Here is a 55,158-nt window from a genome sequence, read left to right as displayed (position 1 = left end):
GACGGCGGGAGCTTGGCGGGCCGCCGGTCGACCCGCTTGGTCATCCCGGCCTTTCCCTGCCCGTACTTGAGGTAGTCGTAGGTCTTGGCGTTCCAGCGCGTGGCGGCCTGCTTCTCCGCGTCGGTCACCTTCTTGAGCGCCGTCCCGATCTTGGTGACGTCGTCCGCCGACGGGCTCATGATGGTCGACTTCGGATACCTGGCCTGCATCTGGTCGAGACTCCGCTCGCAGGCCATGAGCCGCGAGAGCGCGCGGTTCTGTTCGCTCCTCAAGGTGGCCGCCTCGGAGTCGTAGGCGGCGGCCGCCGCGCTGTAGGGGCCGGTGTGGGGACGGGCGTTGTGCTCTCGGATGCGCGCCTGGATCGCCTGGAGTTCGGCGACCGGGCCGGCGCACAGTTCCTGGTAGGCGGGGTCGGCCAGCGCCTGCGACGACCCCGCGGCCGTCAGGAGGGCGGCCAGGGGCAGGGTGGCCAGGAGTCCGGCGATCCGCCGTGGAGTCCGCATCATGCTTCCTCGTCCTGTGGGGCAACCATACTCATATAGACGCCAGTGTCTGTATGAAGGTTCGAGCCCTCCGATGAACATCCGGTGACGCAGCCGCCCGAAGCACTCCGGCCCGCCGCCGGACACAGCCGTACGTCTTGCTGCTGCGGGTGAGAGGCGGCGGGGTGGGGTGCGGTGAGTTTTCGGTGGGTCGGCGGTCTGAGTTTGCGAGTGATCGGGCGGTGGACGCTGAGGGGTGACGAGCTCATGCAGCGCCCCGTCCCGGCGTGGAAGAAGTGCTTGGAGGCATCGGATGCGGAAGTTGATTCTGGGCTTTTACGTCTCGCTCGACGGAAAGAGCGCTGACGGGGACAACGGGATCCGGGACGTCATGATGAGCATCGACGACCCCGAGCAGGAGGAGTACTTCGTCCGCCGGCTGTGGGAGGCCGGGGCCTTCCTCATGGGCCGCAACACCTACGAGATCATGGCCAGGTACTGGCCGGGCTCCGACCACCCGTCCGCCCGGGCCATGAACGAGATCCCCAAGGTCGTGTTCTCCCGCACGCTGGAATCGGCCGACGACTGGCCCGAGACCCGGATCGCCGGCGGCGACACGGCCGAGGAGATCGCCAAGCTCAAGGCCGAGCCCGGCAAGGACCTCGTCGCCGCCGGCGGCACCCGGTTCATGCATTCCCTGATCAAGCTCGGCGTCGTCGACGAATACCGACTGTGGGTGCTGCCCGCCGCCACCGGCAGGGGCGCGCCGCTGTTCCCCGAGCTGGATCAGCCCGTGAACCTGCGCTTGGTGAAGAGCACGGCCTTCCCGTCCGGGATCCTCGAACTGGTGTACGTGCCGGCCGACGCGTAGCGGGCGGTTCGGCGCGGTCAGAGGTTGTGGCGGAGGAGGAGGTCGTCGGGGAAGGGGGCGAGGTAGGTCTGCTCGGCGATGTAGGCGAGATGTTCGCCTTTGGCGTGGTGACGCAGCAGGGCGATGGGGACGCTCAGTGGCGCCTGCCCTCTCCGGTAGGAGTCGATGGCGGTGAGGATGTCGTGGCGGCGCGCGGGGTCGAGGTCGTCGGTGATGAAGCCGAGGATGTGATGGAGCGCGTTGGTGTGGCGGCCGCGTCCGGCGCGGATGGCGAGGGTGGCGGTGAACGCGTGGCGGTAGTCGCGTTCCAGCTCGTCCTGGGGGCGCTCGCCCGCGCGGGCGACGATGCGTCCGGTCTCGCGGTAGCCGTCGGGGGCGTGCGCGAGCAGCTGGAACTTGTGCCGGCTGTGGAAGGCGACCAGGTCGCGCGGGCGCCAGTCGCCGGCGAAGAGTTCCCGCAGCCGAGCCTGAGCGAAGACCTGCTCGATGAAATGCTCGCGCAATACGGGATCGTTGAGCCGGCCGTCCTCCTCGGTGGGCAGGTCGGGGTAGGCGTCCAGGAGCAGCGCGGCGAACACGCCGCGGCCCTTCCGGTCGACCGGCTGCCCGTCGGTGCGCTCGTCCGGCCCCCCGGCGGCGTACCGGGGCAGGTTGGACAGGCCGCAGCTGGGAGAACGGGACTTCAGGATGTATCCGTCGATGCCGCCCAGGTCGGGGAGGCGGCGCTCGGCGAGGGCGGTCATGGCCGCGGTGTGGTCGGACGCGCCGTCCTTGGTGACGATGTGCCCGTCGGTGCGCAGCCGCATCGCGGGCCGAGGCGCCGCGAGCCCGATCTCCATCTCCGGGCAGACCGGCACCCAGTCGACGTGCCGCGACAGCATGCCGGTGAGGAACCGGTTCCGGCTGTGGCCGCCGTTGTAGCGGACGGGCGCGCCGAGCAGGCAACTGGACACCGCCAGCCGCGGCCGGGGGTGCCCGGTCGGTGTGGTCACGCAAAGTGAGATGCCCGCGATGCGCTGGGACAACCGCCCGGCGCCGCACCATCGGGCCGGGCGGTAACCGGCGCCGTTCATCCGGGCCGCCCCGGGGAAGCACGCACGTATGAACCGGGAACGGCGGCAAGGGCCTTCGGCGGCCACGCGATGGAAGACCTACGGCGCCACGACCGCGGCGGTGACGGTGGCCGCCGTGCTCGGTGCCACGGCGGTCGACACCGGTGACGGCTGGTACCGGTCTTTGTCCAAGCCGCCGTGGCAGCCGCCGTCGTGGGCGTTCGGCGCGGTGTGGACGCCGCTGTACGCGTCGATCGCCTGGGCCGCCGGACGCGTCCTGCTCAGGGCGCGCGGGGCCGAACGCCGGGCCCTGGCCGCCAGCGTCGGGACGAACCTGGCCCTGAACGCCGCCTGGAACCACCTGTTCTTCGGGCTCCGCAGTCCGAAGGCGGGCGTGGCCGGGACGGTCCTGCTGGACGTCAGCAACGCCGAACTGCTTCGGCGCGCCGCGCGCGTCGACACCGCGGCGGCCATCGCGCTGGTGCCGTACGCGGCCTGGTGCGGTTTCGCCACCGCCCTGAACGCCGACATAGCCGTCCGCAACCGGCGAAGCGCGGCCACGGGCTGACGCGGCGGCCGAATCTTTGCCGCACTTTCACGCCGGGACGCCGACCTGTCGCGGGCGCGGAGCCGAGGATTGCGGTGATGAGCACATCGATCATGCTGTTCACCCGTGATCTCCGGGTGCGCGACAATCCGGCGCTGGCGGCCGCGTGCCGGGCGGAGCGGGTCGTCCCGCTCTTCGTCTTCGACGACGCGCTGCTCGGCGGGCCGTTCGCCGCGCCCAACCGCGTCCGGTTCCTCCTCGACAGCCTTGCCGACCTGCGCGCATCACTCCGGGAGGCGGGGGGCGACCTGGTGGTGCGGCGCGGTGACCCGGTCACGGAGGTCGCCCGGCTGGCGGAGCGGACGCACGCGGCGGCGCTGTTCCTGGCCGACGAGCGGTCCGCCTACGGGGCGCGGCGTCTCGACGGGCTCCGCGGCCTCGGGCTCGAGGTGTCGGCGCATCCGGGCATCACCGTGGTCCCGCCCGGGGACCTCACCCCCGCGAGCGGCGACCACTACCGGGTGTTCACCCCGTACTGGAGGGCCTGGGACGCCGCCCGCCGCAGGCCGGTCGCGAAGACGCCGCGGAAGATCGCGCTGCCGCCTGGGCTCCGGCCCGGGGCGCTCCCGGACATGGCCGACCTGGTGCCCGGCACGCCGTCCCCTGACCTGGCGGACGGCGGGGAGCGGGCCGGCCGCCGCCGGATGGAGACCTGGCTGCGCGAGGCCGCCGCCGACTACGACCGCGTCCACGACGACCTCGCCGCCGACCGCACGTCCCGGCTCAGCCCGTACCTGAAGTTCGGCTGTGTCTCGCCGCTGGAGGCGGCGAAGGCGGGCCCGGAGGGGTTCCGGCGCCAGCTCGCATGGCGCGACTTCCACCACCAGGTCGCCGCCGCCTTCCCCGCGCTCCCCCGGGCCGACTACCGGCCCCGCGGGCGCCGCTGGAACCGGGACGAGGACGCCCTGGCCGCCTGGTGCGAGGGCATGACCGGCATCCCGATCGTCGACGCGGGGATGCGGCAGCTGCACGCCGAGGGGTTCATGCACAACCGCGCCCGGCTGATCACCGCGTCGTTCCTGACCCGGAACCTCGACATCGACTGGCGGCATGGGCTGCGCCATTTCAACGACTGGCTGCTGGACGGCGACGTCGCCGACAACGCCGGGAACTGGCAGTGGGTGGCGGGGACCGGCAACAACACCCGCCCCAGCCAGGTCATGAAGCCGCTGCGCCAGGCGTCCCGTTTCGACCGCGGCGGCGACTACGTCCGCAGGTACGTGCCCGAGCTCGCCGAGATCGAGGGGTCGCGCGTCCACCGCCCCTGGTCCCTGCCCGCCGACCGCCGTCACGCGCTCGGCTATCCGCCGCCGATCGTCGACCCTGAATGACCCGCCCTCAAGCGCACGGTCGTCGTCCCATTGCCGGCGCGTTACCGTGCCCGGCCGGTTTCCGGAGGCGGGCGGCCGCTTGTCGGCAGGACGAACGGAAAGATCCTCGGGCGGGGCAGCCGATGGACGCCCGCGCCGATCGCCGGCCCGGGGCCGAGCGCGCATGTCCGCCCGATGCACGGATGTGGAGTTGACGGTGCGGCCTAAGAATCGGCGGCGAAAGGGCACGCGGCGGGGACCGGACGGGTTCGCCGCCGCCGGAGCCGGTTTCCTGGCGTCGATGGTGGCCGCGCAGGTGACGTCCGGGGTCGGCGCGGAGCCGGTGCGGTGGATCAACCCGGTGGTGGGCGCGCTCGCGGCGGCGGCCGGTTGTTTCGCCGCTTCGCGACGGGGCGCCGTGCGGGCGGCCGGCGCGGTGGCGACCGCGATGGCGTTGGGACACACCGTGGAACGGATCGGCGTGCGGACGGGGCTGCCGTTCGGGCGGTACACCTACACACCGGTGCTGCGGCCCCAGGTGGGCGGTGTCCCCGTGGCGGTCGCGGTGGCGTGGTCCGGGATGGGGCTGGCGGCGCACGCGGTCGCGGCCGTTCTGGTTCCGGACCGGCGGCCGGTGCGCCGATGGCGGTCGGTGCTGGCGTTCGCGGTGGTGTTCGAGCCGAGCGATCCGGTCGTGGCGATGACGGGCGGGACGGCGATGGGCGCGTTCGCGGTGCCCGCCACGGGCTGGCCGTGCGGCGACGGGCCACCGGGACGGGCGCTAGGAGGTCCTGAAGCGGCGGGACGCGATCACGCTCCGCCTGGACCTTCGCTGCTCACTTCGAGCGCTTTCGCTTGCTCAACGCTGAGCCCTTGTGGACGGCCTTCTTACCGCTCTTCTCGCTCCGCACGGCGTACTGCGGTTCTTCGGGCGAGGCCGCGACGGTGCGGCCGGCCTCCTCACGGCGGTCGGTGATCTTCTTCTCCACCCGGCCCTCGGCCGTGGAGCCGTGGCTGCGCCAGGTGACCTCGTCGCCGACTGCCGGGTCCTTCTTCTTGTCCCCCATGTGCGTCGAGGTACCCGCCCCCTGCCGCGCTAGGCATGGGCGGCGGCATCGCCGGGAGCGGCCGCCATCGGAACGGTGCACGGCGGGCAACATCCGCTTCAGGCGCGCTTGTGCAGGTAGCGGTGGCGGCACGGCTCGTCCAACTCCACCAGCTCGCGTACGACGCCCAGCTCGCGGGAGGTCTCCGGGAGGGTCAGCAGCGACGGCCCCAGCGAGAAGACGAACCCGTCTCGTTCGCGCTCGGCGAGCTTCCCACCGAGCCGGTCCAGCCGCTCGTACACCCTGACGCGGTGGCCGCCACGCGCCAGCAGCAGCGCGGCAACCATCCCGCCGACACCACCGAAGACCGCCACCACTCGGCTGGCGACTCGGGCACCACCGGTACGCCTGTTCATATAGTTGATTTACTAAATCAACTATATGAAGGGTGCGGCCATGCCACCACGCGAAGAGGGAGTCACGCGCCTGACCGAGGCCCTGTTCGCGGTCTTGGAGAACATGCGGCGCGCGCGCAGGGCGATCCCCGACGCCGCGGCGCTCGCCGTCCTCCAGGTCATCGGCGCGGCCCAGCGGGACGATGCCTCCGGGGGCGTGCGCCCCTCGCAGATCGCCGACCGGCTCGAGGTGCACCGCTCGGCCGTCACCCACCAGCTGCGGACGCTGACGCGGGCCGGGTACATCACCGCGGGCCCCGATCCCGCCGACCGGCGGGCGTCGATCCTGACCCTCACCGATGCCGGGCGCGAGACGGTCGACCGGCTCACCCGGCAGGGCAAGGCCCGTTTCGCGTCCTTCGTCGCGGACTGGACCGACGAGGAGATCACGGAGCTGGCCCGGCTGCTGGAGAAGTTCCGCGCCTCCGCGCAGGCCGTCAACGAGAAAGAGCCCCCTCCCAGCGCCCGCGCGGCGGGCACGTCGGTAGCACGAATCAGGTCCGCCAAGCCCACCTCCCGAAGAGAGTCGCCATCGTAAAGCCGCCCACCGACACCGGGCGGGTCGGATGCCCACGACGCTGAACGCGACATCGCTCCGGACGGCGCACCCGTCGGCCTGACACTCCCCTGCTCAGTCTCAGGAGCCGTCCGCGCCCGCGAAGCGCACGGTGGCCAGTTCGCGCAGGCCGGAGACGGTCAGCACGGGCTCCAGGAGCGGCGGGGCGATCAGTTCGAGAAGCCCGGCGCGGGCGAACAGGACGCTCAGCCCGGCGCTGTCGAGGTACTCGACGGCCGTGATGTCCAGGACGAGGCGGCCTCCGTCGCGGCGCGCGGCGTCCAGGGCGTCGGCGAGGGCGTCGCTGTTGCTCATGTCGATCTCGCCGGAGGCCGTCACGAGCGGGGTCCCGTCCGGCCGGTGGACGGTCGTGAGCGTGAGAGGTGTGGTCATGAGCCAATCCGGGTGTGCATCTTGACGGTGGTGCCGCTGGGCCCGGGCGTGATCGTGAGCCGCTGCGTCAGCGCGCGCATGAGAGTGGTGCCGCGTCCCCGGTCGCGGCCCGTCCCCGGGCGCGGCGGCTTCCAGCGGCCGGTGTCGGTGACGGTGAGGTGGAGCTGGTCGACGAGCGCCTCGGCCCGCAACCGGATCGTGGGCACGTCGGCGCCGGCGCCGGGGCGGCCGTGCTCGACGGCGTTCGCGCAGGCCTCCCCCGCGGCGACCAGGAAGCCCTGGGCGGTGCGGCGCGGTATCCGGCACTGGGCGAGCCAGCCGCGCAGCGCGTCCCGGATGGGCGCGAGCTGCGAGGACTCGGCGGGGAAGGTCACGTCCAGCGGGGCCGGATGCCGGTACAGCATCAGCGCGACGTCGTCGTCGTAGCCGTCCGGCGGGGCGAGTCTCGCCATGATCCGGGAGGCGAGATCGTCGATCCCGTGCTCGCGGAAGTCCTGGACGGCCCGGCCCGCCCGTTCGATGCCCTCGGTCAGGGACCTGCGGCGCCGTTCCACGAGCCCGTCGGTGTACAGCAGGACGGTCGCCCGCGCGGGGATGGTGGTCTCGGCGTCGGACCGGGCGCCGCCCAGGGAGACGGCGATCGGCACGGACCTTCCGCCCTCCAGCAGCCGGGTCGTGCCGTCGGGCAGCGCGAGGATGGCGGGCGGGTGCCCCGCGCTGGAGTAGGTGAGGGCGCCGGTCGCGGGATCGAGGACGCCGCAGAAGACGGTGGAGCAGTGGGCGCCGGGGACGTCTCCGGCGAACCGGTCGAGGGCCGTGAGGGTCCGCGCGGGGCTGGCATCCTGCAGCAGCAGGGCACGGCAGGCGCTGCGCAGCTGGCCCATGACGGTGGCCGCCTCGAGCCCCCGGCCGACGCAGTCGCCCACGATGATGCCGATGCGGCCGTCGGGAAGGGCGAAGGTGTCGTACCAGTCGCCGCCGACCTCGAGCGGCTGCGCGGCGGGCTCGTAGCGGACGGCGAACCCGGCGGGCAGTTCGGACGGGCCGAGGATGGCGCGCTGCAGCGCGAGGGCGGTCTCGCGCTGCTGGTCGATCTGGTGGGCGCGCGACAACCCCTGCGCGAGATGCGCCGCCAGGAGGGTCAGCAGCAGCCGATCCTGGTCGGTGAAGGGGCGCCCTTCGCCCAGTTCGAGCCAGATGACGAGGGTGCCGCGGGGATGTTCGAGGGTGATGGCGGTGGGGTGCTCGGCGACGGGCGTGAGCGTCGGGTGCTCCCGCAGCGCGAGCAGCTCGGCGCGGCGCTCCTCGGGCAGCGCCTCCCAGGTCAGCTCCGCGTCGGTGGACGTCAGTTCGGGGGCGCCGCCGGTGACGAGGACGGCCAGCGCCCGGTCGGCGCGCCACTGGTCCCGCAGCTCCTCCAGCGCGCCGGCCAGCGCGTCGGGCAGGCTCACGGCCTCGGCGAGGCGCATGCCGAGGGCCACCTGGGCGCTCTCGCGCTGGATGGCGTACTGGTCGGCCGTGACGTCCCGGAAGGTGCCGACGATCACGCGCCGCCCGGTCTCGGGATCGCGGACGTAGGTGAACGCGGCGCTGACCCAGACCCGGTGCCCGTCGCGGTGGGTGACCGGGACGGTGCAGCCGCCCCGCTCCCCTTCGAGCAGGTCGGCGAAGGCGTCCGCGACGAGCCGGTGCGCCTCGGGATCGGTGCTCTCGTCCGGCCACCAGGGTTGCAGCGGCGGATAGGGCAGCCCCGCGGCGCCGTAGCCGAGGAGGTCGGTGAACGCGGCGTTGATCTCGATGACGGCGCCGTCCTCGTCGCAGACGAAGAACGCCTCCTGCAGCGAGTCGACCAGCGCCGTGCGCCAGCGGACGTGGTGGTCGCGCAGCCGCGCCAGCTCCACGCTGGCCCGCACCCGGGCCAGCAGTTCGGCGGCGGTGAACGGTTTGACCAGGTAGTCGTCGGCGCCCGCCCGCAGCCCGTCGATCGACGCCTCCTGCCCGGCGCGGGCCGACAGCAGCAGGACCGGCACCGACGCGGTGCGCCGGTCGCCGCGCAGGGCCGCGACGAGCCCCAGCCCGTCGAGGCGGGGCATCATCACATCGCTGACCACCATGTCGAAGGCGCCCTCGCGGGCCGCCTCCAGGGCGGCGCGGCCGTCGGCGACCGCGCTGACCTGGTAGCCGGCGCCGCGCAGCAGCCGGGTGAGGTAGTCCCGCATGTCGGCGTTGTCGTCGGCGACGAGCACCCTCGCCGGCGTCCCGGGCGCGGCGGCGGAGGAAGGGCCCGGGCCGGTGCCCGCCGTGCCGGCCGGGACGCCGTCCCCGTCGCCGTCCGGCTCGGCGGGAAGCCACCGCAGCGCCTCCTGGACGTACGGGTCGGCGGTCCCCGACACCGCGGTGGGGCGGCCGGGCGGCGCGACGGCGTCGGCGGGCAGGTGGGCGGTTCCGAAGGGCAGCCGGATGGTGAAGGTGGTGCCCTCGCCCTCGCGGCCGGCGGCGGTGATGGTGCCGCCGTGCAGGCCGACGAGCTCCTTGACGAGGGCCAGGCCGATCCCGCTGCCCTCGTTGGAGCGGGAGCGGGCGTTCTCGGCGCGGTGGAACCGCTCGAACAGGCGCGGCATCTCCTCCGCCGGCACGCCGACGCCGGTGTCGGCCACCGTCACCTCGGCCTTCCCGTCCACCGCGCGCACCCCGACCCGGATCGACCCCTCGAAGGTGAACTTCAGCGCGTTGCTGAGCAGGTTCAAGATCACCTTCTCCCACATGTCGCGGTCGACGTGGACCGGCCCGGGAAGCGGCTCGCACTCCACGGCGAAGTCCAGGCCGGCCCGGTCGACGGCGGACCGGAAGACGCTGGCCAGCTCGGTGGTGACCGCGGGCAGGTCGACCGGCTCGTAGCGCGCCTGCATCCGGCCGGCCTCGATGCGGGAGAAGTCCAGCAGGGTGTTGACGAGCCTGCCCAGGCGGAGCCCGTTGCGGTGGACGGCGTCCAGCTCCTGCAGCATCCGCTCGTCGGCGCCTTCCAGCCGGGCTCGCAGCTCCTGCACGGGACCCATGATCAGGGTCAGCGGGGTGCGGAACTCATGGCTGATGTTGGAGAAGAAGGTGGTCTTCGCGCGATCGAGTTCGGCCAGCTCCTCGGCGCGCCGCCGCTGCGCCTGGTAGCTGCGGGCGCCGGCGATCCCCGCCGCGACGTGCCCCGCCGCCAGCTCCACGAAGCCGCGGTACGCCTCGTCCAGCGGCCGGTACGGGTTCAGCCCGGCCACGAGGAATCCGTAGGGCGCGTCCCCCTGCCGCAGCAGCGGAACCGCCAGCGCCCGGATGGGCGGCCGGGTCCAGTCGCCGGACGGCAGCGCCCCGAGACCGTGGTCGTCGAGCCGCACCAGCACCGGTCGTCCCCGGGCCGGCACCGCGGCGGGCCAGACCGCGTCCCGCTCGTCCAGCGGGATCTCGGCGGGGGCCGCCGGATGCCCCTCGTCGATGCCGGCCGTCCCCGCGAGCCGCGCCGTCCCGTCGCCGAGCAGGTAGGTCAGCGTGAAGGGGAGGTCCTTGCGGTTGAGGCCCAGCTGCCGGTGCGCAAAGGCGAGCGTCTCCTCCTCGGTGCGGACCACGCTTGGATCGGATCCCAGGTTCCGCAGGGTCGTCATCCGGCGCTCGCCGATGACGCGCTCGGTCTCCTCGTTCACCACGCACAGCATCCCGACCACGCGCCCCGTGTCGTCGCGCAGGGGGCTGTAGGAAAAGGTGTGGTAGGTCTCCTCGGGGTATCCCGACCGTTCCAGGAAGAGCAGCAGCGCCTCGTCCCAGGTGGCCCCTCCCGTGCGGAGCACGCTGTCGATGCGGGGGCCGATGTCGTCCCAGATCTCCGCCCACACCTCGCGGGCCGGGCGCCCCAGCGCACACGGGTACTTGCGTCCGAGCGTGTCGCGCCGGTAGGCGGAGTTGCAGAAGAACGTGAGCTCCGGCCCCCAGGCCATCCACATCGAGAACCGGGACGACAGCAGGATGTCGATCGCCGTCCGCAGGCTCTGCGGCCAGCCGTCCGGCGGCCCGAGCGGGGTCGCCGCCCAGTCGACCGCGGCGAGGTCCCGGCCGAGCTCGCCGTCCGCCGAGAACACGCCGGAGCCGCGCGCCGACCGCGCCTCGCGCCCGGAGTCCTCGGGTCCCGCGCCCCCGGAAAGCGTCACCGCGTCCTCTCCCGCTCGAATGAACCGCCGCGGTTCCCCCGCTTGCCCGAGGCGCGGCGCCCCGTGCGCCTCGCGCCGTCCATCACGGTCGCAGCCCCAGTGATAAGTACCCCAAAAATAGGGTAAAGCGGTGTCGTTTACCGAACTAACGCGAGGTCGATCCGGATCGCGGTGGGCGAGTCGGCGGAACCCGGCCGCTCTTCCCTGCCCGCTCCGGACTGTACGGGGGGTGGACGGTCTGCCGGCGAATATCCATACACTGCTCACGGAACAGGTCCCGAGTTCTGGCGCCAGTACACCACCGGCCTTCCTCGCGTCCGCACGCCCAGCACCGTCCGCAGAGGAGCCCCCTCGGTGACCAAGCAAGGCCTCACCGTCACCCTTCCCGCCGAGGGGTCGGAGCACCCCGTTCTGCGCGTCGCGGGGGACCTCGACTTCCACACCTCCCCCCGCTTGCGCGAGGCACTGGAGTCGGTGACGTTCGCGGCGGGCGGCGGCGTCGTCCTCGACCTGTCGGGGCTGGCCTATTGCGACTCCACGGGCGTCACCGTGCTCGTCGCCGGCTACCGCCGCGCCCAGGCGGCGGAGAGCCGGATCCTGTTCGCGGGACTGAACCCCGACCTCCTCCAGATGTTCCGGATCCTCGGGCTCGATCAGGCCTTCTCGTTCTATCCCGATCCCGACGAGGCCGTCGAGGCGCTGCGCCGTCCCTGACGCGGCCGGCACCCACCGAAGGCACCGGCGCCACCGGAGGCACCGGCACCGCCGGAGGCGCCGACTCGCGGTGCCTCGTCACGCTGAGTAACGACCCAGGGTCGTCGCGCCTATGCGATACCGGCCACATAGTTGCCGGATGGCAAATATTCGTACTGGCCGGTACTGTGCAGCTCGTCCCCTGTTGGACCAGTTGATGCAGTGATGGGAGCGCGCCTGGTGAAGGGTGGTTCGGTGGAACACGTGGCAGGACTACTGCGGTCGGAGCGGGAGGGCGTGCTCGAGCGGTGGGTCCGGGTGGCCACGGAGGGTGTCCGAGGCCGGATCACCGAGCGCGAGCTGCGCACGGAGCTGACCGAGCTCTACGGGCTCGTCGAGGCGGCCGTCGCCGACGGGGACGGGTCGGGCGGCGGCGAGCTGCAGGCCGCCCTGGCCGAGATGTCGCGCAACCGGGCCCGGCAGGGCTTCAGCCCGGCGGAGACCGCGATCAGCGTCTTCTCCCTCAAGCAGGCCGTGCACGAGCACGTCGAGGCCGCCGGCGACACCGCCGCCTACGGCGAGTTCATCAGGTTCTCCTCGTTCATCGACGACCTCGGGCTCCTGACCTTCGAGACCTACGCCGCCACGCGCGAGCAGGTGATCGCCGACCAGGCCGAGCAGCTGCTGGAGCTGTCCACGCCGGTGGTGAAGCTGTGGGACGGCATCCTCGGCGTCCCCCTGGTCGGGACCCTGGACTCCGCCCGCACCCAGGTGGTGATGGAGACGCTGCTGCAGATGCTGGTCGACACCGGCTCGCAGTACGCCGTCATCGACATCACCGGGGTGCCCGCGGTGGACACCGAGGTCGCGCAGCACCTGCTGAAGACGGTGATGGCGGCGCGGCTGATGGGCACCCACTGCGTGGTGTCGGGCATCCGCCCGCAGATCGCGCAGACGATCGTCGCCCTCGGCATCGAGTTCGGCGACATCGTCACCAAGGCCACGCTCGCCGACGCGCTGGAGTACGCGCTGGACCGCAAGGGCATCCGCGTCGTCGGCGGGGAGAGCGCCTGATGGAGCGGGTGCCGATTCTCAAGATCGGTGCGGTCCTGCTGGTGTCCATCCAGGTGGACCTGCAGGACCAGACGGTGCTCGCGCTGCAGGAGGACCTCGCCGAGCGCATTGTCGCGACCCGGGCGCGCGGAGTGATCATCGACATCACCGCGGTGGACATCGTCGACTCCTTCATCGGCCGGATGTTCGCCACCATCGCCGCGATGTCGCGGCTGATGGACGCCGAGACGGTCGTGGTGGGCATGCGCCCGGCCGTGGCGATCACGCTCGTCGAGCTGGGGCTGTCCCTGGGCGGCATCCGCACCGCCCTGGACCTGGAGCAGGGCATGCGGCTGCTGGGCGCGCCGCTGCCGGCCATCGGCGCCGGCGCCCTGGACGGCCGGTGACGACCTCCGGGGAGGAGGCGCCGCTGCGCTCCAACGACGACGTGGTGCGGGTGCGGCAACTGGTGCGCGTCGCGGCCTCCGCAGCGGGCATGTCCCTGGTCGACCAGACGAAGATCGTCACCGCGGCGAGCGAGCTGGCCCGCAACACCCTCGTCTACGGCGGGGGCGGTGCGGTGAGCATCGAGCAGGTCGCGAGCCCCGGCGGGCGGGCCGGCATCCGGATCACGTTCCGCGACGAGGGGCCGGGCATCCCCGATGTGGACCTGGCCCTCACCGACGGCTGGACGAGCGGGAGCGGCCTCGGGCTGGGGCTGTCCGGCGCGCGCAAGCTCGCCGACGAGTTCGAGCTGGACACCGAGGCGGGCCGGGGTACGACCGTCACGGTGGTCAAGTGGGCGCGTTGACCGGCGGGGGCCCGGAGGGCGGCGCCGCGGCGGGCGACGTGCTGTGGATGCGGGTCGAGGAGCGCAGCGCCGCCGCGGGCGCGCGGCGCCGGGCGACCGTGCTCGCCGAACGGCTCGGCTTCACCGGCGAGCGGCTCGGCCAGGTCCAGCTGGCCGCGACCGAGATGGCCACCAACCTGATCAAGCACGCCCGCGAGGGCGAGATGATGGCGCGGATCGCCCGGAACGGGGCGTCCGCCGAGCTCGAACTGCTCAGCGTGGACAGGGGCCCGGGCATGGCCGACGTGCCCGGTTCGCGGGTGGACGGCTACTCCACCAGCGGCACGCTGGGCCTCGGGCTCGGAGCGATCGAGAGGCTCGCCGATCGCAGCGGGCTGCATTCGGTGCCGGGCCACGGCACGGTCCTGTTCGCCCGCTTCCACCAGCCCGGTGAGGATGCCGCACCGGAACCGGTGTTCTGCGGGCTGACCAGGCCGATCGACGGCGAGCAGGAGTGCGGGGACGCCTACGCCGTCCGAGCCGAGGCGGGGGTGGTCTACGCCATGCTCTGCGACGGCCTGGGGCACGGGCCGCTGGCGGCGCGGGCCTCGCGGGAAGCGGTCGAAGCGGTGCGGAGGATGGCGCTGCCGGCGCGGCCGGCGGAGATCCTGCGGCACGTCCACCGGAGCCTCTCCTCGACCCGCGGCGGCGCGGTCGCCGTCGCGGCCGTGGACCCGGCGGCCCGGCAGGTGCGTTTCGCGGGGCTCGGCAACGTCGCCGCGTGGACGGTCGGCGCCGGCCGCCGGCACGGCATGATCTCCGTGCCGGGCATCGCCGGGGCGCAGGCCAGGACGTTCCGCGAGCACGTCTACGACCTGCCCGCCGGGGCGGCCGTGGTGCTGCACTCCGACGGGCTCACCGACCGGTGGGACGCCGCCCTGCAGCCCGATCCGTCCGGCCACGACCCGCTGCTGGTCGCCGGGGCCCTGATGCGCGACGTCGGGGTCCGCCGCGACGACCGGTGCGTCCTCGCGGTCGTCCCGCGGGACGGCCGGTGACCCCGGTGATCGTCGACCTGCTCCGCGTCGAGATCGCGGACGAGGAGGGCGTGTTCGCCGTCCGCCGGGCGGGCCGGCGGGTGGCCGGCGCCGTCGGGCTGGACCCGCAGGACCAGGTCCGGGTGGCCACCGCGCTCAGCGAGGTCGGCCGGGACCTGTTCGCGCACGCCGGGCGGGTGCTGGTCGTGTTCCTGCTCGACCAGGGGACGCGGCCCGGCCTGCTGGTCGAGCTGAGCCTCCGGCCCCGGCCCGGCGCGGACCGCTTCACCCCGGGGACCGCGGCCGCCGCCCGCCTGGTGGACCGGGTGGAGCAGGAGGACGGCGCCGACCGCCTGCTGGTCAGGATCCGCAAGGACCTGCCCGCGGCCTCGGCGCCGGCCTCCGAGGCCGCCGTGACGGACCTGCGCGAGCAACTGGTGCGCCTGGCGCCGGTCTCGGTCCTGGACGAGCTGCGCACGCAGAACGCCGAGCTCGTCCAGGCACTGGAGAAGGTGCGGTCGCAGCGCGAGGAACTGCGCGCGCTGAACGCCGAGCTGGAAGAGACCAACCGCGGCGTGATGGCGCTGTACAACGAGCTATCGGAGGAGCTGGAGAAGACCAACCGGGGGGTCGTCGCGCTGTACGCCGAGCTGGAGGAGAAGTCCGACCAGCTCCGCGAGGCCGGAGAGGCCAAGAACCGGTTCTGGGCCACCGTCAGCCACGAGCTGCGCACCCCCGTGAACGGCATCATCGGCCTGGCCCGGCTCCTGCTGGACCCGGCCGCCGACCCGCTGACCGAAGAGCAGCGGCACCAGATCTCCCTGATCGCCGACACCAGCGACACCCTCGTCGCCCTGGTCGACGAGCTGCTGGACATGGCCAAGGCGGAGCGCGGGAAGCTCGAACCGCAGCCCGCCCCCGTGCGCGTCCCGGGCGTCCTCGCGCGCCTGCGGGAGCTGCTGGCGCCGATGGCCGAGGAGGCCGCGCTCACGCTGACCGTGGACGACCGGCTCGCCCCGCCCGTCCTGGTCACCGACGAGGTGATGCTGACCCGGATCCTGCGCAACCTGCTGGCCAACGCGCTGACCTTCACCGCCGAGGGCGAGGTCCGCCTCACCGTCGACGCCGCGCCCGCCCACGTGGAGTTCAGCGTGACCGACACCGGCATCGGGATCGCCCCCCAGGACCAGGAGCGGGTCTTCGAGGAGTTCTACCAGGTCCCGGGCAACCGCCGGGGCGGGACGGGGCTGGGGCTGCCGTACGCGCGCAAGCTCGCCCGGCTCCTCGGCGGAGAGCTGCGGCTGGAGAGCACGCCGGGGCGGGGCACCACGGTGACGCTGCGGCTGCCCCCGCACCGGCCCCTGCGGGAACTGGCGCTCGGCCACGTCCTGATCGTCGACGGGGAGGAGGCCGCCCGCCGGGTCCTGCGCGGCCTCGTCGAGGACGCGGCGGCGCGGGTCGGCGAGGCCGCCGACGTCCGGTCCGCCTCCGCCGCGGTCGCCTCCGCTCCCCCCGACCTGGTCCTGCTGGACGCCCGCCTCTGCGGCGCCGGGGACGTCCCGCCGCTGGACGGGCTGCCGGACGGCACCGCCGTGGTCCTGCTCACCTCGATCGACACGGCGAACGTGCCGGAAGCCCGTCCGGAACGGGCCGACGCGGAACTCGGCAAGGACCGCCTCGGCCCCGAGATGCTGGCCGACGCCGTGCTGCGGGCGCGGGCGCGGAGGGCGCGCGTCAGGGAGGACGCCGATGACCGCTGACCACTGCACCACCCTGGTCGTCGACGACATCGACACCAAGCGCTACATCATCGGCAGCTGGCTGCGGCGCGCCGGGCACACCGTGGTGGAGGCGTCGACGGCCGCGCAGACCTGGGAGCGGCTCGCCGCGCACCAGGTGGACCTGGTGATCCTGGACGTCCGCCTGCCGGACATGAGCGGGATCGAGGTCTGCGAGCGGATCAAGGCGGCGCCGCGGACCGCGTCGCTGCCCGTCATCCACATCTCGGCGTCGGCGGTCGACGTCACCGACCGCACCCACGGCCTGCGGCAGGGGGCGGACGCCTACATGGTCGACCCGATCGACCCGGGCGAGTTCATCGCCACCGTCGACGCCGTGCTCCGCTACTACCGGGCGCGCCGGAAGGCCGAGCGGACGGCCGAGCGGCTCGCGGCGTTCACCAGGACGTCCCTGGCCATCAACGCGGCGGAGAGCTTCGACGGGCTCGCGGAGGTGGCGGCGTGCGGCGCCTTCGAGGTCTTCGGAACGCCGACGGCGGCCTTCATCATGCCTCCGCACCGGAGGCCCCGGCGGACCGTGTGCCTCGACGGCGACCCCTGGCACCGGGACTTCCCCGCCGGCCTGTTCGACCGGCTGGCGCGGCGCACCGGCCTCCGGGACGCCACGGGAACGGAGGTCGTGCGGATCCCGGCGGACGACTGGCGGGCGGCGCTTCCCGACACCGCCGCCGAAGGCGACGTCGTGGTGGTGATGTCGCTGGTGAAGAAGGGCCGCCCGCCGATCTGCGTCGCGATCCAGGCGCCGGACGCGATGGACGAGGACGACACCAACCTGCTCCGCCAGCTCGGGCAGACGCTCGCCCTGGCGATGGAGGCGATGCGGTCCTACAGCGAGGAGCACCTCATCTCGCTGACCCTGCAGCGGAGCCTGCTCCCCGAGACCCACCCCGTCATCCCGGGCTGGACGTTCGCGGTCCGCTACGAGCCGGCCAGCGACCAGGCCGAGGTCGGCGGCGACTTCTACGAGGTGCTGCAGCAGGGCGACCATGTACTCGTCGCCATCGGCGACGTCCAAGGGCACTCGCTGCACGCGGCCACCGTGATGGCCGAGATCCGCCACGCGCTGCGCGCCTTCGCCGACGAGGGCCACGACGCCATCACCATCCTCGGGCTCCTCAGCCGGGTCCTGCAGCGGTACCACGACAACGAGACCGCGACGATGTGCCTGATGACGCTCGATCCCCGCACGGGCGCCCTGCATGTGGCCAACGCGGGGCACCTGGCACCGCTCTACATCGACGAGGACGGGGCCCGGTACGGCAAGGGAGGCGGCATCCTGCTCGGTTTCCCCGTCGAGAGCGTCGGGAGCGAGGAGGTCGTGGTGCCGCCGGGGGGCACCGTCGTCCTCATCACCGACGGCCTCATCGAGGACCGCGGCATCTCGCTGTCCGACAACCTCGAACGGCTCGCCTCCGTCGCGGCCGACGTGGACGACGACCTCGAGGAGTTCAGCGACCGGGTGATCTCCGAGTTCGGTCCCCGCGAGGACGACGTCGCCTTCATCGCCCTGCGCCGGGCGCGCTGACCGGGCGGGTCACCCGCTCTCGTGCCCGGGCTCCATGGCGGGCAGGGAGCGGAAGGTGAGCGGCGCGGTCTCCGCCCCGGCCTGCACGTCCACGGGGTCGAGCAGGAAGCCGACGTGATCGCCGAGTTCGGTGCGCTCCAGGACGCGGCCGACCAGGTGGCGGCGGGCGGCGGTGAGCAGGGGGACGCCTTCGGGCCCGGGCCGCCACGAGCAGCGGGCGAACTTGTCGACCTCGTCGCCCGTCCGCTCTCCGAACAGGGCCGCCAGGTCCTGCTGCTCCTCGTCGAGGACGTGCACGGCCAGCACCGTCGCCTCCCGGGCCACCCGGTACGTGCGGTTGCGGCGGGAAATGCACACCAGGAACCGGAAGGGTTCGATGCTGGTCTGCGTGGCGAACCCGACCAGGCAGCCCGCACGCGCGCCCGTGCCGGGATCGACGGTGGTCACCACGAACATCGGGTAGTCGAACCCTGCGACGAACTCATCGGCGTCCACCGCACAAGCCTATGTCCGGGTCCGAACGCGCATGACGCGAAGACCGCCGCCACCGACAACGGTGTGAGGGGCGAGGCGTTCGCCGTGCAGCGTCAGGGGGCCGACGACCGGGTGGTGCAGCCGGTACGAACGGGACCGGACCTGCGCCGCCGAATGTTCCGCCGCCCGGCTCAGCCGGACGGGTGGCGGCCGCGCCATTGGTCGGTGGCGACGCCGGACAGGATCACGGCCACGACGTCTTCGGCGAGGTCGGGCGTGACGGGCAGATGCCCGAAGAGCACCCGGTAGTAGGTCGTCGAGGCGAGCATGTCCAGCAGGAGGTCGATGTCGATGTCCGGCCGCAGGTCGCCCCGGTCGATGCCGCGGCGGAGCGCGGCGGCGGTGGTCGCCCGGCGCGGGTGGAAGAAGAGCTCGAAGAAGTGCCGTTCGAGCGCGGGGTCGCCCGCGAGGTCGGCGACGAGCGCGGGCAGCGCCCTGCGGCCGAGGGCGGTGGTGAAGGCCTCGCTGAGCGTGCTGATCCCGGCGACGAGATCGCAATGGGTGCAGCCGGTGTCCGGCGTGGGCGCGGTGCCGACGGTGGTGGCCAGGGCGTCGACGACGAGGTGCTGGCGGGAACGCCAGCGGCGGCGGATGGCGGGCTTCGTGGTGCCGGCGCGCGCCGCGGCCGCCTCCATCGTCAGGCCGCTGTAGCCGGCCTCGTTGAGGATCTCGACGACCGCGCGCCGGACCGCGTCGTCGATGCGGGCGTCGCGAGGGCGCCCGCCGGCGGCGGGGGCGGGCGGGCCGGCGGACCGGCTTGTCGGGGTGGCCATGAGGGCAGTATAAGGGATACGTTCCGTTCCGGAACGAAACGTAACCTGGAGGCTGCCATGGTCCGCCCCGCCGACGATCCGTCCACCGGATCCCCCGATCACCACGTCCACGAGGACGAGAGCGCGCCCGCGCCGCCGCTCAAGGCGGACCGCGCCCGCGACAGCGTGTTCGGCGGCGCCCATCGCGCGCTGACGCTGGGCGTCCTGCTGTCGGTCGGGCTCGTGGCCTTGGAGTCCCTCGGAGTGGCCACCGTGCTGCCCGGCATCGCCGAGGACCTCGACGGCCTGGGCTCCTACGGCTGGGGCCTGTCGGCCCTCATGCTGGCCAACGTCATCGGCACCGTCGTCGCCGGGCGGGACGCCGACCGGCGCGGACCGCTGCGTCCGATGGCCTGGGGCATGCTGACGCTGGCGGCGGGTTGCGCGGTGGCCGGAGCCGCGCCCACGTGGCCGGCGTTCCTGGCCGGCCGCTTCTGCCAGGGGCTCGGCGTGGGCGCGGTGATGGCGATGGCCTACACCGTGATCGGGCTGGCCTACCCCGAGCACCTGCGAGCCCGGATGTACGCCCTGCTCTCGTCGGCGTGGACCATCCCCTCGCTGGTCGGCCCGGCCACCACCGGCACCCTCGCCGAACGGACCACATGGCGGTCGGTGTTCCTGCTCATCACGCCGATCATCGCGATCGCCGCCGCCCTCACCCTGCCCCCGTTGCGCGCACTGCGGCGGTCCGGCGGCGCCGAGACCACCAGTACCGCGCTGCCCTGGTGGAAGCGCCCGCTGGGCAGTGCGGTGCTGCTCACCGCGGGGACCGGCGTCCTGCTGGAGGCACTGCTGCTGACCGACGCCGTCGCCCTGGTCGTCCTGGCCGCCGTCGGCGTCCTCATCACGGTCCCCGCGCTGCGCTGGGCGACGCCGCCGGGCACGCTGAGCGCCCGTCGCGGCCTCGGGGCCGGCGTCGCCGTCCGCGCCCTGCTGTGCGGGGCCTACTTCGGCACCGAGGCGTTCCTTCCGCTCGGCCTCCAGGAGTCGCGGGGCATGAGCGCCACTATGTCCGGCCTCGGCCTCTCGGCCGGGGCGATCACCTGGGTGGCCGGTTCGGCGCTGCAGGCGAGAAGGGACGCCGGCGGCGCCGGGCGCGCCGCCGCCACCGCGGCCGGCTTCGCCGTCCTGGCCGCCGGGGTCGCCCTGATCGCGGTGACGACCCTGTCCAGCGCGCTGCCGTCATGGACGGCGCTGCTGGGATGGTCGATCGGCGGCCTGGGAATGGGCGTCGGATTCAACGCCTCCACCACCCAGACGCTGCAGCAGGCTCCCGCGGAACGGCAGGGCGAGGCGAGCGGCGCGCTCCAGCTCGCCCAGACCTTCGCCACGGCCGTGATCGCCGGGCTGGGCGGAGCTGCCATCGCCTTCGGGAAGGACCACGGCTCCTCGATGCGGGCCACGCTGCTCGGCGTCTTCGCCCTGACCGGGCTGCTCGCCGTGGGCGGGATGCTTCTCGCCCGCCGCCTGCGTCCCGGGACCGCCGATCGTCCGGCCTGACTCCCCCGTCAGAAGCGCTTGCCTTCCTCGCGGGCCTGGGCGTGGGCCTCGCGGCGTCCCGTCTCGGCGTCGGCGGTCGCGAGGTTGGGACGGAACTGCACGGTGGCGATGTCCGTGATCCCGGCCCAGCGCAGCCAGTCCTCGAAGAACGTGCTCTGGAAGTCGGCGCCGAAGCCCGGTCCGCGGCCGTCGCCGTAGACGGCGCTCGTGTAGACGACGGCCGCCTTCTTGTCCCGCAGGAGGCCGGTGTAGCCGTGCTGGGCGTCGAAGCCGAACACCCAGCCGGGCTGGGAGACCACGTCGATGAACTGCTTGAGGATGTACGGCACGCCGGAGTTCCACATGGGGACGCTGAACAAGTAGCGGTCGTAGGAGTCGAAGCGCTCGAAGACGGCGCGGGCGGCCGCCCAGGCGCGCTCCTGGGCGCCGGACGGGTCGGCGCCTCCGAAGACGGTCATCTTGGCCCCGGCTCCGGCGGGGCCGAACTCCGGGAGCGTGCCGTCCCAGAGGTCGTGGTGGTCGACGGTGTCGCCGGGGTGGGTCTCCCGGTAGGCGTCGAGGAACGTGGTGGCGAGCGCCAGCGACTCGGAGGACGTTCCGCGCGGCGAGGCGGAGACGTGCAGCAAACGGCTCATGACCTGACCCTTCAGTAAGCGGACCGCAGTCCGCATCTCTCCGGAGAGATTAGCGGACCACGGTCCACTTAGCAAGGAAGGGCGGCTCGCCTTGACGGGTCGCGGAAGCGGGGCGCTACCGGCCGCGCCGATCGGCGCAGGTCGTCACGCCGTGAAGAAACCGACGAGGGCGTCGGCGATCCGGCCGGGGGCGCTCTCCGTGGGGATGTGGTCCGCCCCCGGTATCCGCACGAGCGTGGTCCGCGGCACCTCACCGGCGAACTTCTCGGCGTACTCCACCCTTTCGAAGCCGTCGTCCTCACCCCAGATCAGCAGCTTGGGCGTCATGGACCGCCGCAGCGCGGGGACGAGGTCGAGGGTGTAGCGGCTGTCGGCCGCGCCCGCCATGGCCAGCCAGGAGCGGCGGACCCGCGGGTCGGTCCACGGATCCACGTAGTCGGCGATCAGGTCCTCGGTCGCGGCGCCGGCCAGCGCCGCCGCCACGGCCCGCCGCCGGGCGGCGAGGAGTTCTTCACCGGTGGTCGCCGCGGCGACCTCCGGGTCCCGGAACCTCGCCACGTGGGGCGCCGGCCAGGAGTCGTAGAGGACCGAGTTCACCAGGGCCAGCCGGGACACCTCCACCAGATCGTGGACGAGGAGGTGCTGGGCGACGGCGCCGCCGATGTCATGGCCCGCCACGGCGATCGGCCCGGACAGCCCCAGCGCGGACGCGAATCGCGCCGCCCACCCCGCCAGAGCCGGGACCGTCGCGGTCTCCGGGGTCAGCTCGCCTCCCGAGCGCCCCAGCCCGGGGAGGTCCACCGCGAGGGGCCGCAGCCCCGCCTTCGCGAGCCGGCCCACCACCGGAAGCCAGACCCGGCTCCAGTACGTCCCGTGCAGCAGCAACACCGGCGGACCGTCCCGCTCGGCGGTCAGGTAGCTGGCGGATTCCCCGTCGACCTGGACCGCGGTCCTCAGCACGTCCGTTCCAGTCGTCTCGCTCATGCGACCACTGTGCTCCGGCCCCGCCCCCGCGACCGAGAGTCCAAAAAGACATCCATGGGTAGATTCGTGCCATGGACCGTCATCGGGTCGTGGCCCTGCTCCATCCGCCCCAATCGCCCTTCGAACTCGCCTGCGCCACCGAGGTCTTCGGCAACGCCCACCCGGACGTGCCGGCCCGCTACGACTTCCGGATCTGCGCCGAGCGCCCCGGCCCCCTGCGGACGACCGCCGGCTACGCCATGCTCGTCGACGCGGGACTGGCGGCCCTGCGGGAGGCGGACACCGTGATCGTCCCCGGCTGGCAGCCGGCCGCCGAACCGGCGCCGCCGACCGTGACCGAGGCGCTGCGGACCGCCCACCAGCGCGGGGCGAGGATCGTCGCCATCTGCACGGGCGCGTTCGTCCTCGCCCAGGCCGGACTCCTCGACGGCCGCCGCGCCACCACCCACTGGCGCCACACCGCCCGGCTCGCCGCCGCCTTCCCCGGCGTGCGCGTGGACCCGGACGTGCTCTACGTGGACGACGGCGACGTGGCGACCAGCGCGGGAACCGGCGCGGGCATCGACCTGTGCCTGCACCTCGTGCGTTCCGACCACGGCGCGGCGTACGCCGCCCAGATCGCCCGGAACATGGTGCTGCCGCCGCACCGCGAGGGCAGCCAGCTCCAGTACGCCGCACAGCCCGTCCCCGCCAAGGCGGACGCGTCGCTGGCGCCACTGCTGGAGTGGGCCGCCTCCCGGCTCGACACCCGGCTGACCGTCGCCCGGCTCGCCGAACGCGCCGGACTGTCGAGCCGGACCCTCGCCCGGCAGTTCACCGAACAGCTCGGCACCAGCCCAGGGCAGTGGCTGCTCGGCCGCCGCCTCGACGCGGCACGGGTGCTCCTCGAACGGACCGACCTTCCCGTGGAGGCCGTCGCCACCCGGGTCGGCCTCGCCTCGGCGGTCAATCTGCGCCGCCACTTCCGGGCGCACCTCGGCACCACACCCGGCTCCTACCGGAGGACCTTCAGCGAAACCCGTTGACGGCCGCAGAGCCGAGGCCGCACCCGCGAGCGGCGACGGACGCCTTTCGACGATTCGCGGACGGCGCCTGTCGATCATCCGGAATGATGTCCTCGTGCCTGGATCTCTGACGGTCGCCGTAGCCCAGCCCGCGTGTGACGAGCTGGATGTCGTCCATAACGCCAGCCGCCAGGCCGGGGTGGTGCGGCGCGCGGGCGCGCGTCTGGTGGTCTTCCCGGAGCTGTCGCTGACCGGTTACGACCTTGCGGCTCCCGCCGTGGCCGTGGACGACGCGCGGCTGGATCCGATCCGGGCCGCGTGCGACAGCGCCGACGCGGTCGCCCTGGTGGGCGCTCCGGTGCGGGAAGACGATGGGCGGGAGTACATCGCGACGCTGGCCGTCACGGGCGAGAGCACGACGGTGGCATATCGGAAGATGCACCTTCACGGCGAGGAGGTCCGCCGGTTCAGTCCCGGCGAGAAGCCGGAGGTCCTGGAGATCGACGGATGGCGGCTGGGCCTGGCCGTCTGCCGGGACGCGGCGGTGCCGCAGCACGCGGCCGACACCGCGGCGTTGAGCATCGACGCTTACGTGGCCAGCACCCTGTACGGGGCAGGGCGGGAACAGGCGGCCCGCCGCGACGAGCACATGCGGGATCGGGCCGCCGCACACGGCGTCTGGGTCGTCCTGTCCACCGCTGCGGGAGCGAGCGGCGAGTACCGCGAGACGTCCGGTGGCTCCGGCGTCTGGGCACCGGACGGGAACGTGCTCGTCCAGGCCGGCGCGGAGCCCGACGCCGTGGTGACGGCGACGCTCCGCTGACCCGGAACGGCGACCGGGGCGCCGGCCGGTTCAGGCGCTGGTAAGGGATCGGGTGGAGGCCTGGAGGATGTCGCCCAGGGCCGCTCGGGCCTGGGCGAGGTCGGCGATGCGGGAGTCCAGCTCGGCCATCTGGGTCCTGAGGTGGTCGAGAACGCAGGCCTGCACCTCGGTGCCGTCGCCCGCGAAGCAGGGCATGATCTCCCGGATGACCCGGGTGGGGAGCCCGGCGGCGAGCAGGGCGCGGATGCGGGCGACGGCCGCGGGGGCCTCGGGACCGTAATGGCGGTGGCCGCCCGGGCTGCGGTGCGAGGTGAGCAGGGCTTGGGCCTCGTAGTAGCGCAGGAGCCGGACGGACACGCCCGTCCGGCGGGACAGCTCCCCGATCTTCATGTGACCCACTCCATAGGCACGCGGCTTGAACCTCACATCGATGTCACATCCTACGTTGATCGCATGACGACGACTTCGGCCACCTCAGCGCCCGTTTCGCTCTACGGATTCCTGACCCCGAAGCCGGGGCACGCCGACGAACTCAGGAGGCTCCTGCTGGATCTCGTCGAGCCGTCCCGGGGACATGACGGCAGCCTCCAGTACCACCTGCACGAGCAGGAGGACGGCCGGTTCTTCCTCTACGAGGTCTGGCGTTCGCAGGAGGACCTCGACCGGCACAACGCGACGCCGCTGCTGCGGGCCTTCATGAGCGACGCGCCCGAGCACATGGAAGGGGCACCCGAGGCCTACTTCGGCGCGGTGATCAGTCCTTACCCCGGTGGCGCGGCCTGACCAGGGGCGTTGTCGCGCCTGAGCCGAGAACCGGCCCGCCTCGGCGGGCCGGGTCCGGGGCTTGACGGCCGGGTCCGGGTTGACGGTCGGGTTCGGGGCTTGACGGTGGGGTTCGGGGCTTGACGGTCGGGTTCGGGGCTTGACGGTCGGGTAGGGGCCGCCGAACGGACGCCCGAAACGGCGGTCCGTTCATCGAGCGTTGGGGAACGCGCCTTCGGGCCGCCCCGCGACCGTCCCGGCGCCGAGGAGCGCCGGTGACATCTTTCGGTCGCCGGGCCCACCCCCCGTCGCCCGGCAGCGGACGCATTCGCAGGAGGCCCCGTGCCCGAACGAAACGCCCACTCCCGTGCCCCATGGCCGGCCCCGCGCCGGCCGCTGCCGATCGCCCTCGCCGCCGCCCTCGCCGCGCTGGTGTGCGCGATCGCGGTGACCGCCACGAGCGCGCGTCGCGAGGCGCACGCCGCCACCGTGCCGACCCCGGACCACGTCGTCGTGGCGATCTTCGAGAACCACTCGTACTCGCAGGTCATCGGCTCTTCGAGCGCGCCGTACCTCACCTCGCTGGCGAACGGCGGCGCCAACCTCACCAACTTTTTCGCCGAGACGCACCCGAGCCAGCCGAACTACTTCGCGCTGTTCTCCGGCAGCACGCAGGGCACCACGGACGACACCTGCCCGCCGCCCGGATCCCCATACAGCACGGCGAATCTCGGCGCCGAGGTCCGCACCGCCGGCCGCACCTTCGGCAGCTACAACGAGGGCCTGCCGTCCGAGGGGTCCACGGTGTGCAGCAGCAGCTCGGGCAAGTACGCCCGCAAGCACAACCCGTGGTTCTCCTTCAGCAACCTGCCGGCGTCCACGGGCCACACATTCACGCAATGGCCCACCGACTACACCACGCTGCCGACGGTGTCGTTCGTCGTGCCGAACCTGTGCGACGACATGCACGACTGCTCGGTCAGCACCGGTGACACGTGGCTGAAGAGCAAGCTCGACGGCTACGCCCAGTGGGCCAAGACCCACAACAGCGTCCTCATCGTCACCTTCGACGAGGACAACGGGCTCGCCGGCAACCGGATCCCGGCGGTCGTGTACGGCGCCCACGTCAAGACCGGCGCGGACGCCACCCAGTACAACCACTACAACCTGCTGCGCACCATCGAGGACATGTACGGCACCACCCACGCCGGGAACGCGGCGTCGGCCTCCCCCATCACCGCGATCTGGCAGTGACGACCACGGCCCCGGGGGCGTCGCGCGGCGGGACGCGGGACGGCGCGCGCTGCGGCTCGTGGCGCCTCACCGTCCTCGACCTGCGGACCATGCGCGAGACCCCGCTGGCCGAGACCAGGAGCGTCGACGACCAGGCCGTCTGGATCGGCGGCATGCAGGTCGCCTATTCGCTGCCGGGCGACTACGGCCCCGACCTGTGGACCGTCCCCGCCGACGGCTCCGGCACCCCCCCGCCGATTCCTGACCGCCGCCCTCAACCCCGTCTTCTGACCACGATCACTCGTCAGCTCGCGTCGGCCCTCCCGGGGGTCAGGACGGCCGCCACGAGGGCCGCCGCGGCGGCGGCCGCGGCGGCGAGGACGAAGCCGTCGGTGAAACCGGACAGGGTGTCGCCGACGATGCTCGCCGCCGCGACGCTGGAGATCACCGCGGCGCCGATCGAGGCGCCGAACTCGTGGAAGGTGCTGACGATTCCGGAGGCGATGCCGGCTTCGTGCGGAGCCACCTGTCCGAGCGCGGTCGCCGACGCGACGACGAAGACGGCGCCGGTGCCCGCGCCCGCGATCGCGATGCCGGCCACCACGGTCCCGGGATGCATCGACAGGGCGGGCACGGCCATGCCGACGGCGGCGGTGAGCAGGCCGGCCACGCCCATCCGGCGGGCCCCCGCCTTGGCGATCACCCGTCCGGTGAGGTCCGCACCCAGCATCGTCGCCCCCGCGACCGGGAGGAACAGCAGCCCGGTGAGCAGAGCGCCGTAGTCCCGGCCGTGCTGGAAGTAGAACGTGCCGAGGAAGAAGACCGCGACCATCAGGGCCGTCGCCATCGCGATGAGGAACGTGCCGGTGGCCACCGGCCGCCGCACCAGCAGCACGACGTCCATCATCGGCGACGCGGCGGTCCTCTGCCTGACGGCGAACGCCAGGTAGCCGACGACGGCGGCCAGCACGAACCCGCCGGTCGCGGCGGTGAACCAGCCGTGGTCGCCGGCGCGGTTGACCGCGTAAATCAGCACGCTGGAGGAGGCGGTGACCAGCGCCGCTCCGAGCACGTCGAGCCGGGGCCGGGGCGTCACCGCGGCCTGCCGCGGCAGCATCCAGGCGAGCGCGACGAAGATCGCCAGGCCGATGGGCACGTTGACGAAGAAGACCCACGGCCAGCCGGGACCCGCGGTGAGCAGGCCGCCCAGCAGCACGCCGAGGGCGGCGCCGCCACCGCCGAGCGCCGACCAGACGCCCAGCGCCTTGTTCCGCTCGTCCCCGTCGAACATGCTCACGACAAGCGACAGCGCCGACGGGGACAGCATCGCCGCGCCGACGCCCTGGGCGACGCGGCCGCCCAGCAGCACCCCGGCCGATCCGGCGAGCCCGGTGGTGAGCGACGCCGCCGTGAAGACCAGGAGCCCGGCGAGGACCACCCGCTTGGCCCCGATCAGGTCGGCGGTCCGCCCGCCCAGCAGCATGAGGCCGCCGAACGCGAGGGTGTAGGCGCTGACCGTCCAGGTCACGGCCTGGCGGCTCAGGCCGAGATCGGTCTCGATGTGCGGCAGCGCGATGGCCACGACGGTGACGTCGAGGATCAGCATCAGCTGGGCCACGCCCAGGAATCCGAGGATGCGCCATCGCAGCGGATGAACCGCTGCGACCTGCGCGGACGTGCCCTGGATCTCTTCTGTCATCGAACCCCTCCCCTAACTCGTATGCAGAAGTACGACTTATAACGGGGAGCGTAACATGTATGTTCCAGTACGAGTTAGGATGGCGGGCATGCCTTCCGCCGCCGGACCGCGTCGCCGTGCAGACGCCGAGCGCAGCATCGCCCGCATCGTCGCCGCCGCGCGCGAGATGCTCAGCCGCGATCCGGCCGCCGGGATCGACGACATCGCCAAGGCCGCCGGGGTGGGCCGGATGACGCTCTACGGCCACTTCCGCACCCGGGCCGACCTGGTCGAGGCCGCTCTTGCGGATGCGTTGCGCGCCGGTGACGAGGCGCTGTCCGCCGTCGACCTGACAGGCGACGCACGGGACGCCCTCGGCCGGCTCCTCGGCTCCAGCTGGACCCTCGTCGCCGAATCCGCCGCCCTGCTGACGGCCGCTCAAGGCGTTCTTCCCGCCGAACGCATCCGCGCGCGGCACGCCGCCCCCGCTCAGCGGATGGAAGAGCTCATCAAGCGAGGCCAGGACGACGGCGTGTTCCGCACCGACCTGCCGATCTCATGGCTGGTCAACGTCATCCATTACGTCCTGCAGGGCGCCGCCGAGGAGAACCGCGCCGGACGCCTGAAAGCCGAGGAGACCGCCCAGGTCGTGACCGCAACCGTGCAGTCGATCCTCGCCCCGTCCACCGCCCGCCCCTGAGCGGTCGGCATCGGGCTGTCTGGAAACGAGGCGTCCCCGTCACCGGGGGGCAGGTGACGGGGACGCGGGCTCGGACGGCGGGCGATCGAGCAAGGCGGTCAGGCGAGGCGGACGCCTCCCGCGAACGGGCGGCCGGCGATCGGGGCGATCTTGACGACGTCGCCGGTCTGCGGGGCGTGGACCATCTTGCCGTTGCCGATGTACATGCCCATGTGGTGCAGGTCGCTGTAGAAGAAGACCAGGTCACCGGGCTTGAGCTGGCTCTGGCTCACATGGGTTCCGGCGCTGTACTGGCTCCCGGTGTAGTGGCCGAGGCTGATGCCGACCTGGGCGTAGGCGTACAGGGTGAGGCCGGAGCAGTCGAAGCCCTTGATGTTGGCGCCCTGCGCGGTGCCGTAGCTCGGCCCGGACGCGGTCCCGCCGCCCCAGGAGTAGGGAACCCCGAGCTGGCTCAGCGCCGCCCGCACCGCCCCCATCGCCTTGGCCGAAGCCCCTCCCGACCCCACGCTCGGGATGGAGCCCGGACGTGAGCCGGTGCTGGAGTAGGTCCCCAACTGGCGTTCGACCTTCTTGAGCTTGACCTGGAGTTCCCCGCGCTTCTTCTTTGCCTCGTCGGTCAACCGGCGAACCTGGCTCGCGCGCGCTTCGGCGGCCTTGCGCGCGCGCTCGGCGCCCTGCATCGTCTGCAGCAGCTGGACGATGCGCGTGTTGTCCTGGCTGGCGAAGTAGTTGAGCGCCGCCGACCGGTCCAGCACGGCCTGCGGATCGCCGGCCGAGGCGAAACTGATCGCGGGGTCGACCGGGCCGTTCTTGTAGGTGTCCGCGGCGAGCTTCGCGATCCGGTCGCGCGCCTCGGCCAGCGTCTTCTTCTGGCGGTCGGCGCTCGTCTTGGCGACCGCGGCGGCCTTCTGGGCCTGCCGGAGCCGCTCCCGCAGCCCGTTGTACTGCTCGCTGAGCTTCTCGGCCTCGTCGGCGAGCTTCTTCTGCTGCGCCGTCAGCTCCTTGCGCGTCGGCTTGGGCTTCGCCTCGGCGGGCACCGGCGTCAGGAGCCCGACGGAGAGCACGACCGAGGCCGTCCAAGCCGTGCTCGCGGTGATCCGGCGGCGGGCTGACGTGCTGGTGCCGGCAGCTCGTCGCTGCATGCGCTGTCCTCTCCGGTAACGCCTACCGGTCGACGGCCGTCCCCGGCGGGGACGCGTCACCGCGACCTCCTACGAAGCATAGGAGGTCCCGTGCTCCCACGCCACCCGAGTACCAGATTTCACACGAAGGCCGACAAGTCCCTCAGCAGGTCGTGGACAGCCGCGCGATCGCGACGGCCCCCACCAGGAGCGGCGTGGCCACGGCCGCCGCCGCGAAGGCGCAGGTCGCGAGGCGAACGGACCGGCGCGCCCGGACGGGGGCGGCCGCCTCCAGACGCAGCACCCGCTCGACCAGCGCGGCCGACCCGGAATCCCCCGCCGCTCCCAGCGCCCCCGCCACCCCGGGGACGGCGGAGAGCCGGCACAACGCGTCGACCAGCGTCCGCCTGCCGTAGGCGCTCGCCGCGGCGTCGTCGGCGGCCATCTCCAGCAGGAGCGGCAGCCTCGACTTCGCGCGCCGGACCGTCGGCAGCCACGGCAGGAGCGCATGGACGACGTCCAGCATGAGCAGCAGTGCGTGGTGCCGCTGGCGCAGGTGGGCGCGCTCATGGGCGAGGACCGCGCCGAGCTCCGCCTCGGTGAGCGTCTCCTGCGCGCCGGTGCTGACCACGATCGCGCGCCGGCGGGCGGGCAGGGAGTACGCCACGGGGACGGGGTGATCGAGCACCAGGACGTCGGCATGCCGGCCGTGCTCCCGGGCGACCAGGCGCAGCAGCTCCCGATGCCGGCGACGGTGGCGCACGGCACGGCCGAGCCGCGGAAGGCCGCTCGCCAGCCGGGAGCAGCAGGCCGTCATCAGCACCAGGGTCGCCGCCGCCGCCATGATGACGGCCAGGGATCCGTGGTGCGGCAGGCAGTCGCGCAGCCACTCCAGGAGACCGTGGCCCGGCCCCGGCGGAGAGATGAGGGCGACCACCACGACGGCCGTGTTCGCGATGAACGTCCCGGCGAGAGCCGCCGCCCAGCAGGCGATGGCGGCCCCTGGGTCGACGGCGGGCCGACGCAGCCGATCGAGCACCGGCCCGGCGAGGCAGCCCAGCAGCACCGCCGACGCGATCAGGGCGAGCACCGAGAAGAGCATGCGGTCAGGCCTCGTCGCCGGAGGCCCGCCGGCGCAGGACGTCCAGCAGGTGCCGGGCGTCCTCGGGCGGGACGCTCTCGGCGAACCTCGCCAGGATGGCCCCGTGGTCCGGGGCATCGGTGAGCACGTCGAGCATCAACTCGACCGCGTACTCCTCCCGCGGCCTGGTGGGGCTGTAGCGGAAGGCCAGGCCGTCGGGCGTGCGCTGCAGCATCCCCTTCTGCGCCAGCCGTTCGGCCACCGTCTGCACCGTGTTGTAGGCGAGCTTCTTCTCGGCGTTCTCATTCAGCCTCGCCAGCAGCTCGCGGACCCGCAGCGGGCCGGGCGCCGCCCAGAGCACGTCCATGATGGAGCGCTCGAGCGATCCAGCCAATCCGGCCACGCGGCCACCTCCGTCCTCCCCACATTGTGCCGGAACTCCCGCCGGCCACCGCCGTCCGGTGGATCAGTGGTGGTACTGATGCACCACGGCGTGCCCCCGGCCCCGGCCGATCATCCAGCGGTTCACCGGCGTGGTGAACACGAAGGCGATGACGAGGGCCGCGGCGAGCGCGCCCCAGAACAGCACGTCCCCGAGGCCCGCATGCATCGCTCCCGGGATCACGACCACGGTCGCGTTGTCCAGGATCTCCATCACCACGATCGACACGGTGTCGGCGGCCAGCGCCACCCCGAACGCCGCCCGCACCGACAACCCCGCCTTGAGGACGCCGCGCATCGTCAACGCGTACCCGAACACGAAGGCCAAGATGACCGCCGCGACGATCGTGGCCGCGTTCGACCAGCCGAAGGCCGTTCCGAGCACCATGCCGAGCACCTCGCCGATGGCGCAACCGGTCAGGCAGTGCAGGGTCGCCCGCGCCGCCGTCCCCCAGGAGACCGGACCGCCGTGGCCCTCGTGGTGGGCATGTCCGGCGTCCATGGCGCCGTGCTCGGGCGGCGCAGGGTGATGATCTCCATGGCCCTCCGCGACATGCTGATGAGATCCATGCTGGTCATGAGTGGTCACCGATACCTCCGTGATCCGGTCAACGATCACGGTCAGTATGTCCTACAAGGCGTAGGAGGTCGACGCGGCGCCACCTCGCGCCGCGCGGACTCAGTCGTCGCGCCCGGTGCCGCGGTCGGGAGCGGTCATGTCCCCCGTCGCGGGCGTGCCGTCGGCGAGCCCGTAGCGCAGGTACACGGTGCCCTTCGGGCTGGCCGCCGGCGGTTCGAGGAGCGTGACGTTCGCGGGCACCGCTCCCCCGTCGAACACCTTCTTCCCGACGCCGAGAACGATCGGGTGCACCCACAGGTCGAGACGGTCGAACAGCTTCTCGCGCAGGAGCGTCTGCACCAGGTTCAGGCTCCCGACGACCTTGACGTTCTCGTGCCGGTCGCGGATCTCTCGCACCGCGGCGGCCAGGTCCGGGCCGAGCTGCGAGGACCCGGCCCAGGAGAGGTCGGGCCTGCCGCGGGAGGCCACGTACTTGGGGACCCTGTTGAAGAGCGTGGCGATCTCGTTGTCCTGCCCGCCCTCCTGGTGCGGCCAGTAGGCGGCGAAGATGTCGTACGTCCGCCGGCCGAGCAGGAGCGCGTCCGTGCCCTCGTACGCGGCGCCCACCTGGGCGCCGGCTACGTCGTCCAGCAGGGGCGCCTGCCAGCCTCCGAACGGGAACCCCACCGGGTCCTCGTCGGGGCCGCCGGGCGACTGCCCGACCAGGTCGAGGGTCGCGAACATCTCGATGTGGATGAGGCCCATGCTTGCTCCCGCTGAGTCGGCTGGCTCGGTTGAGAGGTAGACCCGGGGAGACCGGCGGACTCATCGCGCCGACGCCACCAGCGCGGTTCATCGCCGCCGGGCTCGCAGAACCCCGGGATCCCCTCCTCAGCAATGCCCAATTCCACGAGCGACTCCCCAGGTCAGGCGCTCGCCGCAGTGTTCAAGGCGATCGCTCCGCTGTCGGTGCGGACGGTGATCGAGCGGGAGGCCGAGGCGTCCTTGGGGACGTCAGCGCGGACGTCGCCGCTGTCGGTAGTGGTGGTGACCTTGTAGGGGGCGCGCGGGACGGTCACGTTCACCTCGCCGTTCTCCGTGGTCACGGCCACCTGCCGCGGCGCGACGGCGAACGACAGGTCGACCTTCCCGCTCTGGGAGGTGGCCGAGAGCTGCGGTGACCTGGTCGCGGTGGAGCGCAGTTCGCCGTTCTCGGTGCGCAGGTCGAGCGGGCCGGTCGCACCGGCGACCCTGATCGCTCCGTTGGTGCTGCGGATGCGCAGCGCGGTCCCGAACCCGGTGGCCGAGATCCTTCCGTTCTCTCCCTGGATCTCGACCGTGAGGTCGCGGGGCACCAGCACCTGGTAGCGCACGGCGCAGCCGCCGACCAGGGTGCCGCAGTCGGTGGACAGGGTGAGCCGGTCGCCGGTGAGATCCCAGGTCGCGGACGGCTTCCCGCCGATCAGCGCCCACCGGTCGAACCAGCGTGTCACCTGCACCTTCCCGACGTCGGCGGGCCGGATGTCGAGGTCGCCCCGGTCCTTGGCGATGGTGAGGCGGGAGCCGGCGGGGCCGAAGTCGCGCCGTTCGGGAGAGGCGTCGCCGGCCGAGGCCCCGCAGCCGGTGAGGGATGCGAGCAGGAGCGCTCCGGTGGCCGGGAGCGCGGAGCGGCGGAATGAGGGGATCAACGGGCCTCCGAACTCGATACCAAAAGTATTGAATACTTTCAGTATGCTACGGTCCGGTCATGACCGACAACCCAGGGCCCGCGCGGCGGGTCCCCCGCGCGGAGGTGCGGCGGCGGCTGCTGGCCGAGGCGGTGCGGGCGTTCACCGAACACGGCTACGCCGACGCCCGGATCGAGGACATCGCCCATGCCGCCGGCTTCACCAAGGGCGCCGTCTACTCCAACTTCGGTGGAAAGCAGGAGCTGTTCGGGGCCGTCCTCGACCGGGGGGCACAGGACGAGCTGGCCGCCGTGACCGCCGAGATCGACGGCGCCGCCGACGCCGGTGCGGTGATCGAACGGGTCGCCGAGCTCATCGCCGACCGGATCACCGGGGACATCCAGCACGGCCGGCTCGGGCTGGAGTTCGCCGCCCGCGCCGCGCGCGACGAGCGGACCAGGGCCGTGCTGGCCCCGATGCGCCGCGCGCAGCGCGACGCCGCCGCCCGCTCCGTCGCCGAGGTGACCGAGCGCACCGGCACCGGTGCCGCCGTCCCGGCGGAGCTGGCCGGCCTGATCCTGCACTGCCTCACCAACGGCCTGGTCAACGAGCATCTCGCCGACCCCGAGACCGTCACCGCAGACGTGATCAAGCAGGCGTTCACCGCCGTCCTCGGCGCACTACTCCCCCCGGCCGCGAACGCAGGATGGCCCTCGTCCCCGCCGTCCTCACCCTGACCGGCAACCCCCGCCACGTGACGCCACTCCCCGGCGACACCGCGGGCACCCGGACGGAGCGCGCGTCCTGTCCCCCAGTCGGGGGCTAGGGGGCGGTCGTCACGGGGGCGGCGTCCGGGGTGGTTCCGCGGGAGCCTGGGGCGTCGGTCAGGCCGAGCCTGAGATGTTCGACGTGGTAGAGGGCTTGGTCCAGAAGTTCGGCGACGTGGTCGTCGTACAGGGTGTACACGACCGACCGTCCCTTCCGCGTGCCCGTGACCAGGCCGAGGTTGCGCAGCAGCCTCAACTGGTGGGAGCAGGCGGACTGCTCCATGCCGACCTCGGCCGCCAATTCGGTGGCCGGGAGCGGGCCCTCTCGGAGCCGGGCGAGGATCAGCAGCCTGGAGGGAGTGGCCAGGGCCTGCAGTGTGGTCGCCACCCTCGCGGCACCGGCCGCGTCCAGGCGTCCGCGCGGGACGCCGCCGGCCGATCGATCAGCTCCGTGGCCCATGCGGCCATCGTACGCCGCGCCATGCATACATGAACCAATGTTCATTCGTCCCTGCATGGCGGCTCCGCCGGTACCGCGTCCGCCGGCGAAGCCTCACCGGTGTGCGGGGCGGGCGGCGCGGCGCCAGGCGCCCTCGGTGAGAAGGCGCAGCCCGTTGAGGCCGACGATGACGGTGGAGCCCTCGTGCCCGGCGACGCCGAGGGGCAGCGGCAGGGTTCCGGCCAGGTCCCAGATCACCAGGCCCGTAATGACCACGGCGGCGATGGCCAGGTTCTGCACCACCAGCCGGCGCGCCCGCCGCGACAGGTCGACGACGGCGGGGACGGTGGCCAGTTCGTCGCGGACGATGACGGCGTCGGCGGCCTCCAGGGCCAGGTCGGATCCGGCGCGGCCCATGGCGATGCCGGTGTGCGCGGCGGCCAGCGCGGGAGCGTCGTTGACCCCGTCTCCGACGAGGAGCACGTTGCGGCCGGAGCGTTCCAGTTCCTGGACGGCGGCGACCTTGTCGTGCGGCAGCAGGCCCGCGCGGACGTCGCCGATGCCGGCTTGGTCGGCGAGGTGGGCGGCGGCACGCGGGTTGTCACCGGTGAGCAGGACCGGTGCGGTGCCGGTGAGGGCGGTCAGGGCGGTGACGGTGGCGGCGGCGTCGGGCCGGAGCCGGTCGGTGATGCCGAGCACGCCGACCGGGACGCCGTCGAGTGCGACCAGCACCGCGGTGCGGCCCTCTTCCTCCAACCGCTCGGCCATGACGAGCGCGGGGTGGGCGCCGCGTCCGGTCCGAAGCCGCGCCGGGCTGCCGACCTCGACCCGGTGGCCGTCGACGGTCGCGGTGACGCCGGCCCCGGGGGCGGAGGAGAAGTCGGCCGCGGCGGGAATGTCCAGGCCGCGGGCACGGGCGGCCTCGACGATGGCGCGGCCCAAGGGGTGCTCGCTGGGATGCTCCGCTCCCGCCGCCAGCCGCAACAGGGCGTCCTCGGTCAGGCCCGCGCCCCTGAGCGGACGGATGTCGCCGACCTGCGGGACGCCTTCGGTCAGGGTGCCGGTCTTGTCCAGCGCCACCTGGTCGACCTGCCCGAGCCGCTCCATCACCACCGCCGACTTGACCAGCACGCCGTGCCGTCCGGCGTTGGCGATGGCCGACAGCAGCGGCGGCATCGTGGCGAGCACCACCGCGCACGGCGACGCGACGATCATGAACGTCATCGCGCGCAGCAGCGCCCCGGTCGGGTCGGCGCCGAAGGCCAGTGGGACGGCGAACACCGCCACCGTCGCCGCGACCATTCCCGCGCTGTAGCGCCGCTCGACCTTCTCGATGAACAGCTGGGTCGGCGCCTTGGTCTCGGACGCCTCCTCGACCAGCGCCACGATCTGGGCGATCACCGAGTCCGACGGATCGCGCTCGACCTTCACCCGGAGCGCGCCGGTCCCGTTGAGGGTGCCGGCGAACACCTCGTCGCCGGACTGCTTGGCCACCGGCAGCGGCTCACCGGTGATGGTCGCCTGGTCGACCTCGCTCGCCCCGGAAAGGACGCGGCCGTCGGCGCCGACGCGCTCGCCGGGCCGCACGAGGATGGTCTCGCCGACGGCGAGCCGGTCGGTGGGGACGGTGTGCTCGGTGCCGTCGTCGTCCAGGCGGGTCGCGGTCGCGGGAGCCAGGTCGAGCAGGCCGCGGACCGAGTCGGCGGTGCGGGCGGTGGCGACCGCCTCCAAGGCGCCGGAGGTGGCGAAGATGACGATCAGCAGCGCCCCGTCCAGGACCTGCCCGATCGCCGCCGCGCCGAGGGCGGCCACCACCATCAGCAGGTCCACGTCCAGGGTCCTGCCCATGAGGGCCTTCAGCCCGGCCCAGCCGGGCTCCCACCCGCCGGTGACGTAGGTCGCGGCGAACAGCGCGCCCCACGCCCAGGCCGGGCCGTCGAGCAGGTACACCGGAAGCCCGGCCAGGAACAGCACCAGCGCGGCCGCCGCCCATCGGGCCTCGGGCAGCGCGAGCACCCGAGTGCGGCGGCGTGGCGCTCCGCCGGCCGGTACGCCGTCCCCGGCCGCGGCGCGAGCTGGGCCGGTCAACGTGGAAGACATTCGGTGGGTCCTTCGGGAGCCGTCGGTCGAAGGCCGGCCCCGCCCCGGGGCCCGCCTGATCCACCGTAGCAGGAATACATGAACAAGGATTCATACCTTCATGGGCGCCCGGCGCGACCAGCACGCGGAGCGGAGATGCGGTAGTCTCCTGGCGTTTGTGAAGGGGAGTAGTCCTGCGAACCGGTCGTCGACATGCTGGAACCCGATGGTTCCCGGTGGCCGGGCCCGCCGCTGAGGCGGGCGGACGAGACCTTCGGTCCTTTGACGATGGCGCATGCGCGTCGTCGGAGGGTCGAGGTCGCGGGCTCCCCGGATTCCTGCCCTGATGGTCCTCGCCCCCCGGCACGCCTTGCGCGGGAAGGCTTGAGGTGACGGGTCGTGTGGCATTTCGTGCTGCTGATCGTGTGCGCGGTCGTGATCTACCTGTCGTGCGAGTGGTTCGTCAACGCGGTCGAGTGGCTGGGGCAGCGGCTCAACGTCGGGAAGATGGCGGTCGGCACGATCCTCGCCGCCTTCGGGACCGCGCTGCCGGAATCGGTGGTGACGCTGGTGGCGGTGACGACCGGCGGGACGGCCGAGGCCAAGGACATCGGCGTCGGCGCGGCGATGGGCGGGCCGCTCGCGCTGGCGACCGTCGCCTACGCGGTGACCGGTGTGGCGCTGCTGCTGCGCCGCCGCAGGCTGGCGGGCGCTGAGGCCGCCGCCGTCCCGGCCGGGGCCGCCGTCGGCGGGGCGCACGCGGGCGCCGGCGACGCCACCGCCGCGGGCCGCGGCGGTACGGGCGCCTCCGACGGGCACCGGGAGGTCCTGACCGGGCCGGGCGAGCTGGCGCGGCTGGTGAAGGACCAGCGCTGGTTCCTGGCGGTGTTCGTCGTCAAGGTCGCGCTGGGGTTGGTGGCGTTCGCGTTCAAGCCCGTCCTCGGCCTGGCGTTCTTCGCGGTGTACGCGGTGTACTTCTGGCGCGAGATGTCCGGCGGCTCGGCCGCGCCGCACGCGGTCGACCACGCCGCCGGCGAGACGGCACCCGGTGCGCAGGACGCCGTCGCCGACGACGAGGACGAGCTGGAGCCGCTGAAGCTCCAGCCGCGCCGGGAGGTTCCGGCGACCTGGGCCGTGGTGGCGCAGACGCTCGCCACGCTGGCGGTGATCTTCGTGTCGTCGCAGCTGTTCGTGCACCAGCTGGACGCGATCGGGCCGATGATCGGCCTGCCCGCGGCGGTGACCGCGCTGCTGCTGTCCCCGATCGCGACCGAGCTGCCGGAGATCATGAACGCGATCATCTGGGTGCGGCAGGGCAAGACGAGGCTGGCGCTGGCCAACATCTCCGGCGCGATGATGATCCAGGCGACCGTCCCCTCGGGACTGGGCCTGCTGTTCACCTCCTGGAAGTTCGACCACGCGCTGGCCTGGTCGGGGCTGATCACCATGGTCGCGATCGTGTACCTGCTGGCCACCATGCGCGCGCACCGGCTCACCCCGGCCCGCCTGGCCTTCGCCGGGGTCTTCTACCTGATCTTCGCCGGCGGCCTGGTGTTCATCCTGTCCTGACCCGCACCCGCCGGTGCCGCGTCGCGGCGCCCCTTGCGGACGGACGCCGCCGGACGGACCTTAGGAGGGAGACGCTCGGCACCATCGAGCAGACGGAGGGTCCGGTGCGCGCTTCCGAGAACGACGAGCCGTTCGCCATCGATCCCACCGGGCGCGACGTCCAAGGCGACGCCGCCCGGATACGGGCGCGCGGACCCGCGACGCGCATCCTCCTCCCCGGCGGCGTGGAGGCGTGGGCGGTCAGCAGTCCCCCGCTGCTGCGGCGGCTGCTGACCGACGACCGCGTTTCCAAGGACGCCTACCTGCACTGGCCGCCCCTGCTCAACGGCGAGGTCGGCCCGGGATGGCAGCTTTTCGCCTGGGTCGCGGTGCGGAACATGCTCACCGCCTACGGCCCCGACCATCGGCGGCTGCGGCGGCTGATCTCCAGCGCGTTCACCGTGCACCGCACGGCCGCGCTGCGTCCCCGCATCGAGGCGATCGTCGCCGAGCTGCTCGACGACCTCGACGCCGTCGCCCCGGGCGAGGCGGTGGACCTGCGCGACCGCTACGCCTACCCGCTGCCGATCAGGGTGATCTGCGAGCTGTTCGGCGTCGAGGACCCGGACGCGCGGGACGAGATACGCCGCTGCGTCGACGCGTTCTTCCGCACCACGACCGGGGCGGAGGAGGCCGCCGCTGCGTTCCCGCGTCTGCAGGAGATCCTGCGCGGCGTCGTCCGGGACAAGCGCACGCGTCCCGCGGACGACCTCTCCTCGGCCCTCATCGCGGCAAGGGACGAGGGCTCGCCGCTGTCGGAGGAGGAACTGGTCGACACGCTCGTCCTGTTCCTGAGCGCGGGGCACGAGACGACCGTCAACCTTCTCGACAACGCCGTCCACGCGATGCTCACCCGTCCCGAGCAGCTGGCCTTGGTCCGGGCAGGTCACGCCACCTGGGGCGACGTCATCGAGGAGACGCTGCGGGCCGAGCCCCCGATCGCCAACCTGCCCCTGCGCTTCGCCGTCGAGGACATCGAACTGGAGGACGGCACCGCACTGCGCAAGGGCGATGCGATCCTCGCCTGCTACGCGGCGGCCGGCCGCGACCCGCACGCGCACGGCGACGACGCCGACCTCTTCGACGTCACCCGCGCCGACAAGGAGCACATGGCGTTCGGCTACGGCGTCCATTACTGCCTCGGCGCGCCGCTGGCCAGGCTGGAGGCGTCGATCGCGCTGCCCGCGCTGTTCAGCAGGTTCCCGGGGCTGGAGCTGGCCGTGCGGCCGAGCGAACTCCTCCCGCTGGACTCCTTCATCTCCAACGGCCACCGGACCCTGCCGGCCCGCCTCAAGGCGGCCACCTGACATCGAACGGGACAGCCCCCAAGGCATCGAGGGTCTCGGCGGCGTTCACGCCGCCGAGACCCTCGTCCGAGCCGCCATGCTCTCAGCCGGGGCCAGGACGGCCATCGAGGCGGCCTCGTCGCGACCGGCCGGCGATGATCGGCGTCTCGGAGAACCCGGCACGTTCCACGTGCCGTCGGCCGGCCAGGTGATCGGCCGACGGCACGGCCCCCCTCGGAACGGGTCAGGCGGAGGTTGCCCGGACCGCCTCGCGGATCAGGTCGGCCACGTCCTTGGGACGGGAGACCGCAACGGCGTGGGACCCACCGTCGACCTCGAGGACGGTCGCGCCCGCGCGCTTGGCGCCGAACCGCTCCACGTCCGGGTTGATCGCCTGGTCGGCGGCGGCGACGAGCGCCCAGGACGGCTTGGTCTTCCAGGCCGCGGTGGAGGCCTTCTCGGTGAAGGCGGCGGCGGCGAGCGGACGCTGCGCGACGGCGAGGACCCTGGTGACGTCGCCGGGGACGTCCGCGGCGAAGACCTCCGGGAACGCCTCGGGGGCGATCGTGAGCTCGACGGCCGGGTCGCCGCCTTCGACGGGGTAGGTCGCCTGCTTCAGGTTGGCGCCGAGCGGCGAGCCGGGGAAGCGGTCCTGCAGCTCGCCGAGGCTTTCGCCTTCTTCGAGCACATACGCGGCGACGTAGACCAGGCCGACGACGTTGCCGGTGGTACCCGCCACGGTGATGACCGCACCGCCGTAGGAGTGGCCGACCAGCACGACGGGGCCGTCGATCTGGGCGGCGACCGAGGCGACGTACGCGGCGTCGGAGGCGAGTCCGCGCAGCGGATTGGGCGGGGCGACCACCGGGATGCCGTCGCCCTGCAACTCGGCGATGACGCCGGACCAGCTCGCGGCGTCGGCGAACGCGCCGTGCACGAGCACGACGGTGGGAACGGCCTTCTCGGCCATGGGCGAACTCCTCTGAGGATCGATGGCGCAGAGCGCGGTAGGTGGGGGGTCGGTCAGGCGTGCAGGGGCCGGTCAGGCGTGCAGGGCGTCGTGGAGGAACTCGCCGCCCTGCCGGGTGGCGGCCTTGGCGGCGTGCGTGTCGCGCATCGCGTTGACCATGACGAAGTCGTGGATGATGCCCTGATAGCGGACCGCCGTGGTCGGGACGCCGGCGGCGCGCAGCTTGGCGGCGTACGCTTCGCCCTCGTCGCGCAGCACGTCGGCCTCGGCCACGATGACGAGCGCCTGCGGGAGCCCGGCGAGCTCTTCCAGGCTCGCGCGCAGCGGCGAGGCGGTGATCTCGGCGCGCTGGGCGGGGTCGGTGGTGTACTGGTCCCAGAACCACTTCATGCCCTCGCGGTGCAGGAAGTAGCCGGTGGCGAACTCCTCGTAGGAGCCGGTGTCGAATCCAGCGTCGGTGACCGGGTAGAAGAGGAGCTGCGCGGCCAGGTCCGGGCCGCCCCGGCGCTTGGCGAGGATGGTGGTCGCGGCGGCCATGTTGCCGCCGACGGAGTCACCGGCCACCGCGATGCGGGCCGGGTCGAGGCCGTGCTCGGCACCGTGCCCCGCGATCCACTGCAGCGCCGCGTAGATCTCTTCGATCGCGGTCGGGTACTTCGCCTCCGGCGACAGGCTGTAGTTCACGAAGACCGTCGCGGCCTGGGCCCGGACGGTGAGTTCGCGGACGAGCCGGTCATGGGTGTGGGCGTTGCCGAACACCCAGCCGGCGCCGTGGATGTAGAGGACCACGGGCAGGACGCCCCGGGCGCCGGCCGGACGGAGGATCCGGATGGAGACCTCGCCCGACGGGCCGCCGGGGATCGTGAGGTCCTGCACGTCGGCGGCCGGAACCGGGATGTCGCCGTCCTGGACGCCGTCGACGGCCTTGCGTCCTTCGACGGGGTCCAGCTCGTAAAGGAAGGGCGGGTTCTTGGTGGCCTCGACGAAATCCTGAGCGGCCGGTTCGAGTACGGGTTCGTTGATCGTCATGAGTCCAGCTTCGGGCGCCGCCGCCGTTGAACACATCGGTCGGCCGACTGCTCTGCCGAAGTACTGACGGTGCCGGGTCTTACTTAAGTCGGGTCTACTTGAGTCGGTCGTGAGGGCGGTCCGACAGGGCTTCGGCGACGAAGGAACCGCCCTGCTTGATGGCGGCGTGCGCGGACGGGCTGGGCTCAAGGGCGGCCAGCGACACGAAGTCGTGCACCATGCCGAGGTAGCGGACGGACGTCACCGCGACGCCGGCGCGCCGCAGGTGACGCGCGTACTGCTCGGCCTCGTCGCGGACGATGTCCCCCTCCGCGGAAACGATCAGCGTGGGCGGCAGCCCGGCCAGATCGTCGGCGGTGGCGCGCGACGGCGCGGCGACCGGCTCGGCGAGCTCCCGTTCGCCGCCGCCGTACTGCCGCCAGTACCACTTCAGCGCCGCGCGCGTCAGCAGGTGCCCCTCGGCGAACTGCTCCTGGGAGTCGCTGTCGCACCGCGGGTCGGTCATCGCGTAGTACAGCAGCTGGGCGCGCAGCCGCGGTCCGCCGCGCCGCTTGGCCAGCATCGCCAGCGCGGTCGCCATGGTGGCGCCGGCGCAGTCGCCGGCGACCGCGATCCGGTCGCCCCGCAGGGCCAGTTCACCGGCATTCCGGGCGGCCCACTCCAGCACCGCGTAGCACTCCTCGATGGCGACGGGGTAACGCGCCTCGGAGGTGCGGGTGTACTCGGGGACCACGAACGCGGCGCCGCTGACCTTGACCAGCGCGCTGATCAGCCGCCAGTGCGTGTGCGCGTCCCCCAGCATCCACCGGCCGCCATGCAGGTAGAGCACGGCGGGCAGCGGGCCGGGGACGGCGGCCGGGCGGAAGATCCACAGACCGGTCAGCCCGGACGGCCCGACCGGCGCGGCATGGAAGGCGGCCTCCACGCGGGGGTCGTCGGGCGCGTTCCCCTGCGACTCCAGCAGGGCGAGGCGCCCGTCGACGGGGCCGATCTGGTGCAGGTAGGGCGGTGCCGCCGACGCGTCGAGGAGGCTGCGCACGAGGGGGTCCGGGACGAACGGGGGCCGGGCACGGCCGCATCCGCCCGCCGGCGGTGTTCGTCCGCTCATCCGCACCTGGCCATTGATGTGAGAGGAATCGCTCGGGCCGGTCCACTGTAGTGGCCGCCGACCGTCACGTGTCCGGTCGGTTTCCGCCGCATCATCGGCCGAGGGATGCTCAGTCCTCGACGAGGTCGCGCAGCTGGTGGCGGTTGCTGACCCCCAGCTTGGGATACGCCTGGTACAGATGCGAGCCGATGGTGCGCGGAGAGAGGGTCAGCAGCCGGGCGATCTCGCGGTTGCTCATCCCCTTGGCGGCCAGGCGGACGATCTGTTGCTGCTGCGCGGTCAGGACGCCCAGCGGATCCGCCGCGCCGCCCCCACCATGGGGCGCTCGCGGACCGTGCGGAGACGAAACGCCGCTCGCCCGCAGCTCGGCGGTCGCCTGCCCGGCCGCCGCGTGCGCCCCGAGCCGGGTGAAGGTGTCCGCGGCCGCGGCCAGCAGCGGGCGGGCGTCCAAGGGGCGGCGCTTGCGGCGCAGCCACTGCGCGTAGTGCAGCCGGGCCCGGCCCCGATCCAACGGCCACTGCTGCGCGGCGGGGTCGATGACCGCGAGACGGAAATGCCGCTCGGCACGGGGCGAGTCGTCCACCAGGGCCTCGGCATGGTGCAGCAGCAGCCCCGTTCGCTTCGTCGGATCCGGCCCCGCCCCCGCTCGCACCGCCTCCAGCAGCGGGACGATCTCCTGTTGCCGTCCCGTCCGCCGCGCGACCGCCATCAGGTCCGCGATCGACCGCGCCGACAGGACGTGGTGCAGCGGGGTGCCGTTCTCGTCGAAGAGGCCGCGCAGATGGCGGAACGCCTCGTCGAGGTCGCCCGCCGCCTCGGCCTGTACGGCGGCGGCCCGTAGCAAGTGCGCGTGGGTCGCCCGGTTCTCGTCCAGGTCGATCGCCGTCCAGAGCGAGCCGGGCAGCGCGAACGGACGGCCGCGGAGCCCGGCGAGCGTCGCGCGCAGGGCGGCGGTGTCGATCTCCACGTGGGCGAGTCCGTGCACCGCGGCGATGGACGCCGCCTCCTCCAGCGCGGCATCGGCCTCGGCCCATCGGCCGGTGTCGATCAGGGACGCCGCCAGCGGGATCAGGTGGTTCGCCGCCGCCCCCTCCGCACCGGCGGGGCGCAGGACGTCCAGGGCCTGCCGCAGGGAGTCGGCGCACAGCCCCGGCTCGTCGGCGTACCAGGCGACCGTGCCCGTGGCCAGCAACCGGACGGCGTACGCGGGGTCGTCCGGCTGCGGTGCGCCCGGGCGCCGGGGCCGCCTGAGCAGCGCGGGGGCGGCGGCCGGGTCGGCCGTGGCGAGGACCGCGTCACTGACCGCGTCGCAGGCGTCGTCGTCCATGGTCGACCGCAGCAGCGACGCGCCGGGCTCGATCCGGACGTCGCGCAGGAGACGCCTCAGGGGCCGCCGTGCCTCCGGCAGGCCGGACTGGTGCGCGACGGCGCCGAGCACCGAGACCAGGGCGAGCCGGGTCCGGCCGTCCGCCGGCGGGGTGTGTTCCAGCGTGGTGAGCAGCAGCCGGAGCGCCTCGCGCTGGCGGGCGGACAGCGACAGCGCCAGCGCGGAGCCGCCGGCCGCGATCCCGAGCAGGTCGGGGTCGCGGGTCAGGGGCACGATCCTGGCGGCCAGTTCGCGGACCCAGGTGCGGTCCCCGGCCATGTCGGCCGCGTGCAGCGCCCTGGCGTACCGGCGGGCCCGGTCCGCCGGGTCCGGGCTGAGCTCGGCCGCGCGCTGCAGCGTCCGCGCCGCGGCGCCCCATCCGGCGCCGCGTCCGGCCTGGCCGGCGGAATCCTCCAGGGCCGCGGCGACCGGCTCGTCGGGGCCGACGCAGGCGCCGGCCCGGTGCCAGGCGCGCCGCTCGGGGGCGTCGGCGAGCGCTCCGGCGAGGTCGCGGTGCGCCTCCTGGCGGAGCTGAGCGGCCGGTTGCCAGTAGGCCGCCGCGCGGACCAGCGGATGGTGGAAGTCCACCCGGTCCGCGGAGACGGCGATCAGGCCCGCCTCCTCGGCGGGCCGCCAGACCCCGAGGTCGGAGCCGTACCCGGCGGCGCGCATCACCGTCGCCAGGTCCTCCTGCTCGCCGGCGGCGGCGTACAGGAGCGCCCGCCGCGTGGCCGGCGGCAGCGCCCGCAGCCGGCCGGCGTAGACCTCCCGTGTCCACGAGCCGCCGGCCGCCGGACCGTCGCCGGGGCCGGGACGGTCGCGGCCGGCGGCCCGGCACAACTCGATGATCGCCAGTGGATTGCCGCGGGCCTGCCGGAGGAGCTCCAGGCGGGCCCGGCCGGTCGGCGGCAGCGGCTGGGCGTCCAGCAGTCGCGCGGCGTCCTGCTCGCCGAGCGGTCCCAGCCCGAGGAGGGGCAGCTCGGTGAACACCTGGTGCAGGTCCGCATGGCCGCGCGCGGCCACCAGGATCGACACGCTCGCGCCGACGAGGCGGCGCAGGGCGAACCCGAGCACGTCCGCCGAGTCGCGGTCCAGATGCTGGGCGTCATCGATGACGAGCGCGACGGGCTGCCGTGCCGAGACGTCGCCGAGCAGTGTCAGTACCGCGACGCGCAGGTGCATCGGATCCGGTGGCCGCATCGCGGGCGTCATCCCGAAGACCGTCTCCAGCGTCGCCCGCAGGTGCTCCGGCAGGACGTCCATGCGCGGGAACAGCGGGAACAGGAGCTGGTGCAGGCAGGCGAAGGAGTACGGCGACTCGGCCTCGCTTCCCCAGGCGCGCAGGACGAGGACGCCCGTCCGCTTCAGGTGCTCGGTCGCGGCGGCGAGCAGCGCGCTCTTGCCGATGCCCGCTTCACCGAGCACGAGCAGCCCGCGCGGGCCGCCGGTGTCCGGCCCGCCCGCCGCGAGGGCGCGCGTCAGCTCCGCACGGCGGCCGAGCAGGGACGGCTCCCCCGGCCGGACGGCCCCCGTGCCTCCGGACCCGGCTTCGCGGGGATCGGCGGCCCGTTCCGTCCTGTCCACGGCACTCCCTCCTCGTCTGTCGCGCACCTCCCGGATCGGGCGTTGTCCGCGATCGTGTCTCTCAAAGTCTGGTTTCCGAGCGGGGCAGGGCGCCCCTCTCCGTGGGCCACGAATGCAGGCGCGTCACGAAGGCGCGCCGCATGGCCTCGTAGCTGCCGTATCCCGCGACGCCGGCGGTCTCCGTCACCGTGCGGCCGGCCTCCAGGCTGTCCCGCGCCACGGAGAAGCGCACGAAGGCGACGTACTCGGCGGGCGAGCTCTCCAGTTCCGAGCGGAAAAGCCGCGTCAGGTGCCGGACTGCTGACCCCCGGCGTGGACGGCGAGTTCCCGCACGGTGTAGAGATGAGCGGGGTCGGCCCAGATCAGGTCCGCGACGGCACGGACGACGGGGCCGCGCGGGGCCGGACCGCTCAGCGACGCCGAGAACTGCGACTGCCCGCCCGCGCGCTGCATGTAGACCAGGATGGACTGGGCGACCGCGCGCGCCGCGTTCGCGCCGTGGTCCTCCTCGACGACCGCCGAGCCAGGTCCTTGGTGAACTTCCAGTGCGTCGTCGCCCGCCTGCCGTCCAGGAACCCCGGTTCCGCCAGGACGAAGGCCCCGCTGCAGATCGACGTCAGGCGCCGGGCGCCGGCGGCGAGGGTCCGGGCGGCCGCGAGCACCTCCGGCGTGCAGAAGGCGTCGGCCGGGAGTTCGCTGCCGGGGATGATGACCGTGTCGAACCGCCCGGCGTCCCCGGCCGCACGCCGCACGCCGCACGCCGATCGAGGTGGTGACGTCCCGCCCATCGGGTGACACGAGCACGACGTCGTAGGCCGACAGGGACTGGTTGGCCTCGACGAAGACCTCCGCGGGTCCGGCGAGGTCGAGCACCTTGATCCCGTCGAAGACCAGGAAGCCGATACGTCGCCGCGCGGCCGGTGATTGTCGGCTCATGGCAGGTCAGGTTATGGAGTAACGGCTCCAAAATCAATTTCGCCGACGATGACCGGATCGTGACCGGGGGTGCCCTTGGGTAGCATGCCCCCATGGCACGTCCCCGACGGTTCGACGAACCGGCCCTGCTCGACGCGGCGACGGACCTGTTCTGGAGCAACGGGTTCGATCGCACGTCCGTGGACGACGTCTCCGCCGCGACAGGCGTCGGCAACGGCAGCATCTACGCCGCCTACGGCAGCAAGAAGGGCTTGTTCCTCCGGCTGTTCGAGCGGTACTGCGAGCAGCGGGCCGAGTTCGTGTGCGAGGCCGTGAAGGCGCCCGGATCGGTCGCGTCCGCGGTGAGCGCGTACTTCGAGGCGGTCATCGCCGACTGCGCCGCCCAGCCCGGCCGCCGCGGCTGCCTGATGATCAACAGCATGGCCCAGCTCGGCACCCGTGTCCCCGAGGTCGTCGCGATCACGCGCCGGACGACCGAGCGGATGGAGTCCGGCGTCGCCGCCCGGATCCGCGCGGCGGCCTCCCGCCCCGGCCCGGCCGACGAGGAGATCGAGGTTCTCGCGGCTCACATCGTGCTGGTCTCGCAGGGGCTGATCCAGCTCAGCCGTCAGGGCGTCTCCGCCGAGCGGCTGCGCGCCATTGCCGAGACCTCCCGCGCCGGCCTGCCGTCCTACTGCGCCGCATAGGATGCCGCAGGCCCGGCGACCGCGTCGGGCGCCGACTCCACCGTCGGCCCCCTGGCAGAGCGCATCGAGCCCTGGGAAGCGGCGCGGCCGGGAACGTCCGACCCGAACGCTAGGGTGCGTCTTCATGAACACACGTCACGCCGGCCCCGATGAGACGATCCGGGCATGAGCCGGTACCGGGGGCCCGCCACCCTGATCAACAGCGGCGGCATCGAGACCGAGGTCTACGTCGATCTGCGCGCCAAGCAGCGGGAGTGGTCCGGAACCGCGACCATCGCCGACTTCGACGCCGACGATCCCCACGACCGGACGCTGAGACTTCCGGACGGCCGCGAGGCGCAGGTCACGCTCGGCGGTTCGGAAGCCTGGTCCGACGTCATCACCCTGGTCGGAAGCGGTCCGCCGCCCTTCGCCTGAGGTGAAGTCCGGGTGCGTGGCGTGGCGCCGGCCGTGCCGCTATGCCGACTCGCCGTTCACCGGGGTGAACATGCGGAGGCAGAACGCCGTGATGCGGCGGACGTCGCGGTCCGTGGGCTGTTTTCCGCTCCAGAGATAGCCACCGAGCCTGCCGAAGGTCGCATGGCGGCCAGCGAGGCGTCGAAGGCGGGATCGGCGCTGCCGAGCTCGCGCAACGGTTCGGACAGCGGTCCGGCGAGGCGGTCGCTGAGAGTCGGGGCCGCCGAGCCGCTCACTTCGCTCACCGCGCCCGCGTTCCAGAGCACGGCACGCGTGGTCGCAGCGCTCGGCTCGCCCGAAGGAATGGCGGGCTTCGATCGGCTGCTGCGGGGCGAACTCACCGTTCCGGTGGTCGGGCACCGCGGTCGGCGGCGGCCTCGAACTGCTGCTCGGCTGCGACGTCATCGTGGCCGCCGAGAAACCGCAGAACTCGGCCTGGTCAACGCGGTCATGCCGAAGGCGCCGCGCCCTTCATGGAAAAGCGCGAGCCCGTGTGGAAGGGCCGGTGAACCGCCGCCCGCACCTGGAAGCCCGCAGGCCGCTGAGGTGATCGGCGTCAGTCGAGGGCGGCCGGGGCGCGGGCGGGGGTCAGGTGAGGGGTTGGTCGAGTCGGTGTTGGAGGAGGGACTGCTGGGCGGGGTTGCGGGTCTGCGCCAGTGCCTGCTGGTCGGCGGCTCGGGCGGCGTCGTCGTCGCCGACGGCGCGCAGCAGTTCGGCGCGGGTGGCGTGGTAGAGCGGGTAGCGCTCCAGGATGCGCAGGTCGGTCGCAGACAGGGCGTTGAGGGCGGCCAGTGCGTTGGACGGGCCGCCGCGAGGCGGCGGGGCGTGGTGGACGGCGATGGCGCGGTGCAGGCGGTGGACCGGGGACGGGGCCAGCGCGAGGAGGATGTCGTAGAGCACCAGGATCTGGGCCCAGTCGGTGTCGTCCCAGGTGCGGGCTTCGGCGTGGCAGGCGACGATCGCGGCCTGCACCTGGTGGGGGCCGGGGCGCTTGGCGGTGGCGGCGCGTTCCAGCAGGCCGATGGCCTCGCCGATGGCGGCGCGGTCCCAGCGGCTCCGGTCCTGGTCGCGGAGCGGGACGAGGTCGCCGGCGGGGGTGAAGCGGGCGGCGGCGCGGGCCTGGTGAAGGCGGATGAGGGCGAGCAGGCCGAGGACCTCGGGCTGCTTGGGCATGAGCCAGGCGAGCTGGGCGGCGAGCCATTCGGCGTCGTCCGCCAGGTGAGCGGCCCGGGGCCGGTCGCCGGCGCTGGTCAGGTAGCCCTCGTTGAACAGCAGGTAGACCACGGTCAGCACCTGGTCGAGCCGGCCGGGCAGTTCGGTGTCGCCGGGGATCCGGTAGGGGATGCCGGCGGCGGCGATCTTGCGTTTGGCGCGGGAGATGCGCTGGGCGACGGCGGATTCCCCGACCACGAGCGCGGCGGCGATCTGGGCGGTGGTCAGGCCGCACACGGTCCGGAGCGTGAGCGCGATCTGCGCCTCCCGGGGCAGCGCGGGATGGCAGCAGGTGAAGATCAGCTTCAGCCGGTCGTCGGGGTCGGGCTGCGGCGGCCAGTCCAGCCGGGCGAGCTTGTCGCGGTAGTTCGCCTGGCGGCGCAGCACGTCGATGCCGCGCCGCCGCGCGACCGTCAGCAGCCATGCGTCGGGACGGTCGGGGACGCCCTCGGCGGGCCAGCGGCGCAGCGCGGTCTCCACCGCGTCGGCGACGACGTCCTCGGCGGCGGCGAAGTCGCCCAGCACCCGCACCAGGCAGGCCGTGAGCCGGCCCGCGTGCTCGCGCACCACGCGGGCCAGCTCACCGTGCACATCGCCGTGCACATCGCCGTGCGCCCGGCGGGGCGGCTCGGGACGGTGGTCGGGCACGGCGCTCAGTCGATGGGACGGATCTCGACGACGGGGCAGGCCGGCCAGTCGCGGGCGATGGCCAGGGCCTGGTCCAGGTCCTCGACGTCGACCTCGGCATAGCCGGAGACGACCTCCTTGCCCTCCACGAACGGCCCGTCGGTGACGACCGGCCCGCCGTCCTCGAGCCGCACCGTGGTCGCGGTCTCGGCCGGCCGCAGGTGGGCGTGGTGGGTGATGTGGGCGGCGTGGTCGGCGAACCACTGCCCGACCCGCTCGAACGCCGCCTGCCGCTCGCTGTCGGTCATCGCCTCCAGCTCGCGCGCGAACGCCTCGGTCTCGACGAACATCAGCACGTACTTCACGGTCTCGATCCTTCCCTGTGGCCCCTGATCTACGGTCGGCCGGCGGCTACCGGCCGGCGGACAGGGGGCAGTACAGGTCGACGCCGTTGCCGTCGGGATCGGCGACGGTGGCGTACCGCATTCCCCAGAAGGCGTCCCACGGCTCCTGGATCCCGCGGTGGCCGGCGCCGGTCAGCTCGGCGTACATGGCGTCGACGTCGGCGGGGGCGGGGAACTCGAAGGCCAGGAAGGAGCGGGGGTCGCCCTCGGGACGCGTCCAGCCCGAGGTCTGGGCCGAGGCGCGGAACTTCTCGGTGTCCAGCATGAGGTGCAGGCCGTTCGGCAGGTCGCAGCCCGCGTGGTCGGGGTAGGCGGGGTCGACGGTGAAGTCCACGCCGAGGCGGCGGTAGAAGGCGATCGCTGCGTCGATGTCGGACACGATGACGTCGATCGTGTTCAGCGTCGGAGGCATCTCCGGCTCCTTTGCGTAGGCGGATCTCGTGTCACCACCAAGACGAACGGCGACGCCCTCGATCCGACACCTCGCGAAAGAAATGCCGCAATGCGCACCCGCTCAGCATCCACCGGCCAGGTCGCCGGCATCGGCCGGGGCACCGCTGGTGACTGGGTGGCCGTCGGCGCACCATTCGGCCACGCCGGACAACAGCGGACGGGCCCTGCGGCCGTGGCTGCGCAGAAGCCGGACCGCTTCCAGCGACATCAGGCAGTAGCGTCCTCGGCAGTAGGCCACGATCTCGGCCTCGGCGGGGAGTTCGTCCAGCCGGCCGGCGAGCTGGTCGACCGGGATGCTGCGCGCGCCCGGCAGGTGCGCGGCGGCGTACTCGGCGGACGGGCGGACGTCCAGCACCACCACCCCGCCGTCGCCGCCGTCCCCGCCGCCGATGCCGTCGAGGAGGCGGGCCAGTTCGTCGCGGGTGACCGGCTCCAGATGGTCGACCTCGCCCAGCCATGCGCGGGCGGCGTCGCGGACCTCGGGCAGCCGGGCGTGCGCGAGATGCTTGGCCTGCTCGACGAACACCCCGACTTGTGCGTCGGCCAAGCGGTAGACGACCCGGGTGCCGGACCTGCTCGAGGCCACCAACCCGGCCCCGGCCAGTTCCTTGAGCTGGGCGGAGGTGTTGGAGACCTTCATCCCGGCGGCGGCCGCCAGCTCCTCCACACCGCGCTCCCCCTGCGCCAGCAGGTCCAGCAGTTCCAGCCGGGCCGGATTGGACAGCGCCTTCCCGATCCTCGCGAACCCCGCGTACACCCGCGCCTTCGCGCTCGACATGCCACCCCACCAGGCTATTCCAATAATCCTTGGAATATTGTAGATGATGAGGACGGTGCAGGGCCGTCAAGGACCACCATCGGAGGCGGGCATGAGCGACGACCCCGGATCCGCCGGGCATTGGGAGGACGTGTACCGCGAGCGCGACCCGGACCAGGTGAGCTGGTTCCAGCAGCGGCCGCGGCCGTCCCTGGACCTGATCCTGCAAGCCGTCGGCGACCGGCGCGCCGGGGTGATCGACGTGGGCGGCGGCGCGTCCCCGCTGGCCGCCCGGCTGGTCGAGGCCGGCTTCGCCGACGTCACGGTGCTGGACGTGTCCGGCCGGGCATTGGCGGCCGCCCGCCGCGCGGCCGAGACCGCGTCGGGTGCCGCCGCAGAAGCCGTCACCTGGGTCCGCGCCGACCTGCTGACCTGGCAGCCCACCCGGACGTGGGCGGTGTGGCACGACCGGGCGGTGTTCCACTTCCTCACCGACCCCGCCGACCGGGCGACCTACCTGGCCGCCCTGCGCCAAGCCACTGAACCCGGCGCCATCGTGGTGCTCGGCACCTTCGCCGCCGACGGCCCGACCCACTGCTCCGGACTGCCCGTCACCCGCTGGACGGCCGAGGAACTGGCCGCCGAACTCGGCGACGCCTTCGTCCTCCTGGACAGCCGCCGTCACCGGCACCGCACTCCGGCGGGCAGCGTGCAGCCCTTCACCTGGATCACCGCCCGCCGCATCTGAGCGCCCGTCCCGTAACGGCCGACTCGTTGAGCGCCCATTTCGCTGCCGCGGGTTTCGGCTTCTCGTGTTTGACAGGCAATGGCGGGGCAAAGTTCCGGCACGTCGAGGACGAAGGAGCCGCATGGTCGAGGGAACCGCTCAGTCGTACTGGATGGCGTCGACGCAGCCGAGGTCCTACCCGGTGCTCGAAGAGGACGCCGAGGCGGACGTGGTGGTCATCGGCGGAGGGATCGCCGGAATCGCCACCGCGTGGGAACTGGTCCAGGCCGGCCGATCGGTCGTCCTGCTGGAGGCCGATCGGATCGCGGCGGGCGTCACCGGCTACACCACCGGCCGGCTGTCGGCGGCGCATCCATGGATCTTCGCGCAGTTGCGCGACTCTTACGGCGCGGACACCGCGCGGCTGTACGCCCGTTCGCAGCAGGAGGCGGTCGACCACGTCGTCGCCACGGCGGAGCGGCTGGGGATCGAAGCCGACATCGAGCGGCGCCCGTCCCACGTCTACGTGGAACGTCCGGACCGGGTGGACGACCTGCGGGCCGAGGCCGAGGCCGCGCGGGAGGCGGGGCTGCCGGCGTCCTTCGTGACCGGCACGGACCTGCCCTACCCGGTGGCGGGCGCGCTGCGGGTCGAGGACCAGGTGCAGTTCCATCCCCGGCGCTACCTTCTGGCTTTGGCCGAACGGTTCACGAGTGCGGGCGGGCGGATCTACGAACGCAGCCGCGCGGTCGAGCTGAGCCAGGGCCGGCCGTCACGGGTGGCGACCGATACGGGCGGGACGGTGCGGGCCCGGGACGTGGTGGTGGCGACCCTCTTCCCGGCGCTCGGCACACGGCTGCTCGACTCGCGGCTGACGCCGCTCCGCGAGCTGGTGGTCGCCGCGCCGATCGCGGCCGAGTCCGACCCGGGTGCCCTGTACATCACCCGGGAGGAGAACACGCGCTCGGTGCGGACCGCGCCCTACCGGGACGGGCAGCGGCTGCTGCTGGTCACCGGCGAGTCGTTCCCGCCGGGCACCACCGACGTCGCCGACCGGCAGCGGCGCCTGGTCGAATGGACCCGGCAGCACTTCCGGATCGACGACGTCGCCTACTGGTGGTCGGCGCAGGACCTCGACACCGCCGACAAGGTCCCCTACGTCGGGCGCGTCGAGGACCATCTGTACGTCGCCACGGGATACGCCCGCTCGGGCATGAGCCACGGGGTCATGTCAGGCCGTCTGCTCACGCGTCTCATCTGCGGACAGGACTCCCCATGGGCGGACCTCTACTCCCCCACGCGGGAGCACCCGCGGCCGGAGGTGAGCGAGGTCTCCCAGACCGTGGTGACCAAGGCGAAGCGGAAGGTGATGGATCACCTGCACGCCATGACCGGGAACGCCGACGACCTCCGGACGGGGTCGGGCGCCGTCCTGCACCACAACGGCCGGCTCCAGGCGATCTACAAGGACGACGGCGGCGACGTGCACGTCCTGTCGCCGCACTGCCCCCACTCGGGCTGCCTGGTGCGCTTCAACGACACCGAACGGGTCTGGGAGTGCCCCTGCCACGGCTGCCGCTTCGCCCTGGACGGGTCGGTCCTGCAGGGACCCGCCATCACCTCGCTCCCGGCGGCCGACGATCCCTCCGTGACCCGGTAGCCGCGTTCCGGAGCAACTCGTAAAGAACGCGTCATCGGCCCTCTGCGGACGTACAGAACGCAGGCGCTCGAGTAGTCGCACGGCCGCGCGGCATCCGGGTCAACAGCGTCGCTCCCGGGCCGATCTGGACGCCGCTGTTCCCCTCCACCATGCCGCCGGACGACGTGGAGCAGTTCGGCACCGGGACGCCCCTCGGGCGTCCCGGGCAACCCGCCGAACTCGCCCCCGTCTACGTGATGCTCGCCGCCGACGAGGCCGGCTACGTCTCCGGCGCCCGCATCGCCGTCACCGGCGGCCGGCCGATCCTGTGACATGAACTGGTACCCGCTGCGGCTGACCACCCCGATCAAGTCGCACGCCTTCGGCGGACGCGCGATCGTCGAACGGCTCGGGCGGTCTCCCGCGCCATCCGGCCGCAGCGGAGCCTGGCCACCGGCCATCCCGAGGAGCTGATGGGGCGCGGCTGGCGCGGCGACCTCTTCCCCGTCCCCGAATGGCACCACAACTTCTGCCCGCCGCCCTCCACGAGGCGCGGATCGACGGTCCCGCCGACGTCCTCATCGGCTCCCTCCCCGACCTGGAGACCGACGTCCGCGCCCCCTGGCCGCCGCCGGATACGGCCCCCAGGTCATCGCCGGCCTGGACGGGTAGCCCGCGTTCGCGGAGGGAACCGGCCGCCGCGCAGGAGGGGTGCGTCAGCCGTCGAGCCTGCGCAGGAGGAAGCGCTGGACCTTGCCGCTGGGGGTCTTGGGCAGGGAGTCGACGAAGTGGACGCGGCGGGGGTAGGCGTGGGCGGAGTAGCCGGTGCGGACCCGCTGCTGCAGGTCGGCGACGAGGTCGGGAGAGCCCGCGGCGTCGCCGGTCAGGACGACGAAGGCCTCCACGACCTCTCCGCGCAGTTCGTCGGGGCGTCCGACCACGGCCACGTCGGCGACGGCCGGATGGGTGATCAGCGCGCTCTCGACGTCGAGCGGGGAGATCCGGTAGCCGGCCATCAGGATGAGGTCGTCGTCGCGGGAGGAGAAGAAGTAGTGCCCGTCCTCGTCCGCGGTGCCGACGTCGCCGGTCAGGTACCAGCGGCCGTCGGGCGTGAACCGCTCGGCGGTCCTCTCCGGTGCGCCGTCGTAGCCCGTGAACCACATCAGCGGGCTGGCGGTGGCGTCGAGGGCGATCGTACCGTCGACGACCCCGGCGGTGAACCCCGGCAGCGGCCGGCCCATGGAGCCGGGCTTGACGGGCGCGGCCAGGTCGGGGTGCCAGGCGTTGGCGATCACCATGCCGTGCTCGGTCTGCCCGTAGTGGTCGCGGACCTCGACGCCGAGCGCGCCCGCCGCCCACGCCAGGACGTCGGGGGTCAGCGGCTCACCGGCCGAGGAGGCGCGGCGCAGGCGGACGCCGTCGGTGCTCTCCTGGCGCAGGGCCCGGTACACGGTCGGTGCCGCGGCGAAGTTGGTCACCCCGAACTCCTTGAGCACCGCGATCGTGCCCGCGGCGGTGAATCCGGCGTTCAGGAGCAGGTTGCGCCGCCCGAGCGCCAGCGGCCCGACGATGCCGTAGTACAGCCCGTAGGCCCAGCCGGGGTCGGCGGCGTTCCAGAACACGTCCTCGGCGGTG

General features: G+C 73.1%; 56 protein-coding genes and 1 pseudogene (2 of these 57 running past the window's edge). 26 read left to right on the top strand and 31 right to left on the bottom strand.

The genetic code is table 11. From position 1 onward, the window contains the following. Positions 1–503: the 5' portion of a hypothetical protein gene (locus tag amrb99_RS03065; protein ID WP_190851898.1), read on the bottom strand. It extends 412 nt beyond the left edge of the window; only the first 503 of its 915 coding nucleotides appear in the window; it begins with the start codon at positions 501–503; its stop codon lies off the left edge, out of view. Positions 504–795: 292 nt separating this feature from the next. Between amrb99_RS03065 and amrb99_RS03060 the strand changes: the two genes are divergently transcribed. Then, positions 796–1,353 (top strand): dihydrofolate reductase family protein, encoded by a 558-nt coding sequence (locus tag amrb99_RS03060; protein WP_190851896.1) that lies wholly within the window; start codon positions 796–798, stop codon positions 1,351–1,353. A 17-nt stretch (positions 1,354–1,370) separates the two neighbouring features. On the opposite strand, the gene amrb99_RS03055 is transcribed toward amrb99_RS03060, so the two are convergent. Beyond that, the gene (locus amrb99_RS03055) at positions 1,371–2,345 is read right to left on the bottom strand and encodes a DUF523 and DUF1722 domain-containing protein (protein WP_347256509.1); all 975 of its coding nucleotides are present in this window, start codon (positions 2,343–2,345) and stop codon (positions 1,371–1,373) included. Positions 2,346–2,454: 109 nt separating this feature from the next. Here amrb99_RS03055 and amrb99_RS03050 point away from each other — a divergent pair, with 109 nt between their 5' ends. From amrb99_RS03050 to amrb99_RS03040, 3 genes and pseudogenes are all read left to right on the top strand, one after another. Continuing rightward, the gene (locus amrb99_RS03050) at positions 2,455–2,973 is read left to right on the top strand and encodes a TspO/MBR family protein (protein WP_190851888.1); all 519 of its coding nucleotides are present in this window, start codon (positions 2,455–2,457) and stop codon (positions 2,971–2,973) included. A 77-nt stretch (positions 2,974–3,050) separates the two neighbouring features. After that, complete coding sequence (locus tag amrb99_RS03045) at positions 3,051–4,343, top strand: deoxyribodipyrimidine photo-lyase (RefSeq protein WP_190851886.1); 1,293 nt, start codon at positions 3,051–3,053, stop codon at positions 4,341–4,343. A 163-nt stretch (positions 4,344–4,506) separates the two neighbouring features. Next, positions 4,507–4,932, top strand: a pseudogene (locus amrb99_RS03040) (carotenoid biosynthesis protein); the annotation flags it as partial. Here the strand turns inward: amrb99_RS03040 and amrb99_RS50530 are convergent. From amrb99_RS50530 to amrb99_RS03030, 3 genes are all read right to left on the bottom strand, one after another. After that, positions 4,836–5,066, bottom strand: coding sequence for a hypothetical protein (locus tag amrb99_RS50530; RefSeq protein WP_241755220.1), 231 nt, complete (start codon positions 5,064–5,066; stop codon positions 4,836–4,838). The pseudogene amrb99_RS03040 and the gene amrb99_RS50530 sit on opposite strands and share 97 nt — an antisense overlap. A gap of 92 nt (positions 5,067–5,158) precedes the next feature. Beyond that, positions 5,159–5,389 carry a DUF2945 domain-containing protein gene (locus amrb99_RS03035; RefSeq protein ID WP_190851884.1) on the bottom strand — a complete coding sequence of 77 codons (231 nt, stop codon included), beginning with the start codon at positions 5,387–5,389 and terminating at the stop codon, positions 5,159–5,161. Between the two features lie 98 nt (positions 5,390–5,487). Then, positions 5,488–5,784: an NAD(P)-binding protein gene (locus amrb99_RS03030; protein WP_190851882.1), complete on the bottom strand. Its 297-nt coding sequence runs from the start codon at positions 5,782–5,784 to the stop codon at positions 5,488–5,490. A gap of 40 nt (positions 5,785–5,824) precedes the next feature. Between amrb99_RS03030 and amrb99_RS03025 the strand changes: the two genes are divergently transcribed. Continuing rightward, the gene (locus tag amrb99_RS03025; RefSeq protein WP_190851880.1) at positions 5,825–6,361 is read left to right on the top strand and encodes a MarR family transcriptional regulator; all 537 of its coding nucleotides are present in this window, start codon (positions 5,825–5,827) and stop codon (positions 6,359–6,361) included. Between the two features lie 99 nt (positions 6,362–6,460). On the opposite strand, the gene amrb99_RS03020 is transcribed toward amrb99_RS03025, so the two are convergent. Together amrb99_RS03020 and amrb99_RS03015 are read right to left on the bottom strand one after the other, a co-directional pair. Then, positions 6,461–6,772 carry an STAS domain-containing protein gene (locus tag amrb99_RS03020; protein ID WP_190851878.1) on the bottom strand — a complete coding sequence of 104 codons (312 nt, stop codon included), beginning with the start codon at positions 6,770–6,772 and terminating at the stop codon, positions 6,461–6,463. Then, entirely contained in the window at positions 6,769–10,959 is a 4,191-nt protein-coding gene (locus tag amrb99_RS03015) for a SpoIIE family protein phosphatase (RefSeq protein ID WP_347256508.1), read from the bottom strand. Before amrb99_RS03015 ends, amrb99_RS03020 begins: the two co-directional genes overlap by 4 nt. A gap of 354 nt (positions 10,960–11,313) precedes the next feature. Between amrb99_RS03015 and amrb99_RS03010 the strand changes: the two genes are divergently transcribed. The 7 genes from amrb99_RS03010 to amrb99_RS02980 all read left to right on the top strand — a co-directional run bounded on the left by amrb99_RS03010 (position 11,314) and on the right by amrb99_RS02980 (position 17,856). Beyond that, positions 11,314–11,673, top strand: a complete 360-nt coding sequence (locus tag amrb99_RS03010; RefSeq protein ID WP_190851876.1) for an anti-sigma factor antagonist — start codon at positions 11,314–11,316, stop codon at positions 11,671–11,673. Positions 11,674–11,916: 243 nt separating this feature from the next. Continuing rightward, positions 11,917–12,726 (top strand): STAS domain-containing protein, encoded by an 810-nt coding sequence (locus tag amrb99_RS03005; protein ID WP_347256507.1) that lies wholly within the window; start codon positions 11,917–11,919, stop codon positions 12,724–12,726. After that, positions 12,726–13,112: an STAS domain-containing protein gene (locus amrb99_RS03000; protein WP_190851872.1), complete on the top strand. Its 387-nt coding sequence runs from the start codon at positions 12,726–12,728 to the stop codon at positions 13,110–13,112. The genes amrb99_RS03005 and amrb99_RS03000 overlap by 1 nt, the downstream gene beginning before the upstream one ends. Further along, positions 13,109–13,516: an ATP-binding protein gene (locus tag amrb99_RS02995; RefSeq protein ID WP_190851870.1), complete on the top strand. Its 408-nt coding sequence runs from the start codon at positions 13,109–13,111 to the stop codon at positions 13,514–13,516. Before amrb99_RS03000 ends, amrb99_RS02995 begins: the two co-directional genes overlap by 4 nt. Further along, positions 13,504–14,553 carry an ATP-binding SpoIIE family protein phosphatase gene (locus tag amrb99_RS02990; RefSeq protein WP_347256506.1) on the top strand — a complete coding sequence of 350 codons (1,050 nt, stop codon included), beginning with the start codon at positions 13,504–13,506 and terminating at the stop codon, positions 14,551–14,553. Before amrb99_RS02995 ends, amrb99_RS02990 begins: the two co-directional genes overlap by 13 nt. Continuing rightward, positions 14,550–16,292: an ATP-binding protein gene (locus tag amrb99_RS02985; protein WP_347256505.1), complete on the top strand. Its 1,743-nt coding sequence runs from the start codon at positions 14,550–14,552 to the stop codon at positions 16,290–16,292. The genes amrb99_RS02990 and amrb99_RS02985 overlap by 4 nt, the downstream gene beginning before the upstream one ends. Beyond that, positions 16,282–17,856 carry a fused response regulator/phosphatase gene (locus amrb99_RS02980; protein WP_190851868.1) on the top strand — a complete coding sequence of 525 codons (1,575 nt, stop codon included), beginning with the start codon at positions 16,282–16,284 and terminating at the stop codon, positions 17,854–17,856. Before amrb99_RS02985 ends, amrb99_RS02980 begins: the two co-directional genes overlap by 11 nt. A 9-nt stretch (positions 17,857–17,865) precedes the next feature. Here amrb99_RS02980 and amrb99_RS02975 read toward each other — a convergent pair whose 3' ends face one another. Next, positions 17,866–18,351 (bottom strand): flavin reductase family protein, encoded by a 486-nt coding sequence (locus amrb99_RS02975; RefSeq protein WP_347256504.1) that lies wholly within the window; start codon positions 18,349–18,351, stop codon positions 17,866–17,868. Between the two features lie 170 nt (positions 18,352–18,521). After that, entirely contained in the window at positions 18,522–19,163 is a 642-nt protein-coding gene (locus amrb99_RS02970; RefSeq protein WP_190851866.1) for a TetR/AcrR family transcriptional regulator, read from the bottom strand. A gap of 57 nt (positions 19,164–19,220) precedes the next feature. Here amrb99_RS02970 and amrb99_RS02965 point away from each other — a divergent pair, with 57 nt between their 5' ends. Continuing rightward, entirely contained in the window at positions 19,221–20,702 is a 1,482-nt protein-coding gene (locus amrb99_RS02965) for an MFS transporter (RefSeq protein ID WP_190851864.1), read from the top strand. Between the two features lie 8 nt (positions 20,703–20,710). Here the strand turns inward: amrb99_RS02965 and amrb99_RS02960 are convergent, their stop codons facing one another. Then, on the bottom strand, positions 20,711–21,337 hold the full coding sequence (locus amrb99_RS02960) for an NAD(P)H-dependent oxidoreductase (protein ID WP_190851862.1): 627 nt from the start codon (positions 21,335–21,337) through the stop codon (positions 20,711–20,713). 144 nt (positions 21,338–21,481) lie between these two features. Continuing rightward, the gene (locus amrb99_RS02955; RefSeq protein WP_190851860.1) at positions 21,482–22,321 is read right to left on the bottom strand and encodes an alpha/beta hydrolase; all 840 of its coding nucleotides are present in this window, start codon (positions 22,319–22,321) and stop codon (positions 21,482–21,484) included. Between the two features lie 71 nt (positions 22,322–22,392). Between amrb99_RS02955 and amrb99_RS02950 the strand changes: the two genes are divergently transcribed. Together amrb99_RS02950 and amrb99_RS02945 are read left to right on the top strand one after the other, a co-directional pair. Next, positions 22,393–23,346: a helix-turn-helix domain-containing protein gene (locus tag amrb99_RS02950; RefSeq protein WP_190851858.1), complete on the top strand. Its 954-nt coding sequence runs from the start codon at positions 22,393–22,395 to the stop codon at positions 23,344–23,346. Between the two features lie 94 nt (positions 23,347–23,440). Beyond that, positions 23,441–24,148 (top strand): carbon-nitrogen hydrolase family protein, encoded by a 708-nt coding sequence (locus amrb99_RS02945; RefSeq protein ID WP_190851855.1) that lies wholly within the window; start codon positions 23,441–23,443, stop codon positions 24,146–24,148. 30 nt (positions 24,149–24,178) lie between these two features. On the opposite strand, the gene amrb99_RS02940 is transcribed toward amrb99_RS02945, so the two are convergent. After that, on the bottom strand, positions 24,179–24,538 hold the full coding sequence (locus amrb99_RS02940; protein ID WP_190851854.1) for a MerR family transcriptional regulator: 360 nt from the start codon (positions 24,536–24,538) through the stop codon (positions 24,179–24,181). A gap of 63 nt (positions 24,539–24,601) precedes the next feature. Here amrb99_RS02940 and amrb99_RS02935 point away from each other — a divergent pair, with 63 nt between their 5' ends. Together amrb99_RS02935 and amrb99_RS02930 are read left to right on the top strand one after the other, a co-directional pair. Beyond that, positions 24,602–24,931: a putative quinol monooxygenase gene (locus amrb99_RS02935; protein ID WP_190851852.1), complete on the top strand. Its 330-nt coding sequence runs from the start codon at positions 24,602–24,604 to the stop codon at positions 24,929–24,931. Positions 24,932–25,252: 321 nt separating this feature from the next. After that, positions 25,253–26,164, top strand: a complete 912-nt coding sequence (locus tag amrb99_RS02930; protein ID WP_347256503.1) for an alkaline phosphatase family protein — start codon at positions 25,253–25,255, stop codon at positions 26,162–26,164. A gap of 283 nt (positions 26,165–26,447) precedes the next feature. On the opposite strand, the gene amrb99_RS02925 is transcribed toward amrb99_RS02930, so the two are convergent. After that, positions 26,448–27,842: an MFS transporter gene (locus amrb99_RS02925; RefSeq protein WP_190851849.1), complete on the bottom strand. Its 1,395-nt coding sequence runs from the start codon at positions 27,840–27,842 to the stop codon at positions 26,448–26,450. Positions 27,843–27,897: 55 nt separating this feature from the next. On the opposite strand from amrb99_RS02925, the gene amrb99_RS02920 reads away from it, so the two are divergent. Next, positions 27,898–28,521, top strand: a complete 624-nt coding sequence (locus amrb99_RS02920) for a TetR/AcrR family transcriptional regulator (RefSeq protein ID WP_241755175.1) — start codon at positions 27,898–27,900, stop codon at positions 28,519–28,521. 98 nt (positions 28,522–28,619) lie between these two features. On the opposite strand, the gene amrb99_RS02915 is transcribed toward amrb99_RS02920, so the two are convergent. The 6 genes from amrb99_RS02915 to amrb99_RS02890 form a co-directional block, all read right to left on the bottom strand. Then, complete coding sequence (locus amrb99_RS02915) at positions 28,620–29,663, bottom strand: NlpC/P60 family protein (protein WP_190851847.1); 1,044 nt, start codon at positions 29,661–29,663, stop codon at positions 28,620–28,622. Between the two features lie 142 nt (positions 29,664–29,805). Continuing rightward, complete coding sequence (locus amrb99_RS02910; protein WP_190851845.1) at positions 29,806–30,744, bottom strand: M56 family metallopeptidase; 939 nt, start codon at positions 30,742–30,744, stop codon at positions 29,806–29,808. Between the two features lie 4 nt (positions 30,745–30,748). Beyond that, complete coding sequence (locus amrb99_RS02905) at positions 30,749–31,126, bottom strand: BlaI/MecI/CopY family transcriptional regulator (protein ID WP_190851842.1); 378 nt, start codon at positions 31,124–31,126, stop codon at positions 30,749–30,751. 63 nt (positions 31,127–31,189) lie between these two features. Continuing rightward, entirely contained in the window at positions 31,190–31,666 is a 477-nt protein-coding gene (locus tag amrb99_RS02900) for a DUF4396 domain-containing protein (protein ID WP_190851841.1), read from the bottom strand. 177 nt (positions 31,667–31,843) lie between these two features. Beyond that, the gene (locus amrb99_RS02895; RefSeq protein ID WP_190851839.1) at positions 31,844–32,488 is read right to left on the bottom strand and encodes a dihydrofolate reductase family protein; all 645 of its coding nucleotides are present in this window, start codon (positions 32,486–32,488) and stop codon (positions 31,844–31,846) included. Positions 32,489–32,649: 161 nt separating this feature from the next. Then, entirely contained in the window at positions 32,650–33,411 is a 762-nt protein-coding gene (locus tag amrb99_RS02890; protein ID WP_190851837.1) for a DUF4097 family beta strand repeat-containing protein, read from the bottom strand. A gap of 59 nt (positions 33,412–33,470) precedes the next feature. Here amrb99_RS02890 and amrb99_RS02885 point away from each other — a divergent pair, with 59 nt between their 5' ends. After that, on the top strand, positions 33,471–34,127 hold the full coding sequence (locus amrb99_RS02885) for a TetR/AcrR family transcriptional regulator (protein ID WP_190851835.1): 657 nt from the start codon (positions 33,471–33,473) through the stop codon (positions 34,125–34,127). An 85-nt stretch (positions 34,128–34,212) separates the two neighbouring features. Here the strand turns inward: amrb99_RS02885 and amrb99_RS02880 are convergent, their stop codons facing one another. Together amrb99_RS02880 and amrb99_RS02875 are read right to left on the bottom strand one after the other, a co-directional pair. After that, entirely contained in the window at positions 34,213–34,617 is a 405-nt protein-coding gene (locus tag amrb99_RS02880; RefSeq protein ID WP_190851833.1) for a metalloregulator ArsR/SmtB family transcription factor, read from the bottom strand. Positions 34,618–34,710: 93 nt separating this feature from the next. Beyond that, the gene (locus amrb99_RS02875; RefSeq protein WP_190851831.1) at positions 34,711–36,696 is read right to left on the bottom strand and encodes a heavy metal translocating P-type ATPase; all 1,986 of its coding nucleotides are present in this window, start codon (positions 36,694–36,696) and stop codon (positions 34,711–34,713) included. Between the two features lie 378 nt (positions 36,697–37,074). Between amrb99_RS02875 and amrb99_RS02870 the strand changes: the two genes are divergently transcribed. Both amrb99_RS02870 and amrb99_RS02865 read left to right on the top strand, forming a co-directional pair. Then, positions 37,075–38,244 (top strand): sodium:calcium antiporter, encoded by a 1,170-nt coding sequence (locus tag amrb99_RS02870; RefSeq protein ID WP_190851829.1) that lies wholly within the window; start codon positions 37,075–37,077, stop codon positions 38,242–38,244. Positions 38,245–38,348: 104 nt separating this feature from the next. After that, positions 38,349–39,590 (top strand): cytochrome P450, encoded by a 1,242-nt coding sequence (locus amrb99_RS02865; protein ID WP_190851827.1) that lies wholly within the window; start codon positions 38,349–38,351, stop codon positions 39,588–39,590. A gap of 223 nt (positions 39,591–39,813) precedes the next feature. Here amrb99_RS02865 and amrb99_RS02860 read toward each other — a convergent pair whose 3' ends face one another. The 5 genes from amrb99_RS02860 to amrb99_RS50525 all read right to left on the bottom strand — a co-directional run bounded on the left by amrb99_RS02860 (position 39,814) and on the right by amrb99_RS50525 (position 46,562). Next, entirely contained in the window at positions 39,814–40,539 is a 726-nt protein-coding gene (locus amrb99_RS02860; protein ID WP_190851825.1) for an alpha/beta hydrolase, read from the bottom strand. A 72-nt stretch (positions 40,540–40,611) separates the two neighbouring features. Beyond that, positions 40,612–41,568: an alpha/beta hydrolase gene (locus amrb99_RS02855; RefSeq protein ID WP_190851823.1), complete on the bottom strand. Its 957-nt coding sequence runs from the start codon at positions 41,566–41,568 to the stop codon at positions 40,612–40,614. Between the two features lie 94 nt (positions 41,569–41,662). After that, a complete protein-coding gene (locus tag amrb99_RS02850) occupies positions 41,663–42,676 on the bottom strand; it encodes an alpha/beta hydrolase (RefSeq protein ID WP_190851821.1) in 1,014 nt (337 codons plus the stop codon). 109 nt (positions 42,677–42,785) lie between these two features. Next, on the bottom strand, positions 42,786–45,626 hold the full coding sequence (locus amrb99_RS02845; RefSeq protein WP_206699766.1) for an AAA family ATPase: 2,841 nt from the start codon (positions 45,624–45,626) through the stop codon (positions 42,786–42,788). A gap of 285 nt (positions 45,627–45,911) precedes the next feature. Further along, positions 45,912–46,562, bottom strand: coding sequence for a hypothetical protein (locus amrb99_RS50525; RefSeq protein ID WP_241755174.1), 651 nt, complete (start codon positions 46,560–46,562; stop codon positions 45,912–45,914). Positions 46,563–46,654: 92 nt separating this feature from the next. Between amrb99_RS50525 and amrb99_RS02835 the strand changes: the two genes are divergently transcribed. Beyond that, positions 46,655–47,248: a TetR/AcrR family transcriptional regulator gene (locus amrb99_RS02835; protein ID WP_190851819.1), complete on the top strand. Its 594-nt coding sequence runs from the start codon at positions 46,655–46,657 to the stop codon at positions 47,246–47,248. Between the two features lie 165 nt (positions 47,249–47,413). Next, a complete protein-coding gene (locus amrb99_RS02830; RefSeq protein WP_190851817.1) occupies positions 47,414–47,665 on the top strand; it encodes a DUF4873 domain-containing protein in 252 nt (83 codons plus the stop codon). A gap of 627 nt (positions 47,666–48,292) precedes the next feature. On the opposite strand, the gene amrb99_RS02825 is transcribed toward amrb99_RS02830, so the two are convergent. The 4 genes from amrb99_RS02825 to amrb99_RS02810 all read right to left on the bottom strand — a co-directional run bounded on the left by amrb99_RS02825 (position 48,293) and on the right by amrb99_RS02810 (position 51,178). Further along, positions 48,293–49,564 carry a DUF6596 domain-containing protein gene (locus amrb99_RS02825; RefSeq protein ID WP_347256502.1) on the bottom strand — a complete coding sequence of 424 codons (1,272 nt, stop codon included), beginning with the start codon at positions 49,562–49,564 and terminating at the stop codon, positions 48,293–48,295. A gap of 5 nt (positions 49,565–49,569) precedes the next feature. After that, positions 49,570–49,908, bottom strand: coding sequence for a YciI family protein (locus tag amrb99_RS02820; RefSeq protein ID WP_190851815.1), 339 nt, complete (start codon positions 49,906–49,908; stop codon positions 49,570–49,572). 46 nt (positions 49,909–49,954) lie between these two features. Further along, positions 49,955–50,359, bottom strand: coding sequence for a VOC family protein (locus tag amrb99_RS02815; RefSeq protein ID WP_190851813.1), 405 nt, complete (start codon positions 50,357–50,359; stop codon positions 49,955–49,957). Positions 50,360–50,461: 102 nt separating this feature from the next. Next, positions 50,462–51,178, bottom strand: a complete 717-nt coding sequence (locus amrb99_RS02810) for a metalloregulator ArsR/SmtB family transcription factor (RefSeq protein WP_190851811.1) — start codon at positions 51,176–51,178, stop codon at positions 50,462–50,464. Between the two features lie 91 nt (positions 51,179–51,269). Here amrb99_RS02810 and amrb99_RS02805 point away from each other — a divergent pair, with 91 nt between their 5' ends. The 3 genes from amrb99_RS02805 to amrb99_RS02795 all read left to right on the top strand — a co-directional run bounded on the left by amrb99_RS02805 (position 51,270) and on the right by amrb99_RS02795 (position 53,855). Next, positions 51,270–51,905, top strand: a complete 636-nt coding sequence (locus amrb99_RS02805) for a methyltransferase domain-containing protein (RefSeq protein ID WP_190851809.1) — start codon at positions 51,270–51,272, stop codon at positions 51,903–51,905. 121 nt (positions 51,906–52,026) lie between these two features. Further along, positions 52,027–53,544, top strand: a complete 1,518-nt coding sequence (locus amrb99_RS02800; RefSeq protein ID WP_190851806.1) for an FAD-dependent oxidoreductase — start codon at positions 52,027–52,029, stop codon at positions 53,542–53,544. Between the two features lie 92 nt (positions 53,545–53,636). Then, positions 53,637–53,855, top strand: a complete 219-nt coding sequence (locus amrb99_RS02795; RefSeq protein WP_347256515.1) for an SDR family oxidoreductase — start codon at positions 53,637–53,639, stop codon at positions 53,853–53,855. Between the two features lie 384 nt (positions 53,856–54,239). Here the strand turns inward: amrb99_RS02795 and amrb99_RS02790 are convergent, their stop codons facing one another. Continuing rightward, positions 54,240–55,158, bottom strand: the 3' portion of a protein-coding gene (locus amrb99_RS02790) for an AMP-binding protein (protein WP_190851804.1). 674 nt of this gene lie beyond the right edge of the window; 919 of the gene's 1,593 nt are visible here — the last part of the coding sequence; its start codon lies beyond the right edge, outside the window — the gene reads right to left on this strand; its stop codon occupies positions 54,240–54,242.

The sequence above is a fragment of the Actinomadura sp. RB99 genome (assembly GCF_014706005.1).
Lineage (GTDB): Bacteria > Actinomycetota > Actinomycetes > Streptosporangiales > Streptosporangiaceae > Spirillospora.
Note: the sequence above shows the minus strand (reverse complement) of the source record. Positions and strands in the feature narration are given on the sequence as shown.

Bases quoted from the DNA above. Each gene is read 5' to 3' on its own strand.
- amrb99_RS03060 (WP_190851896.1), top strand. From the start codon at position 796: ATGCGGAAGTTGATTCTGGGCTTTTACGTCTCGCTCGACGGAAAGAGC.
- amrb99_RS03050 (WP_190851888.1), top strand. From the start codon at position 2,455: ATGAACCGGGAACGGCGGCAAGGGCCTTCGGCGGCCACGCGATGGAAG.
- amrb99_RS03045 (WP_190851886.1), top strand. From the start codon at position 3,051: ATGAGCACATCGATCATGCTGTTCACCCGTGATCTCCGGGTGCGCGAC.
- amrb99_RS03035 (WP_190851884.1), bottom strand. From the start codon at position 5,389: ATGGGGGACAAGAAGAAGGACCCGGCAGTCGGCGACGAGGTCACCTGG.
- amrb99_RS03030 (WP_190851882.1), bottom strand. From the start codon at position 5,784: ATGAACAGGCGTACCGGTGGTGCCCGAGTCGCCAGCCGAGTGGTGGCG.
- amrb99_RS03025 (WP_190851880.1), top strand. From the start codon at position 5,825: ATGCCACCACGCGAAGAGGGAGTCACGCGCCTGACCGAGGCCCTGTTC.
- amrb99_RS03020 (WP_190851878.1), bottom strand. From the start codon at position 6,772: ATGACCACACCTCTCACGCTCACGACCGTCCACCGGCCGGACGGGACC.
- amrb99_RS03000 (WP_190851872.1), top strand. From the start codon at position 12,726: ATGGAGCGGGTGCCGATTCTCAAGATCGGTGCGGTCCTGCTGGTGTCC.
- amrb99_RS02980 (WP_190851868.1), top strand. From the start codon at position 16,282: ATGACCGCTGACCACTGCACCACCCTGGTCGTCGACGACATCGACACC.
- amrb99_RS02970 (WP_190851866.1), bottom strand. From the start codon at position 19,163: ATGGCCACCCCGACAAGCCGGTCCGCCGGCCCGCCCGCCCCCGCCGCC.
- amrb99_RS02965 (WP_190851864.1), top strand. From the start codon at position 19,221: ATGGTCCGCCCCGCCGACGATCCGTCCACCGGATCCCCCGATCACCAC.
- amrb99_RS02960 (WP_190851862.1), bottom strand. From the start codon at position 21,337: ATGAGCCGTTTGCTGCACGTCTCCGCCTCGCCGCGCGGAACGTCCTCC.
- amrb99_RS02955 (WP_190851860.1), bottom strand. From the start codon at position 22,321: ATGAGCGAGACGACTGGAACGGACGTGCTGAGGACCGCGGTCCAGGTC.
- amrb99_RS02950 (WP_190851858.1), top strand. From the start codon at position 22,393: ATGGACCGTCATCGGGTCGTGGCCCTGCTCCATCCGCCCCAATCGCCC.
- amrb99_RS02940 (WP_190851854.1), bottom strand. From the start codon at position 24,538: ATGAAGATCGGGGAGCTGTCCCGCCGGACGGGCGTGTCCGTCCGGCTC.
- amrb99_RS02935 (WP_190851852.1), top strand. From the start codon at position 24,602: ATGACGACGACTTCGGCCACCTCAGCGCCCGTTTCGCTCTACGGATTC.
- amrb99_RS02925 (WP_190851849.1), bottom strand. From the start codon at position 27,842: ATGACAGAAGAGATCCAGGGCACGTCCGCGCAGGTCGCAGCGGTTCAT.
- amrb99_RS02920 (WP_241755175.1), top strand. From the start codon at position 27,898: ATGTATGTTCCAGTACGAGTTAGGATGGCGGGCATGCCTTCCGCCGCC.
- amrb99_RS02915 (WP_190851847.1), bottom strand. From the start codon at position 29,663: ATGCAGCGACGAGCTGCCGGCACCAGCACGTCAGCCCGCCGCCGGATC.
- amrb99_RS02910 (WP_190851845.1), bottom strand. From the start codon at position 30,744: ATGCTCTTCTCGGTGCTCGCCCTGATCGCGTCGGCGGTGCTGCTGGGC.
- amrb99_RS02900 (WP_190851841.1), bottom strand. From the start codon at position 31,666: ATGGACGCCGGACATGCCCACCACGAGGGCCACGGCGGTCCGGTCTCC.
- amrb99_RS02895 (WP_190851839.1), bottom strand. From the start codon at position 32,488: ATGGGCCTCATCCACATCGAGATGTTCGCGACCCTCGACCTGGTCGGG.
- amrb99_RS02885 (WP_190851835.1), top strand. From the start codon at position 33,471: ATGACCGACAACCCAGGGCCCGCGCGGCGGGTCCCCCGCGCGGAGGTG.
- amrb99_RS02880 (WP_190851833.1), bottom strand. From the start codon at position 34,617: ATGGGCCACGGAGCTGATCGATCGGCCGGCGGCGTCCCGCGCGGACGC.
- amrb99_RS02875 (WP_190851831.1), bottom strand. From the start codon at position 36,696: ATGTCTTCCACGTTGACCGGCCCAGCTCGCGCCGCGGCCGGGGACGGC.
- amrb99_RS02860 (WP_190851825.1), bottom strand. From the start codon at position 40,539: ATGGCCGAGAAGGCCGTTCCCACCGTCGTGCTCGTGCACGGCGCGTTC.
- amrb99_RS02855 (WP_190851823.1), bottom strand. From the start codon at position 41,568: ATGACGATCAACGAACCCGTACTCGAACCGGCCGCTCAGGATTTCGTC.
- amrb99_RS02850 (WP_190851821.1), bottom strand. From the start codon at position 42,676: ATGAGCGGACGAACACCGCCGGCGGGCGGATGCGGCCGTGCCCGGCCC.
- amrb99_RS50525 (WP_241755174.1), bottom strand. From the start codon at position 46,562: ATGAGCCGACAATCACCGGCCGCGCGGCGACGTATCGGCTTCCTGGTC.
- amrb99_RS02835 (WP_190851819.1), top strand. From the start codon at position 46,655: ATGGCACGTCCCCGACGGTTCGACGAACCGGCCCTGCTCGACGCGGCG.
- amrb99_RS02830 (WP_190851817.1), top strand. From the start codon at position 47,414: ATGAGCCGGTACCGGGGGCCCGCCACCCTGATCAACAGCGGCGGCATC.
- amrb99_RS02815 (WP_190851813.1), bottom strand. From the start codon at position 50,359: ATGCCTCCGACGCTGAACACGATCGACGTCATCGTGTCCGACATCGAC.
- amrb99_RS02810 (WP_190851811.1), bottom strand. From the start codon at position 51,178: ATGTCGAGCGCGAAGGCGCGGGTGTACGCGGGGTTCGCGAGGATCGGG.
- amrb99_RS02805 (WP_190851809.1), top strand. From the start codon at position 51,270: ATGAGCGACGACCCCGGATCCGCCGGGCATTGGGAGGACGTGTACCGC.
- amrb99_RS02800 (WP_190851806.1), top strand. From the start codon at position 52,027: ATGGTCGAGGGAACCGCTCAGTCGTACTGGATGGCGTCGACGCAGCCG.